This is a genomic window from Serratia sp. TSO36 (genome assembly GCF_057808395.1).
In genome coordinates, this window is record NZ_JBJZOU010000009.1 from 1 (window position 1) to 56,753 (window position 56,753).

General features: G+C 59.8%; 52 protein-coding genes (1 of these 52 running past the window's edge). 27 read left to right on the top strand and 25 right to left on the bottom strand.

What is annotated here, in order from left to right; genetic code table 11:
- The coding region (locus ACK3CV_RS05345; protein ID WP_489009812.1) for a helix-turn-helix domain-containing protein at positions 1-211 on the bottom strand (211 nt) is incomplete at its 3' end.
- 82 nt (positions 212-293) lie between these two features.
- Positions 294-1,205 (bottom strand): recombination-associated protein RdgC, encoded by a 912-nt coding sequence (rdgC, locus tag ACK3CV_RS05350; RefSeq protein ID WP_004940461.1) that lies wholly within the window; start codon positions 1,203-1,205, stop codon positions 294-296.
- 216 nt (positions 1,206-1,421) lie between these two features.
- Between rdgC and mak the strand changes: the two genes are divergently transcribed.
- The 3 genes from mak (at position 1,422) to ACK3CV_RS05365 (ending at position 3,055) form a co-directional block, all read left to right on the top strand.
- Positions 1,422-2,336 (top strand): fructokinase, encoded by a 915-nt coding sequence (mak, locus tag ACK3CV_RS05355; RefSeq protein ID WP_039567006.1) that lies wholly within the window; start codon positions 1,422-1,424, stop codon positions 2,334-2,336.
- Positions 2,337-2,438: 102 nt separating this feature from the next.
- Positions 2,439-2,672 carry a type II toxin-antitoxin system Phd/YefM family antitoxin gene (locus ACK3CV_RS05360; RefSeq protein WP_033637280.1) on the top strand — a complete coding sequence of 78 codons (234 nt, stop codon included), beginning with the start codon at positions 2,439-2,441 and terminating at the stop codon, positions 2,670-2,672.
- Positions 2,669-3,055 (top strand): type II toxin-antitoxin system VapC family toxin, encoded by a 387-nt coding sequence (locus ACK3CV_RS05365; RefSeq protein WP_033637281.1) that lies wholly within the window; start codon positions 2,669-2,671, stop codon positions 3,053-3,055. The genes ACK3CV_RS05360 and ACK3CV_RS05365 overlap by 4 nt, the downstream gene beginning before the upstream one ends.
- On the opposite strand, the gene licT is transcribed toward ACK3CV_RS05365, so the two are convergent.
- The 3 genes from licT to sbcD all read right to left on the bottom strand — a co-directional run bounded on the left by licT (position 3,052) and on the right by sbcD (position 8,612).
- A complete protein-coding gene (gene licT / locus ACK3CV_RS05370; RefSeq protein ID WP_033637282.1) occupies positions 3,052-3,900 on the bottom strand; it encodes a BglG family transcription antiterminator LicT in 849 nt (282 codons plus the stop codon). The two genes, ACK3CV_RS05365 and licT, sit on opposite strands and share 4 nt — an antisense overlap.
- Before the next feature lie 231 nt (positions 3,901-4,131).
- Positions 4,132-7,383 carry an exonuclease subunit SbcC gene (sbcC, locus tag ACK3CV_RS05375; protein ID WP_164141186.1) on the bottom strand — a complete coding sequence of 1,084 codons (3,252 nt, stop codon included), beginning with the start codon at positions 7,381-7,383 and terminating at the stop codon, positions 4,132-4,134.
- The gene (gene sbcD, locus ACK3CV_RS05380; RefSeq protein ID WP_164141184.1) at positions 7,380-8,612 is read right to left on the bottom strand and encodes an exonuclease subunit SbcD; all 1,233 of its coding nucleotides are present in this window, start codon (positions 8,610-8,612) and stop codon (positions 7,380-7,382) included. The genes sbcC and sbcD overlap by 4 nt, the downstream gene beginning before the upstream one ends.
- 215 nt (positions 8,613-8,827) lie before the next feature.
- Between sbcD and phoB the strand changes: the two genes are divergently transcribed.
- The 5 genes from phoB to proY all read left to right on the top strand — a co-directional run bounded on the left by phoB (position 8,828) and on the right by proY (position 15,116).
- The gene (gene phoB, locus ACK3CV_RS05385) at positions 8,828-9,517 is read left to right on the top strand and encodes a phosphate response regulator transcription factor PhoB (RefSeq protein ID WP_004940438.1); all 690 of its coding nucleotides are present in this window, start codon (positions 8,828-8,830) and stop codon (positions 9,515-9,517) included.
- Positions 9,518-9,541: 24 nt separating this feature from the next.
- Positions 9,542-10,858, top strand: a complete 1,317-nt coding sequence (gene phoR, locus ACK3CV_RS05390) for a phosphate regulon sensor histidine kinase PhoR (RefSeq protein WP_164141182.1) — start codon at positions 9,542-9,544, stop codon at positions 10,856-10,858.
- Between the two features lie 14 nt (positions 10,859-10,872).
- A complete protein-coding gene (locus ACK3CV_RS05395; RefSeq protein ID WP_033637287.1) occupies positions 10,873-11,835 on the top strand; it encodes a PstS family phosphate ABC transporter substrate-binding protein in 963 nt (320 codons plus the stop codon).
- Between the two features lie 484 nt (positions 11,836-12,319).
- The gene (gene brnQ, locus ACK3CV_RS05400) at positions 12,320-13,636 is read left to right on the top strand and encodes a branched-chain amino acid transport system II carrier protein (RefSeq protein WP_164141180.1); all 1,317 of its coding nucleotides are present in this window, start codon (positions 12,320-12,322) and stop codon (positions 13,634-13,636) included.
- Positions 13,637-13,709: 73 nt separating this feature from the next.
- Positions 13,710-15,116: a proline-specific permease ProY gene (proY, locus tag ACK3CV_RS05405; protein ID WP_019454218.1), complete on the top strand. Its 1,407-nt coding sequence runs from the start codon at positions 13,710-13,712 to the stop codon at positions 15,114-15,116.
- Between the two features lie 32 nt (positions 15,117-15,148).
- Here proY and ACK3CV_RS05410 read toward each other — a convergent pair whose 3' ends face one another.
- The gene (locus tag ACK3CV_RS05410) at positions 15,149-15,412 is read right to left on the bottom strand and encodes a hypothetical protein (protein ID WP_164038833.1); all 264 of its coding nucleotides are present in this window, start codon (positions 15,410-15,412) and stop codon (positions 15,149-15,151) included.
- 132 nt (positions 15,413-15,544) lie between these two features.
- Positions 15,545-16,801, bottom strand: a complete 1,257-nt coding sequence (locus tag ACK3CV_RS05415) for a mechanosensitive ion channel family protein (protein WP_033637290.1) — start codon at positions 16,799-16,801, stop codon at positions 15,545-15,547.
- Positions 16,802-17,048: 247 nt separating this feature from the next.
- On the opposite strand from ACK3CV_RS05415, the gene malZ reads away from it, so the two are divergent.
- Complete coding sequence (gene malZ / locus ACK3CV_RS05420) at positions 17,049-18,872, top strand: maltodextrin glucosidase (protein ID WP_164141178.1); 1,824 nt, start codon at positions 17,049-17,051, stop codon at positions 18,870-18,872.
- A gap of 53 nt (positions 18,873-18,925) precedes the next feature.
- On the opposite strand, the gene ggt is transcribed toward malZ, so the two are convergent.
- The 3 genes from ggt to ACK3CV_RS05435 form a co-directional block, all read right to left on the bottom strand.
- Entirely contained in the window at positions 18,926-20,689 is a 1,764-nt protein-coding gene (ggt, locus tag ACK3CV_RS05425; RefSeq protein WP_489009813.1) for a gamma-glutamyltransferase, read from the bottom strand.
- Positions 20,690-20,923: 234 nt separating this feature from the next.
- Entirely contained in the window at positions 20,924-21,526 is a 603-nt protein-coding gene (locus ACK3CV_RS05430; RefSeq protein WP_004940403.1) for a peroxiredoxin C, read from the bottom strand.
- Positions 21,527-21,755: 229 nt separating this feature from the next.
- On the bottom strand, positions 21,756-22,337 hold the full coding sequence (locus ACK3CV_RS05435) for an ACP phosphodiesterase (RefSeq protein WP_033637294.1): 582 nt from the start codon (positions 22,335-22,337) through the stop codon (positions 21,756-21,758).
- A 120-nt stretch (positions 22,338-22,457) separates the two neighbouring features.
- Here ACK3CV_RS05435 and queA point away from each other — a divergent pair, with 120 nt between their 5' ends.
- The 5 genes from queA (at position 22,458) to secF (ending at position 27,942) form a co-directional block, all read left to right on the top strand.
- The gene (queA, locus tag ACK3CV_RS05440; RefSeq protein ID WP_164038827.1) at positions 22,458-23,528 is read left to right on the top strand and encodes a tRNA preQ1(34) S-adenosylmethionine ribosyltransferase-isomerase QueA; all 1,071 of its coding nucleotides are present in this window, start codon (positions 22,458-22,460) and stop codon (positions 23,526-23,528) included.
- A 72-nt stretch (positions 23,529-23,600) separates the two neighbouring features.
- Positions 23,601-24,725 carry a tRNA guanosine(34) transglycosylase Tgt gene (gene tgt, locus ACK3CV_RS05445; protein WP_033647322.1) on the top strand — a complete coding sequence of 375 codons (1,125 nt, stop codon included), beginning with the start codon at positions 23,601-23,603 and terminating at the stop codon, positions 24,723-24,725.
- Between the two features lie 33 nt (positions 24,726-24,758).
- The gene (gene yajC / locus ACK3CV_RS05450) at positions 24,759-25,091 is read left to right on the top strand and encodes a preprotein translocase subunit YajC (protein ID WP_004940391.1); all 333 of its coding nucleotides are present in this window, start codon (positions 24,759-24,761) and stop codon (positions 25,089-25,091) included.
- Between the two features lie 24 nt (positions 25,092-25,115).
- A complete protein-coding gene (gene secD, locus ACK3CV_RS05455) occupies positions 25,116-26,963 on the top strand; it encodes a protein translocase subunit SecD (protein WP_071883770.1) in 1,848 nt (615 codons plus the stop codon).
- 10 nt (positions 26,964-26,973) lie between these two features.
- Positions 26,974-27,942 (top strand): protein translocase subunit SecF, encoded by a 969-nt coding sequence (secF, locus tag ACK3CV_RS05460; RefSeq protein WP_019454209.1) that lies wholly within the window; start codon positions 26,974-26,976, stop codon positions 27,940-27,942.
- Positions 27,943-28,006: 64 nt separating this feature from the next.
- Here secF and ACK3CV_RS05465 read toward each other — a convergent pair whose 3' ends face one another.
- Positions 28,007-28,567 carry a SadB/YajI family lipoprotein gene (locus tag ACK3CV_RS05465; protein ID WP_033637297.1) on the bottom strand — a complete coding sequence of 187 codons (561 nt, stop codon included), beginning with the start codon at positions 28,565-28,567 and terminating at the stop codon, positions 28,007-28,009.
- Positions 28,568-28,743: 176 nt separating this feature from the next.
- On the opposite strand from ACK3CV_RS05465, the gene nrdR reads away from it, so the two are divergent.
- The 6 genes from nrdR to pgpA all read left to right on the top strand — a co-directional run bounded on the left by nrdR (position 28,744) and on the right by pgpA (position 32,859).
- Positions 28,744-29,193, top strand: coding sequence for a transcriptional regulator NrdR (gene nrdR / locus ACK3CV_RS05470; RefSeq protein WP_004940387.1), 450 nt, complete (start codon positions 28,744-28,746; stop codon positions 29,191-29,193).
- 10 nt (positions 29,194-29,203) lie between these two features.
- Positions 29,204-30,313 (top strand): bifunctional diaminohydroxyphosphoribosylaminopyrimidine deaminase/5-amino-6-(5-phosphoribosylamino)uracil reductase RibD, encoded by a 1,110-nt coding sequence (gene ribD / locus ACK3CV_RS05475; protein ID WP_164038824.1) that lies wholly within the window; start codon positions 29,204-29,206, stop codon positions 30,311-30,313.
- 107 nt (positions 30,314-30,420) lie between these two features.
- Positions 30,421-30,891 (top strand): 6,7-dimethyl-8-ribityllumazine synthase, encoded by a 471-nt coding sequence (gene ribH, locus ACK3CV_RS05480; RefSeq protein ID WP_033637299.1) that lies wholly within the window; start codon positions 30,421-30,423, stop codon positions 30,889-30,891.
- A gap of 20 nt (positions 30,892-30,911) precedes the next feature.
- Entirely contained in the window at positions 30,912-31,328 is a 417-nt protein-coding gene (nusB, locus tag ACK3CV_RS05485; protein WP_033637300.1) for a transcription antitermination factor NusB, read from the top strand.
- Positions 31,329-31,379: 51 nt separating this feature from the next.
- Positions 31,380-32,372, top strand: coding sequence for a thiamine-phosphate kinase (gene thiL, locus ACK3CV_RS05490; protein ID WP_033637301.1), 993 nt, complete (start codon positions 31,380-31,382; stop codon positions 32,370-32,372).
- Positions 32,365-32,859 (top strand): phosphatidylglycerophosphatase A, encoded by a 495-nt coding sequence (gene pgpA / locus ACK3CV_RS05495; protein ID WP_033634010.1) that lies wholly within the window; start codon positions 32,365-32,367, stop codon positions 32,857-32,859. Before thiL ends, pgpA begins: the two co-directional genes overlap by 8 nt.
- Positions 32,860-32,891: 32 nt before the next feature.
- On the opposite strand, the gene ACK3CV_RS05500 is transcribed toward pgpA, so the two are convergent.
- The 4 genes from ACK3CV_RS05500 to xseB all read right to left on the bottom strand — a co-directional run bounded on the left by ACK3CV_RS05500 (position 32,892) and on the right by xseB (position 37,064).
- Positions 32,892-33,866, bottom strand: coding sequence for an aldo/keto reductase (locus ACK3CV_RS05500; RefSeq protein ID WP_164038821.1), 975 nt, complete (start codon positions 33,864-33,866; stop codon positions 32,892-32,894).
- 108 nt (positions 33,867-33,974) lie between these two features.
- Positions 33,975-35,840 carry a 1-deoxy-D-xylulose-5-phosphate synthase gene (gene dxs, locus ACK3CV_RS05505; protein ID WP_164038819.1) on the bottom strand — a complete coding sequence of 622 codons (1,866 nt, stop codon included), beginning with the start codon at positions 35,838-35,840 and terminating at the stop codon, positions 33,975-33,977.
- A 34-nt stretch (positions 35,841-35,874) separates the two neighbouring features.
- Positions 35,875-36,795 (bottom strand): (2E,6E)-farnesyl diphosphate synthase, encoded by a 921-nt coding sequence (gene ispA / locus ACK3CV_RS05510; RefSeq protein WP_033637304.1) that lies wholly within the window; start codon positions 36,793-36,795, stop codon positions 35,875-35,877.
- A gap of 5 nt (positions 36,796-36,800) precedes the next feature.
- A complete protein-coding gene (xseB, locus tag ACK3CV_RS05515) occupies positions 36,801-37,064 on the bottom strand; it encodes an exodeoxyribonuclease VII small subunit (RefSeq protein ID WP_015376838.1) in 264 nt (87 codons plus the stop codon).
- Between the two features lie 160 nt (positions 37,065-37,224).
- Here xseB and thiI point away from each other — a divergent pair, with 160 nt between their 5' ends.
- The 3 genes from thiI to ACK3CV_RS05530 all read left to right on the top strand — a co-directional run bounded on the left by thiI (position 37,225) and on the right by ACK3CV_RS05530 (position 42,358).
- Positions 37,225-38,673, top strand: a complete 1,449-nt coding sequence (gene thiI / locus ACK3CV_RS05520; protein ID WP_047569033.1) for a tRNA uracil 4-sulfurtransferase ThiI — start codon at positions 37,225-37,227, stop codon at positions 38,671-38,673.
- 446 nt (positions 38,674-39,119) lie between these two features.
- A complete protein-coding gene (locus tag ACK3CV_RS05525; RefSeq protein WP_103829801.1) occupies positions 39,120-40,697 on the top strand; it encodes a filamentous hemagglutinin N-terminal domain-containing protein in 1,578 nt (525 codons plus the stop codon).
- A gap of 44 nt (positions 40,698-40,741) precedes the next feature.
- A complete protein-coding gene (locus ACK3CV_RS05530; RefSeq protein WP_164038815.1) occupies positions 40,742-42,358 on the top strand; it encodes a ShlB/FhaC/HecB family hemolysin secretion/activation protein in 1,617 nt (538 codons plus the stop codon).
- A gap of 46 nt (positions 42,359-42,404) precedes the next feature.
- Here the strand turns inward: ACK3CV_RS05530 and yajL are convergent, their stop codons facing one another.
- Together yajL and panE are read right to left on the bottom strand one after the other, a co-directional pair.
- Positions 42,405-43,007, bottom strand: coding sequence for a protein deglycase YajL (yajL, locus tag ACK3CV_RS05535; RefSeq protein WP_033647310.1), 603 nt, complete (start codon positions 43,005-43,007; stop codon positions 42,405-42,407).
- Positions 42,970-43,881, bottom strand: a complete 912-nt coding sequence (gene panE, locus ACK3CV_RS05540) for a 2-dehydropantoate 2-reductase (RefSeq protein ID WP_164141173.1) — start codon at positions 43,879-43,881, stop codon at positions 42,970-42,972. Before panE ends, yajL begins: the two co-directional genes overlap by 38 nt.
- 182 nt (positions 43,882-44,063) lie before the next feature.
- Here panE and ACK3CV_RS05545 point away from each other — a divergent pair, with 182 nt between their 5' ends.
- Positions 44,064-44,555, top strand: coding sequence for a YajQ family cyclic di-GMP-binding protein (locus tag ACK3CV_RS05545; RefSeq protein WP_033637310.1), 492 nt, complete (start codon positions 44,064-44,066; stop codon positions 44,553-44,555).
- 34 nt (positions 44,556-44,589) lie between these two features.
- Here ACK3CV_RS05545 and ACK3CV_RS05550 read toward each other — a convergent pair whose 3' ends face one another.
- The 8 genes from ACK3CV_RS05550 to ACK3CV_RS05585 form a co-directional block, all read right to left on the bottom strand.
- Positions 44,590-45,954, bottom strand: coding sequence for an MFS transporter (locus tag ACK3CV_RS05550; protein WP_033653267.1), 1,365 nt, complete (start codon positions 45,952-45,954; stop codon positions 44,590-44,592).
- Positions 45,955-46,152: 198 nt separating this feature from the next.
- Entirely contained in the window at positions 46,153-47,043 is an 891-nt protein-coding gene (cyoE, locus tag ACK3CV_RS05555) for a heme o synthase (protein ID WP_019454196.1), read from the bottom strand.
- Between the two features lie 17 nt (positions 47,044-47,060).
- Positions 47,061-47,399, bottom strand: a complete 339-nt coding sequence (locus tag ACK3CV_RS05560; RefSeq protein ID WP_004940369.1) for a cytochrome o ubiquinol oxidase subunit IV — start codon at positions 47,397-47,399, stop codon at positions 47,061-47,063.
- The gene (locus tag ACK3CV_RS05565) at positions 47,399-48,013 is read right to left on the bottom strand and encodes a cytochrome o ubiquinol oxidase subunit III (RefSeq protein ID WP_164038810.1); all 615 of its coding nucleotides are present in this window, start codon (positions 48,011-48,013) and stop codon (positions 47,399-47,401) included. Before ACK3CV_RS05565 ends, ACK3CV_RS05560 begins: the two co-directional genes overlap by 1 nt.
- Complete coding sequence (gene cyoB, locus ACK3CV_RS05570) at positions 48,003-49,994, bottom strand: cytochrome o ubiquinol oxidase subunit I (protein WP_033637313.1); 1,992 nt, start codon at positions 49,992-49,994, stop codon at positions 48,003-48,005. The genes ACK3CV_RS05565 and cyoB overlap by 11 nt, the downstream gene beginning before the upstream one ends.
- Before the next feature lie 3 nt (positions 49,995-49,997).
- Positions 49,998-50,948 carry a cytochrome o ubiquinol oxidase subunit II gene (gene cyoA, locus ACK3CV_RS05575; RefSeq protein ID WP_025301763.1) on the bottom strand — a complete coding sequence of 317 codons (951 nt, stop codon included), beginning with the start codon at positions 50,946-50,948 and terminating at the stop codon, positions 49,998-50,000.
- A 440-nt stretch (positions 50,949-51,388) separates the two neighbouring features.
- The gene (ampG, locus tag ACK3CV_RS05580) at positions 51,389-52,867 is read right to left on the bottom strand and encodes a muropeptide MFS transporter AmpG (protein WP_086579533.1); all 1,479 of its coding nucleotides are present in this window, start codon (positions 52,865-52,867) and stop codon (positions 51,389-51,391) included.
- 51 nt (positions 52,868-52,918) lie between these two features.
- Positions 52,919-53,497 (bottom strand): lipoprotein, encoded by a 579-nt coding sequence (locus ACK3CV_RS05585; RefSeq protein ID WP_033634001.1) that lies wholly within the window; start codon positions 53,495-53,497, stop codon positions 52,919-52,921.
- A gap of 314 nt (positions 53,498-53,811) precedes the next feature.
- Here ACK3CV_RS05585 and bolA point away from each other — a divergent pair, with 314 nt between their 5' ends.
- The 3 genes from bolA to clpP all read left to right on the top strand — a co-directional run.
- On the top strand, positions 53,812-54,126 hold the full coding sequence (gene bolA / locus ACK3CV_RS05590; RefSeq protein WP_004940361.1) for a transcriptional regulator BolA: 315 nt from the start codon (positions 53,812-53,814) through the stop codon (positions 54,124-54,126).
- 367 nt (positions 54,127-54,493) lie between these two features.
- Complete coding sequence (tig, locus tag ACK3CV_RS05595; RefSeq protein ID WP_164141171.1) at positions 54,494-55,798, top strand: trigger factor; 1,305 nt, start codon at positions 54,494-54,496, stop codon at positions 55,796-55,798.
- A 438-nt stretch (positions 55,799-56,236) separates the two neighbouring features.
- A protein-coding gene (gene clpP, locus ACK3CV_RS05600) for an ATP-dependent Clp endopeptidase proteolytic subunit ClpP (RefSeq protein WP_016928858.1) crosses the window boundary here: on the top strand, positions 56,237-56,753 show its 5' portion. It continues 107 nt past the right edge of the window; the window shows 517 of its 624 coding nt (coding positions 1-517); the start codon lies at positions 56,237-56,239; its stop codon lies beyond the right edge, outside the window.

Below are 56,753 nucleotides of genomic sequence, written 5' to 3' on the forward strand. Positions count from 1 at the left end.
CAAACTCGACGGCGGCAAGCTTGAACTCTGGCGTGTAGCGTCGCCGACGTCCGGGTTGCAGACCCGACTCGCCATGGTGTCGATAGGCGGCAATCCAGCGCCGCAACTGGACATGAGCGACGGAGAACTTTCTGGCGGTTTGCCGCTGGCTGCCAAGCCCGGCAAGGTAATGCCGGACGGCACTGAGTTTGTCTTGCAGCGAAAACTTCATAGAACTGCACCTCCAAATGTCAGATGTGTCCAACATTTGGGGTGCAGTTCAATGCTGGGCCCTGGTCGTTTCTGCGGCGGGATTAACGCTGGGCTTCGCCGCCGAGCGCTTCGATGGTGTTTTTGATCAACGCCGCCAGCTCGCTGGTCATCAGGATAAAGTCGGCGTCAAAGCGCTGGGCGAAGTCATCGCGATCGATATCGTCGTTCTGTTCGCGCAGCGTGTCGGCGAATTTCAGGCGCTTGAGCGAGCCGTCGTCCGACAGCATCAGCTGAATGCGCTCCTGCCAATCTACCGCCAGCTTGGTCACCAGCTTGCCGGCTTCGATATGCACCGCGATTTCGTCGCTGATCAGATTCTGTTTCTTGCAGCGGATCACGCCGCCTTCTTCCAGAATCGCTTTCAGTTCCGCTTCATCCTGAATGGCGAAACCAGCCGGCATCTCGCCGGAACGCACCCATTCGGTCAGCGTCAGTTCGATCGGGCTTTCCATGGTCAGCGGCACCACCGGCAGCGAGCCGAGGCTTTTGCGCAGCAGCGCCAGCGTATCTTCGGCGCGTTTGGCGCTGGCGGCATCGACCATGATCAGATCGTTGACGGTGTCGATCCACATGAAGGTCTGGTTGAAGCGGCTGAAGGCGCGCGGCAGCAGGCTGTGCAGCACTTCGTCCTTCAGCGCGTCTTTCTCGGTTTTCTTCAGTTTGCGATGTTGTTCCGCCTCCAGGCGCTCAATTTTGGCCTGCAGCTCTTGCTTGATGACCGGCGACGGCAGGATTTTCTCTTCCTTGCGCGCGCAGATGACGATTTGGCCGTTGACCGCGTGCGTCAGCGCATCGCTGTGCGAGCCCATCGGGGAGACCCAGCCGGTCTTGGCCATGTCCTGGCTGCCGCACGGCGTGAAGGCGAACGCGCTGAGTTGTTTTTCCATTTCATCCGCGTTTAACGCCACTTCGCGGCTCAAACGGTAAACCATCAAATTCTTAAACCACAGCATAATGTTATCCCTGGCTGGGCGTGCGCTCGGCACGCTGATTCGTCAAAAGCAGGGCGGCATGATAACGAATTGACGCTGAAAAATCGCCCCATTCTCTCCGAATTGCGTCGCCGACCGCAGCGGAAAAGGCCGGGCGGGGGAGAGGGAAACAGGTGATTCATCCGCGTACTTACATTAGGCTGTGGCAACGCTGCGCGGCATCGAGGAGAAAAATACATGCGCATTGGCATCGATTTGGGCGGGACAAAAATTGAAGTGATTGCGTTGGCGGACGACGGCCGGGAGCTGTTTCGCCATCGCATCGCCACGCCGCGCCATGACTATGGGCAAACCCTGGCGGCGATCGCCGGGCTGGTGAAACTGGCGGAAGATCATACCGGCGAGCGGGGATCGGTCGGGATCGGCATTCCCGGCACGCTGTCGCCGTTTACCGGGCGGGTGAAAAACGCCAACTCGGTATGGCTCAACGGCCAACCGCTGGACAAGGATCTCTCGGCGCTGTTGGCGCGCGAGGTGCGTATCGCCAACGACGCCAACTGCCTGGCGGTGTCGGAAGCCACCGACGGCGCAGGCGCCGGCGCGCAAACCGTGTTTGCGGTCATTGTCGGCACCGGCTGCGGCGCCGGCGTGGCGCTGAATGGGCAGGCGCATTCCGGCGGCAACGGCATCGCCGGCGAGTGGGGCCACAATCCGCTGCCGTGGCAGGATGACGATGAGCTGCGCTACGCCCGCGAAGTGCCGTGCTACTGCGGCAAACCGGGCTGCATCGAAACCTTTATTTCCGGTACCGGTTTCGCCACCGACTATGCGCGCCTGGGCGGCAACGCGCTGCAAGGGCACGAGATCGTGGCGCTGAGCGAGCGGGGCGATGCGCTGGCGGAGCAGGCGATCGTGCGCTACGAAATGCGGCTGGCGAAAGCGTTGGCGCACGTGATCAACATTCTGGATCCGGACGTGGTGGTGCTCGGCGGCGGCATGAGCAACGTGGATCGCCTGTACCGCACGGTGCCGCAGCGGGTGAAAGATTGGGTGTTCGGCGGCGAGTGTGAAACGCCGATCCGCAAGGCGGTGCACGGCGACTCCAGCGGCGTACGCGGCGCGGCCTGGTTATGGCCGCAACAGCAGCGCTAAGCGTTGCAGCAAAGCGCGAGGCTGCTCGCGCTTTAAACCATTCCCTGTACAAAAACTGGACGGCGCTTTATGCTTTAGCTAACTTAGCTAAGGAGGACGCGTATGCCGATTCAGGCCAATATGCACGAAGCCAAATCCAATCTGAGCCAGCTGGCGGACAGAGCCGCGGAGGGAGAAACCGTGATTATTGCAAAAGCAGGGAAGCCGTACGTACAACTGGTCGCCATCCAGGGCGAAGCGCGCCGGCCCGGCGCCGCCAAGGGCAAGTTTACCGTGCCGGCGGATTTCAACGCGGGGGATGCGGCCATTGCGGCGCTGTTTGAGGGCGATGCATGAAGCGCCTGCTGCTGGATACCCACGCGTTGCTGTGGTGGCTGATTGATGACGCCTGCCTGGGCGCGAACGCCAAAAGGCAGATCGCCGATCCGGGCAATGCGGTGTACGTCAGCGCGGCCAGCATTTGGGAGATCTCGATCAAGCAGGCGCTGGGCAAGCTGGCGCTGCCGGAAGACATCTTTGCGATCATCGAGGCCGAAGATTTTCTGGCGCTGCCGATGGACGCCTTTCATTGCCAACAGGCCGGGCAGTTGCCGCCCTATCATCAGGATCCTTTCGATCGCATGCTGATCGCACAGGCGCAGGCCGAGGGGCTGACGCTGATCTCCGCCGACGCGGTGTTTCCGCAGTACGGCGTGCGGGTGGCGGACGCCCGCCGTTAAGCCGGTTTTTCCTCGCTTTCGCTGCGCACCCGTTCGATATGAATGGTCAGGAACATCATCTCTTCCGTGGTGAGCTGATGCTGATAGTGCTTTTCGATGTGGCGGTTGATTTTGCCGGCGCAGGCGAATGACTCACGGTATTTCTCTTTCACCACCTGATACAGCGAGTCGTCGTCGCTGTCGACGTAGTTTTTCCCCAGCAGGCGCTGGGCGAAGAATTTCAAATGGGTGACGAAACGGTGGTAGCTCAGGGCTTCCTCGTTGTAATCAAAGCGAAAGTGGTATTTGACCAGGTTGAGGATCTCTTGCATCACGCGGGTGATGTGCAGCGTGTTGTGCATCTCGTCGTTAAGCTGGGCGTTGACCAGGTGCAGGGCGATAAATCCGGCCTCGTCTTCCGGCAGCGCGGTATTCAGCCGCTCGGCGATCAAAGCCAGCGCCTCCAGCCCGACGGCGAACTCGGCCTGATAGAGCTTTTTAATCTCCCACAGCAACGCATTTTTGATATCCAGCCCTTGCGCGTGGCGCTGCAGGGCGAAATGGATGTGGTCGGTCAGCGTGATGTAGACGATGTTATGCAACTTGCCCGGTAGCCGTTCGCGGGCGAGGGTAATAATCCGGTCGGCGGTGGTGACGCAGGCCAGCGGGATCTCGGAGAGCAGCTCTTTATAGCGCTCGGCGATTTCACCGCCGTTATGGGTGAACACCTTTTCGATCAGGCTTTCGTCCAGCGTGTCGCCGGGCTTCTTTTTAAAGCCGATTCCTTTTCCCATTACCACCGTCTCTTCCTGACGGTCGTCCAGCGTAATCACCACGTTATTATTGAGTATTTTAGCGATTTTCATGGTCTTTCCCGGTGTTTCAGCATCCTGAAAACGAAAAAACCTGACGCCCGGGAGCGATCCCGGGCGCCAGGTTTTGCCTGTATTTTATGTTTCTGTCCTGCGGCCTGAGCGGCGGAGGGGATACAGTAACAATCCTGTTATGTCTGCATAATAACCCGTGCTCGCCGCGGCTCAACGCTTTTCACCGCGGAGTGCCGCCGCGGTCACACTTCTGCGCCGCGCACGGCGGGATCATTCCAGCCTGAAGTGCGCCTCCAGCCGGCTGACGCCGAGTCCGTTGACCTTTTTCACCTTTATCTGCACCGGAATACGCTCTTTCATCGCCTCTACGTGGCTGATCACGCCAATGGTTTTGCCGGAGGCATTCAGGCTGTCCAGCGCGTCCAGCGCGGTATCGAGGGTTTCGGCGTCCAGCGTGCCGAAGCCTTCGTCGAGGAACAGCGAGTCGATGCTGGTTTTGTGGCTGACCAGATCGGACAACGCCAGCGCCAGCGCCAGGCTGACCAGGAAGCTCTCGCCGCCGGACAGGGTGCGGGTATCGCGCAGCGCGTCGGCCTGCCAGGTGTCCACCACCTGCAGCTCCAGCGCGTCGCTGGTTTTGCGCTGCAGTAGGTAGCGCCCGTGCAGCCGGCCGAGCTGAAGGTTGGCCAGATAAACCAGATGATCGAGCGTCAGCCCCTGAGCGAAGCGGCGGAACTTGTCGCCTTCTTTCGAGCCGATCAGCTGGTTGAGGTAGCTCCAGTCGTCGTAGTCTTGCTGGCTGCGGGCGATTTGCTCGAACAACGCCTGTTGATTGAGACGGCGGGCGGCATCGCTTTCCAGCTGGTTGCGCAGTTCACCCTGGCGCAGCTGCAACGTTTTCAACTGCTGTGCCAGCTCGGCCAGCGATTGCGTGAGTGCGTCGAGATCCGCGTTGGCTTCATCCACCCCTTCCGGGCGGCTTTGCCGATGCTGCTCCAGCGTTTGCGTCGCCTGCGTCAGCAGGGCGGCGGCCTCCACCTGCCGCTGTTGCAGTTGCTCTTTGCGCTGCTGCAATTCGCGGCGCAGGGCGTCGTCCAGCAGCGCGGCGGCGAAGGCGGTTTCATCGGCGAATTCGCTGTCGGCCAGCGCCTGCTGCCACTGCTGCTGCGCCTGCTGCAGCCGTTCCTGCATTTGGGTATGCTGTTGTTGCAATCCGGCTTGCTGGCCGGCCAGGCGCTCGCGCAGTTCCTGCGCTTTTTGCCACTGCTCGGCGGCCTGCAAGCAGGCCTGCTCACAGGCGGTTTGTTTGGCGCGCAACTGTTCGCGCACCTCGGCGACCTGCTGTTCGCCGAACAGCGCCAGCCGCTGCGCGCGCCGTTCGGCGAGGGTCTTCTCGCCTTCTTGCCAGCGTTGTTGCAGGTCTTGCTGCTGTTGCAGGCTGTCGGCATGGGTTTTCTGCAGCAGCGTAAAGCGCTCTTCGAGCAGCGCCAGCCGTTGCTGCGCCTGCTGCTGCTGCGTTTGCAGAGCGGCGAGCGCGTCTTTTGCCTGCTGTACCGCCTGCGCCGCCTGTTCATGCTGCTGCAGCGCGTGTTGCCCGCGCCGCTCTTCATCGTCGCAGCCGCTCAGCCAGGCGCTGAGTTGGTCGCCCTCCGCCAGCGTAAAGTCGAATGCCAGCGGCGCGCTGAGCTGCTGCCACTGCTGCTGTTGGGCAGCCAACAGCTGCTCATCCTGCGCGATAGCCTGCTGTTGGCGTTGCAATTGCTGTTGCAGGTTGTCGTAACGGGCTCGCAGCTCGACGCCTTGTTTTTGCAATGCTTCGGTCTGGACTTTCATTTGCTCCAGACGTTGCGCAGTTTCTGACAGTTTTACCTCTTGGTATTGTTCTACCGCCGGGTGATCGCATGAGCCGCACAGCGGGCAGGGGGCGCCGGGTTGCAAACGGGCGCGCTCGGCTTCCAGGCCCACGATCCGTTGTTCCAGCGCATAGGTTTTTTCAACATCGGCCTGGTGGGCTTTCTGCTGCTTAAATTGCTGACGGACGAGTTCTAACTGTGGCTCCAACTGGGTCAGTTCATTTTGACCGATGTTTAGCTCTTGCCGCTGCTGTTCCAGCCGTTTAACAACTTGTTGCGATAAAGAGGCGAGAGTAAATAACTGCTGGCGCGTCGGGCGCAGATCCGCCAGGGCGCTCAGGCGCTGGCGCAGCGGGGCCAGCGGCGTTTGCGCCGCCAGCGCCTGCTGCTGTTGCTGCTGAACGGCCAGCGCTTCGGTCAGCGCGTTCAACCGCTGCTGATGCTGTGCGGCCTGCGCCGTCAGCTGGCTGCGCTCGGCGGTGAGCTGCTCCAGCGTGGTTTGCTGTTTGGCACACTGCTGCGCGGCGGCATCGCCGGCCTGTCGCCGCTCGGCCTGCGTCGACTGCAGTTGGGCTATCTGATGGTCGAGCGGGGCGACCTGGTCATCGATCAGCTGTTGCTGCTGCCGCATATGCTCGGCATGGGCTTGCTGCGCCAGACGGGCCTTTTCCACCGCCTGCTGCAGCGGCGCCAGCTGCGCCGAGTGTTGTTCCTGTTGCTGCGTCAGCTGGGCTGCCTGCTGTTGTATCGTCTGCAGCTCGGCGCGGCAGCGATCGCGTTCGCCGCGCAGCGGCCGCAATTTCTCGGCCGGTTCGCTGAGCGCCAGCCGCTGCAGCTGCGGGGCGGCCTCGGCCTGCTCGCGCTGGGCGGTTTCCAGCCGCCGTTGACCCTCGTTTTGCTGTTGCTGGAGGCGTTGCCATTGCTGCAGCCAGCTCAGCGCCTGTTGCTGTTGCTGGGTTTGCATGCCGAGGGCGCTTTCCTGCGCGCTTAGCGCCGTCAGCTGTTCAGTCAGGGAGTGGCGCTGTTCATCGTTCAGCAGCTCGATGCCGCTGGCGCGCTGGTGCAACCCATCCAGGTCGGTTTTGGCCTGCTTGTGCGATTCGAACACCTGTTCGGACAGCCGTCCGTAGATTTCGGTGCCGGTCAGCTCTTCCAGCAGCTCAGCGCGATCGTTGGCGTCGGCGTTGAGGAACGCGGCGAACTGCCCCTGAGACAGCATCATCGATTTGGTGAAGCGGCCGAAGTCCAGCCCGGTGATGGCGGCGGTGATCTCCAGCTTGTCGCGCACCTTGTCCGCCAGGATCTTGCCGTCCTCGCGGCGCGCCAGTTCCACCTTCGGCGCCTGCAGGTTGCCGTCCGGCGCGTTTTTGGCGCGGCGCTGGCTCCAGAAGGCGCGATAGCCGACGCCCTTGACCTCGAATTCGACCTCCGCCAGCGATTCGGCGGTGTGGCGGGTCATCAGTTCATTCTGGCTCGGCGTGACGTTGAGACGCGGCGTCTGGTGGTACAGCGCCAGGCAGATGGCGTCCAGCAGGGTGGTTTTGCCCGCGCCGGTCGGGCCGGTAATGGCAAACAGGCCGTTGCTGGCGAACGGCTCGGCGGTGAAGTCAATTTTCCACTCGCCCTGCAGCGAGTTGAGGTTTTTTAACCGCAGGCTGAGGATCTTCATGGATTGGTCTCCTCAGGATTGTGCTGCACCGCCTCGACCACCTGGCGGAACAGTTGGTGCATCCGCCGTTGGCGCGCTTCTGGCATGTCGGCCTCCTGCGCCAGGCGCCGTTCGAACACCTCGTTGACGCTCAGTTCGTTGAGCGTTTCCTTATCCTGCTGCGCGATCGCCTGGCGGCGCTGCTCTTTGCTGCGCCGCAGCAGCACCACTTCCACCGGCAGCTCATCCGCCATCAGCTGGATGCGGCGCTGGATATCGCTGAGGTAGTCCTGCGTCGCCACTTCGATATCCAGCCACACCGGCAGCTCGCCGGCATAGTCGGCAAATTGCTGCAGCTGCCGTTCGATCTCGGCCAGATCGCCTTTGATCAGCTGCATGGGCTGGAACTGCGGGATCGTTAACGCTTCTACCTGCTGCAGGGCGCCGTCGGCGAAATCGACCAGGAAGACGCTTTTGGCTTTGCCCAGTTCATCGAAGCTGAGCGGAATCGGTGAGCCGCTATAGCGAATATGATCTGATTTGGCGACGTTCTGCGCGCGGTGAATGTGGCCCAGCGCGATATAGTCGGCGGGCGGGAAGGCCTGCGCCGGGAAGGCGTCGAGGGTGCCGATATAGATGTCGCGCACCGAGTCGGAGGTGGTGACGCCGACGGTGGTCAGGTGGCCGGTGGCGACGATCGGCAGCGGCAGGCCCAGCCGATCGCGGCGTTCGCAGGCCGCCTGATACAGCGCCTGGTAATGTTCGGCGATGGCTTCCTGCAGCGCCTGCTGTTTTTGCGCGCCGGATTCGCCGGCGCGGCTGGTGAGCAGATCGCGCGGCCGCAGAAAAGGAATGGCGCACAGCACCGCGCCCGGCTGGCCGTCGCGCCGGTTCAGCACCACAATCTGCTGTTCGGGGGCGCTTTGCGCGCTCGCGATCACCGTGGTGTTCAGGCAGGAGAGCAGCTCACGCGATTCGTTCAGCGTCGCCACCGAGTCGTGGTTGCCGCCCAGCACCACCAGCTGACAGCCGGTGCGCTGCAGCTCCACCACGAAGCGGTTGTACAGCTCGCGGGCGTAGCTGGGCGGCGAGCCGGTATCGAACAGATCCCCGGCGACGATCAGCGCATCCACCTGCTGCTGCTCAATCTGCTCGATCAGCCAGTTCAGAAAAGCCTGGTGCTCGGCGGCGCGGCTTTTGGTGAAAAAGTACTGGCCAAGGTGCCAGTCAGAGGTGTGGATCAGGCGCATGACATTCCCGGATGCAAAGGTAATGGCGATGATTATAAAGGCCGCGGCGGCGGCTGTCCCGGCGCAATGATGATGACAACCGGATGATTTTTCTTTGCGGCGGGAAATAATCGCTATGCTTACTGCCTATAACAGCCGCTTTTTTTCATAAAAGTGTCACAAAACTGACGCATAATGGCGCCCGCAAAGTCGCTAACACATTGGCAGGATTGACGATGGCAAGACGCATACTGGTGGTGGAAGACGAAGCGCCGATCCGTGAGATGGTGTGCTTTGTGTTGGAACAGAATGGTTACCAACCGTTGGAAGCCGAGGATTATGACAGCGCCGTGACGCGCCTGTCTGAGCCGTTCCCTGATTTGGTGTTGCTCGACTGGATGTTGCCCGGCGGTTCCGGCATTCAGTTTATCAAACATATGAAGCGCGAAGCGCTGACCCGCGATATCCCGGTGATGATGCTGACCGCGCGCGGCGAAGAAGAAGACCGGGTGCGCGGCCTGGAAGTGGGGGCGGATGATTACATCACCAAGCCGTTCTCGCCCAAGGAGCTGGTGGCGCGCATCAAAGCGGTCATGCGCCGCATTTCACCGATGGCGGTGGAAGAAGTGATTGAAATGCAAGGGCTGAGCCTGGATCCGTCCTCCCACCGCGTGATGGCGAACGATCAGGCGCTGGATATGGGGCCGACCGAGTTCAAGCTGCTGCACTTCTTTATGACCCACCCGGAGCGGGTTTATAGCCGTGAGCAGTTGCTTAATCACGTCTGGGGCACTAACGTTTATGTGGAAGACCGTACCGTTGACGTGCATATCCGTCGGCTCCGCAAGGCGTTAGAAACCAGTGGGCATGATAAAATGGTTCAAACCGTTCGGGGCACCGGCTACCGGTTCTCAACGCGCTACTGATCGCGCTGCGCTGGAGAATATGCCGTGTTAGAACGTCTGTCGTGGAAGAGGCTGGCTCTGGAGCTGGCTCTTTTCTGTTTGCCCGCCTTACTGCTGGGGCTGATTTTCGGTTATCTGCCCTGGTTCCTGCTGGCCTCCGCGCTGGCCGCGCTGGTGTGGAATTTCTACAACCAGCTCAAACTCTCCCATTGGCTGTGGATCGACCGCAGCATGACGCCGCCGCCCGGCCGCTGGAGTTGGGAGCCGTTGTTCTATGGCCTGTATCAGATGCAGCAGCGCAATCGCCGCCGCCGGCGCGAGCTGGCGCTGTTGATCAAGCGCTTTCGCAGCGGGGCCGAATCGCTGCCTGATGCGGTGGTGATGACCACCGTCGAAGGCAACATCTTCTGGTGCAACGGGCTGGCGCAGCATCTGCTCGGCTTCCGCTGGCCGGAAGACAACGGCCAGCACATCCTCAACCTGCTGCGTTATCCGGAATTCAGCCACTATCTGCAACAGCAGGAGTTCTCGCGCCCGCTGACGCTGCAGCTGAACAACGAACACTACGTCGAATTCCGCGTGATGCCCTACTCCGAAGGGCAGTTGCTGATGGTGGCGCGCGACGTCACCCAGATGCGCCAGCTGGAGGGGGCGCGGCGCAACTTCTTCGCCAACGTCAGCCATGAGCTGCGCACGCCGCTGACGGTGCTGCAGGGCTATCTGGAGATGATGGGCGACGAAGAGCAGGACGGTTCGCTGCGCAGCAAGGCGCTCGGCACCATGCAGGAGCAGACCCGCCGGATGGACGGGCTGGTCAAGCAGCTGCTGACGCTGTCGCGCATCGAGGCGGCGCCCAATGTCGACATGAACGAGCGGGTGGATATCCCGCTGATGCTGCGGGTGTTGCAGCGCGAGGCGCAATCGCTGAGCGGCGACAATCACGAGATCACTTTCCGGGTGAACGAACAGCTCAACGTGTTCGGCAATGAAGACCAGTTGCGCAGCGCGGTGTCTAACCTGGTGTACAACGCGGTCAACCACACGCCGAAGGGCACCCATATCGAAGTGAGCTGGCAGCAGACGGCGCACGGCGCGCAGTTCCAGGTCAGCGACAACGGACCGGGCATTGCCGCCGAACACCTGCCGCGCCTGACCGAGCGTTTTTACCGCGTCGACAAGGCCCGTTCGCGCCAGACCGGCGGCAGCGGGCTGGGGCTGGCGATCGTCAAGCATGCGCTCAGCCATCACGACGCGCGGCTGGAGATCCTCAGCGAGCCGGGGATCGGCACCCGCTTTATCTTTACCTTACCCAACCGGTTGATTGTTCCCGCCGCTTTATCAGAGAATGCGGTGAAAAATTAACGCGAGACACCGGTATGACCCGAATAACCCGAGGGCTGTTGCTTTGCCTGGCGTTGCTGGCCGGACGCGGCGCGCTGGCGCAGCCCGACGGCATGCTGGCGGGCAACCTGTCCAGCGTCGGTTCCGATACTTTGGCGAATCTGATGGCGCTGTGGGCGCAGGATTTCAGCCGGCATTATCCCAACGTTAACCTGCAGATCCAGGCCGCCGGCTCGTCGACCGCGCCGACCGCGTTGGCGGCGGGCGCCGCGCAGCTGGGCCCGATGAGCCGGCCGATGAAGGCGGCCGAGGTTTCGGCGTTCGAACATCGTTACGGCTATGCGCCGCTGGCGGTGCCGGTGGCGGTGGATGCGCTGGTGGTGTTGGTGCATCAGGACAACCCGCTGCGCGGCCTCAATCTGCAGCAGCTCGATCGCATTTTCTCCGCCACCCGGCGCTGCGGTGAAAGCAAACCGCTGACGCGTTGGGGCGAGCTGGGGCTGAGTGGCGACTGGGCGACGCGCTCGCTGCAGCGCTTCGGCCGCAACTCGGCGTCCGGCACCTACGGCTATTTCAAACTGCGCGCGCTGTGCGGCGGCGATTTTATGCCGCGCGTCAATGAGCTGCCCGGTTCGGCTTCGGTGGTGCAGGCGGTGGCCGGTTCGCTCAACGGCATCGGCTACGCCAGCATCGGTTTTCGCGCCAGCGGCGTGCGGCTGCTGCCGTTGGCGGAATCGGGAGAGGACTATGTCGCGCCTACCGCCGCCAACGTGCGCAACGATCGCTACCCGCTGTCGCGCTATCTCTATATCTACATCAACAAAGCCCCCAATCAACCGCTGGAGCCGCTGACCGCCGCGTTCCTCGATCGCGTGCTGTCGACCGCAGGGCAGAGCCTGGTCAATCACGACGGCTATCTGCCGCTGCCGCCGGGCGCCCTGCAGAGGACCCGCCAGGCGCTCGGGCTGCAGCCGCTCGCGGCGGCCACGGTGCAATAAGCGACAAAAAGCGGCGTAATTTTCGCCTTTTTTAACGGCCAAACGGAGCTTATACCACGCGAAAACCGGGCATTTATTGGCGTTTTCGCGCGGTAAAGCGGTATATGTTTCACGTTTCGTGAATCCATTGTTCAAAAATGATACAAATCATGTAGTGTATATTTATTGATAGCCAATATGATCGACTGGTGGCTAAAGTTTATATGGTCGATAGCTCTGCTTTTCGCCGTGCGTCTTGCCTTGAAGCGCTATAAACGTTTACCTTAGCCCTCGTTGTCGGATTAAACCTCCATTTTTATAACTCCTAAAATTTTGCCCATCTTCATGAGCGGCCACTTTCGAATAGGGACATAAACGCCGGATCGACTGCGTTTAGGATGCTTATTTGGCGCTGCGACGATCGGGCATGCCGGCAACCGGTGGGGCGTCACGCCACCACGCTATCGGACAATTTTTTTCATTTGAACAGGCAACACGACATCGTATGAGTCATCGTTTAACGTCAAAAGATATCATGGCACTGGGCTTCATGACCTTTGCCTTATTCGTTGGGGCCGGGAACATCATCTTCCCGCCGATGGTCGGCTTGCAGTCCGGTGAACACGTCTGGATCGCGGCGCTGGGCTTCCTGATCACCGCCGTCGGTCTGCCGGTCATCACCGTCATCGCGCTGGCGCGCGTTGGCGGCGGCATCGACGCCCTCAGTTCGCCGATCGGCCGCGGCGCCGGCCTGCTGCTGGCGACCGTCTGCTATCTGGCCGTCGGCCCGCTGTTCGCCACGCCGCGCACCGCCACCGTGTCCTTTGAAGTGGGCATCGCCCCGCTGACCGGCGACGGCGCCATGCCGCTGTTCATCTACAGCCTGGTGTACTTCGCGCTGGTGATCGGCATCTCCCTGTATCCGGGCCGCCTGCTCGACACCGTCGGCCATGTGCTGGCGCCGCTGAAGATCGTGGCGTTGGGCGTACTGGGCATCGCCGCGCTGCTGTGGCCTGCCGGCGCGCCGATTCCGGCGACAGCGGCTTACCAGAGCGTGCCTTTCTCTTCCGGCTTCGTTAACGGCTACCTGACCATGGATACGCTGGGCGCGCTGGTATTCGGCATCGTTATCGTCAACGCGGCGCGCTCGCGCGGCGTGAAAGACGCCGGTCTGTTGACCCGTTACACCATTCTGGCCGGTTTGATCGCCGGCGTGGGCCTGACGCTGGTTTATCTGAGCCTGTTCAAGCTGGGCTCCGGCAGCGGCGCGTTGGTGCCTGATGCCACCAACGGCGCGGTGATCCTGCACGCTTACGTTCAGAACACCTTTGGCGGCCTCGGCAGCTTCTTCCTGGCGGCGCTGATCTTCATCGCCTGTATGGTGACCGCGGTCGGCCTGACCTGCGCCTGCGCCGAGTTCTTCGCGCAATACCTGCCGTTCTCGTACAAGACGCTGGTATTTATCCTAGGCCTGTTCTCGATGGTGGTGTCCAACCTCGGCCTGAGCCACCTGATCCAGATCTCCATTCCGGTGCTGACCGCGATTTACCCGCCGTGCATCGTGCTGGTGGTGCTGAGCTTCACTCTGCGTTGGTGGCACAGCGCGCCGCGCATCATCGCGCCGGTGATGCTTGTCAGCCTGTTGTTTGGTATCCTTGACGCGGTGAAAGCCTCCAGTTTCCAGCAGCTGCTGCCGGCCTGGACCACTCACCTGCCGCTGGCGGAGCAGGGGTTGGCATGGTTGCCGCCTTCGCTGCTGATGCTGGCGCTGGTCGCGATTTATGATCGGGTGTGCACGCGTTCCCAAGTGACCGCGCACTGATAATCCCCCGGCTTAATCCAGGGCCACGGACATGTCCGTGGCTTTTTTACGTTTAAAACTATGGGTCATCTTCATGCAACAACAGTCACCCACCACTGCCCCCGACAATAAGCTGAAACGCGGCCTCAGTACGCGTCATATCCGCTTTATGGCGCTGGGATCGGCCATCGGCACCGGGTTGTTCTACGGCTCGGCGGACGCCATCAAAATGGCCGGCCCGAGCGTGCTGCTGGCTTACCTGATCGGCGGCATCGTGGCCTTTATCATCATGCGCGCCCTGGGGGAGATGTCGGTCAACAACCCGCAGGCCAGCTCGTTTTCCCGCTACGCGCAGGACTACCTCGGCCCGATGGCGGGTTACATCACCGGCTGGACTTACTGCTTTGAAATCCTGATCGTCGCCATCGCCGACGTGACCGCCTTCGGCATCTATATGGGGGTCTGGTTCCCGGAAGTGCCGCACTGGATCTGGGTGCTGAGCGTGGTGCTGATCATCGGCGCCATCAACCTGATGAGCGTCAAGGTGTTCGGCGAGCTGGAGTTTTGGTTCTCGTTCTTCAAGGTCGCCACCATCATCATCATGATCGCGGCCGGCATCGGCATCATCATCTGGGGCATCGGCAACGGCGGGCAACCGACCGGCATTCATAACCTGTGGTCGAACGGCGGCTTCTTCAGCAACGGCTTTATCGGCATGATCCTGTCGCTGCAGCTGGTGATGTTCGCTTACGGCGGCATTGAAATCATCGGCATCACCGCCGGCGAAGCCAAAGATCCGAAAAAATCGATTCCGAAGGCCATCAACTCGGTGCCGTGGCGCATTCTGGTGTTCTACGTCGGCACGCTGTTCGTCATCATGTCTATCTACCCGTGGAACCAGGTGGGCACCAACGGCAGCCCGTTCGTGCTGACCTTCCAGCATATGGGTATCACCGTGGCGGCAGGTATCCTCAACTTCGTGGTGATCACCGCTTCGCTGTCGGCGATCAACAGCGACGTGTTCGGCGTCGGCCGCATGCTGCACGGCATGGCCGAGCAGGGCCATGCGCCGAAGATGTTCAGCAAGGTGTCGAAGCGCGGCATTCCCTGGGTGACGGTGGTGGTGATGATGCTGGCGCTGCTGCTGGCGGTATACCTCAACTACATCATGCCGGAGAGCGTGTTCCTGGTGATCGCGTCCCTGGCGACCTTCGCCACCGTGTGGGTGTGGATCATGATCCTGTTCTCCCAAATCGCCTTCCGCCGCAGCCTGAGCAAAGAACAGGTGAAGCAGCTGGCGTTCCCACTGCGCGGCGGGGTATTCACCTCGGTGGTGGCGATCGTGTTCCTGGTGTTCATCATCGGCCTGATCGGCTACTTCCCGACCACGCGCGTCTCGCTGTACGCCGGCCTGGTCTGGGTGGTATTGCTGCTGGCGGGATACTGGTTCAAGGTCAACCATCAGAAAAAACGCGCGCCGCTGGCGACGCAGCAAGACTAAATGGAAAAGCACCGGCTAAGGCCGGTGTTTTTTTAGCGTTTGTCTTCCACTTCATCCTCCCCGGCGGCGCGCGCTTCGATACGCACGTCGCCGCCGTTAAGGCGTTCCTCCTCTTCCTCGCCGGCACAGCGCGCCAGCACCTCGCGAATGTCCTGCATATTGCTGCTGAGGGCGCTCAGCGAAGGTTGCAGGTTGCGGGGCATGCGGCTTTCGTCCAGCGAAGCGCTGTGCAGGCAGCCGATAAACAGCAGGGTGGCCATCAGGGTAAACAGCCGATGACGTAACCGTTTCAGCAAGGGCTTTCCCTCTCGGTGGTGAAGGTGATGGCGCATTAACGCCGTTTTCGCCGGGGAAAAGAAGGGGATGGAGATATCTGCTGGCAATTGAAAGAACATCATTACCAGCAGACACAGTTACGTCAGCCGACGTCAGGAAGCGTTGGCGTTTTGTAGCAGCATGCCGCGCAGGTCATTGCCGGTTGGCGTTTGATGCACGCGCAGGCCGAACTCGTCGATCACCGCCAGAATATGATCGAAAATATCCGCCTGAATACTTTCATACTCCGCCCAGACCGTGGTGTTGGTGAAGGCGTAGATTTCCAGCGGCAGGCCTTCCGGCGTCGGCGCCAGCTGGCGCACCATCAGCGTCATGTTCTGGTGAATGCGCGGGTGAGCGCGCAGGTAGGCTTCCAGATAGGCGCGCAGCGTGCCGAGGTTGGTCAGGCGGCGGCCGTTGAGCGGCGAAGCCAAATCGATGGCGATCTCCTGATTGTGCCGGCTCAGCTCCTGGGTTTTATCGTTCAGGTAGCTGTGCAGCAGCGGGTTGCGCTGCAGGCGGCGCTGTTCCTCTTCCGACAGGAAGTGCACGCTGCCGGTGTCGATATTCAGGCTGCGCTTGATGCGGCGCCCGCCGGATTCCGACATCGACCGCCAGTTTTTGAACGAGTCGGAGATCAGCGCGTAGGTGGGAATGGTGGTGACGGTGTTGTCCCAGTTACGCACTTTGACCGTGGTCAGGCCGATGTCGGTGACCGCGCCGTCGGCGCCGTATTTCGGCATTTCCAGCCAGTCGCCGATCTTCAGCATATCGTTGGCGGAGAGCTGGATGCCGGCCACCAGGCCGAGGATCGGATCCTTGAACACCAACATCAGGACCGCGGTCATGGCGCCCAGGCCGCTGAGCAGCAGCAGCGGCGATTTGCCCATCAGCAGCGAGACGATCATGATGCCGATCAGGATCGCCGCCACCAGTTTCAGGCCCTGGAAAATGCCGCGCAGCGGCAGCTGATTGGAGATCGGGCTTTGGCGCAGCAGCGCCAGCAGCGTATCCAGCAGCGAGAACAGCGACAGCAGGGTGAAGGCGAGGATCCACACCTGCGCCGCGGTGACGATCACCGCCTGGGTCTGGCTGCCGCTCTGCAGCCACAGCGTCGCCTGGATGCTGATGATCACCCCTTGCAGCAGCAGCGCCACGCGCTGGAACAGTTTGTATTGGGTGATGGCCTGTTGCCAGACGCGCTGCGATTGCTGGCCACGGCGCTGAAGGGCGGCCAGCACCACCCGGTGCAGCACCAGGTGGATCGCGACCGAGATCAGGACAATCAACCCCAATACCATCAACAGCGACATCACTCCGCCGAATTCCAACCCAAATTGTTCCAGCCAGCGCGTTATCTGTTGTTGCATTACCGCTCCTTAAAAAATGCGCAAAAAATATCCTGTAAACTTAAAACGCGTTAGCCTAAGGGGTAACGTGCAGGATTTGTGCCTGTTTACCTTTTTTTACATCGGGTTAGCGTTATTTTTCGGTCTCCGCCCCCCGGCTCATCCCCGGGTTTTGCGGCCAGAGAGGAGGGGGAGTTGCACTTAACGTGGCATTGTTCGCTTCTTGAAGAACGCCGTCGATTTCGTTTGGTACAGCAGGAGAAACAGTATGCTTAACGCCTGGCATCAACCGGTCCCGCCTTTTGTGGTGAAGCAAGGGCAACGTTTGGATATCACGCTGTGGTTACAGGGGGATGAACTGCCGGAACGGGTGTTTTTGCGCGCCGAACCGGACAACGAAGAGTGGCTGCTGGCGATGAAAGCGCAGCGCCACGAGGGGATGCGGCGCTACCAGGCCAGCCTGACGCTGAATGAGGGCGAGCCGACGCGGCGTTACTGCTTCAAGCTGCTGTGGGCCGATCGCCAGCAGTGGTTCGGCCCGCAGGGCTGGTCGCCGACGCCGCCGGGGCAGCTGGCGCAGTTCGCCGTCGACGAACCTGACAACGGCCCCGAGTGGGTGGCGGATCAGCTGTTCTACCAGATTTTCCCCGATCGCTTCGCCAGCAGCGGCGGCGAGCACGGCATCCAGAGCGGCAGCTACCGCCATCACGCGGCCGGCGCCGAGGTGATTCGGCGCGACTGGCAGCACCCGCTGGAGGATCGCCACGCCGCCTCGACCTTTTACGGCGGCGATCTGGACGGCATCGGCGCCAAACTGCCGTATTTGCAGCAGCTGGGGGTGACGGCGCTGTACCTGAACCCGATTTTTACCGCACCGAGCGTGCATAAGTACGATACCGAGGACTATTACCAGGTCGATCCGCACTTCGGCGGCAACGCGGCGCTGCAGCGTTTGCGAGTGAGCACTCACAAGGTGGGCTTGAAACTGGTGCTGGACGGGGTATTCAACCACACCGGCGACTCGCATCCGTGGTTCGACCGCCATCGTCAGGGCGAAAACGGCGCCTGTCACCACCCCGATTCGCCGTATCGCGGCTGGTTCAACTTTTACCCGGACGGCCGCGCGCTCGACTGGAAGGGCAACGCCAGCCTGCCGAAGCTCAACTTTGCCGAGCCGCAGGTGGCGGAAGCGATCTATCGCGGGGAAGGCAGCGTGGTGCGCCACTGGCTGCGCCCGCCGTACAGCATCGACGGTTGGCGGCTGGACGTGGTGCACATGCTGGGGGAGAACGGCGGCGCCACCGGCAACCTGTACCACCTGGCTGGCATCTATCAGGCGGTGAAGCAGGAGAATCCGCAGGCCTACGTAGTGGGCGAGCACTTCGGCGACGCGCGCCGCTGGCTGCACGCCGGCGTGGAGGATGCGGCGATGAACTACATGGGCTTCGCGCTGCCGGTGCGGGCGTTCTTGGCGGGGCTGGACGTAGCCTATCACCCGGTGCGGCTGGACGCCGCCGGGTGCGCGCAGTGGATGGACGGCTACCGCGCCGGGTTGCCGCACGGCCGCCAGCTGATCCAGTTCAACCAACTGGACAGCCACGATACCGCGCGTTTTCTCACGCTGTTGCAGGGGAACGCGGCGCGCATGCAGATGGCGGCGGTGTGGTTGCTGAGCTGGATTGGCGTGCCTTGCCTCTATTACGGTGATGAGATTGGCCTGGACGGCGGCAACGATCCGTTCTGCCGCAAGCCGTTCCCGTGGGACGTCGGCGACTGGGATCGGCCGTTGCTGGCGCTGTTCCAGCGCATGGCGGCGCTGCGTAAACAGAGCGTGGCATTGCGCCGCGGCGGTTGTCAGGTGCTGTACGCCAGCGGGGAAACGCTGGTGTTCGTGCGCCTGTATCAGCAGAAGCAGGTGTTGGTGGCGCTGCAGCGCGACGGCAGCGGCCAGGCGCAGCTGCCGTACAACCCGCTGTTGGCGCGCGGCCCGTGGCGGCGTGTGGAAGGGCGGGGAGAGTTGAGCGAAACGGCGGGCGGGCTGCGCCTGCAGCTGGCGGAAGAGACGGCCACCGTGTGGCGCTGTGAAGGCTAAAGACACTGCGGGGGCCAAAGGGCCCCCGCGATAAAGGTGAGTAGGCGTTTACATCAGTAACCGACCGCAGAACCTGCCGGGCGACGCACGTCGTTGGCGCCGTACAGATAGCCTTCGCGCACCTTGCCGGAAACCGCCGAGTCGTTGCCGGAGTTGGCCGGGCTGACGCCCGCCGCGCCCGGCAAACCGACCAGAATCAGTTCGGCGGCGCCCCACGGCGTTTGCTCGACCATCTTATAGCCCATGCCGCTCAGCAGCTTCAGCGTATCGGCGGAAACGCCGCGCTGTTCGTAGTACACCTCATCCGGCAACCATTGGTGATGGATGCGCGGCGCGTCCACCGCTTCCTGCGGCGCCATGCCGTGGTCTATCACGTTCAACGCGGTCTGCAGGGTGATGGTGATGATGCGCGAGCCGCCCGGCGAGCCCAGCACCATAAAGATCTTGTTGTCCTTGGTCACCAGCGTCGGGCTCATCGACGATAGTGGGCGCTTACCGGGGGCAATGCTGTTGGCGGTGCCCTGCACCAGCCCGTACAGGTTTTTCTCGCCCACTTTGACCGTAAAGTCGTCCATCTCGTCGTTGAGGAAGAAGCCGGTGCCCGGTGCGATCACCACGGCGCCGAAGCGGCCGTTGACGGTATAGGTGGTGGAGACCGCGTTGCCGTCGTGATCGACGATCGAATAGTGGGTGGTTTCCGGTTTCTCATGCGGTTCCATGCCGGGCTGCACGTTTTCCGACGGCGTGGCCTTGTCCGCGACGATTTTCTTGCGGATCTGCTTGGCGTAGCTCTTGCTCACCAGCCGGTCGATCGGGTTCTTGATGAATTCCGGGTCGCCGAGGTAGGTGTTGCGGTCCATGTAGGCATGGCGCATCGCTTCGGTCATGGTGTGAATGGCCGCCGCCGAGTTGAAGCCCATGCTTTTCAGGTCGTAGCCTTCCACCACGTTGAGGATTTCGCACAGCGTCACGCCGCCGGAGCTGGGAGGCGGCGCCGACACGAACTTGTAGCCGCGATAGCTGCAGGTAATCGGCGGCGTTTCGGTGACCTTGTAATTGGCGAAGTCGGCGGCGGTCAAGATGCCGCCGCCCTGTTTGGCCGCCGCCTCCACCGCCTGCGGGATCTTGCCTTTATAGAAGGCGTCGGTTCCCCCTTTGGCGATGGCTTCCAGCGTATTGGCCAGATCGGTTTGCACCAGTTTGTCCCCCGGCTGCAGCGGGCTGCCGTCCGGGCGCAGGAAGATTTTGGCCGACTCGGGATCCTGTTTGAAGCGCGCGACGGTGGTGTCGAGGATATCGGTATCGGCGCGGGTCAGCACAAAGCCTTCGCGCGCCAGCCTGATCGCCGGCGCCAGCACCTGTTCACGGCTCAGCTTGCCGTACTTCTCACGCGCGGTTTCCATCCCCAGCACGGTGCCCGGCACGCCCGCCGCCAGATAGCCGTACAGGCTGGCGTCTTTCTTCACCTTGCCGTCGGCATCCAGATACATGTTGGCGCTGGCCGCCGCCGGCGCGGTTTCACGGAAGTTGATGAAGGTGTCGGTGCCGTCCGCCAGGTGGACGGTCATAAAGCCGCCGCCGCCGATGTTGCCGCAGCAGGGGTTAACCACCGCCTGCGCGTAACCGACCGCCACGGCGGCGTCGATGGCGTTGCCGCCCATCTTCAGGATATCCACGCCGACCTGCGAGGCCAGGTGCTGCGAGGTGACCACCATGCCGTTTTTGGCTTCCACCGCGGGGTTGGATGCCGCATACAGGCTGCCGCTGACCAGCAGCGCCGCCATGGTCAGGGGTTTGCTCCATTTCTGTAAAAACATAGTTATTCCTACCCTGTCAGTTTTTTATTGTGTTGTGTTTGCTTGCCGCTGTTCGCTTGCAAAGCGCGAGCCAGCGTTATTGATAGTAGCCGCTGATGGGCGCACGCGCGGCGAGCAGGGTGGGGAATGTGAGCGGAAACAGGGAAATAAAGCACTGAAGGTGGGCGGTCTGCCCCATAAAGGGGCATAAAAAAACCGGCCGCGTGGGCCGGTTGATTCACTATCAGGCTGAAATTACAGCTTGGCAGCGTTTTCAGACAGGTATTTTGCAACGCCGTCTGGGGAAGCGCCCATACCTGCTTTGCCTTTTTCCCACTGAGCCGGGCACACTTCACCGTGCTCTTCGTGGAATTGCAGCGCATCAACGGTACGGATCATTTCGTCGATGTTACGGCCGATTGGCAGGTCGTTAACAACCTGAGCACGCACGATGCCGTCTTTGTCGATCAGGAAGGAGCCGCGCAGCGCAACGCCGGCTTCCGGGTGTTCGATGCCGTAAGCTTTCTGAATTTCACGCTTAACGTCAGCAACCATTGCGTATTTCACTTCACCGATGCCGCCTTTGTCGACAGGGGTTTTACGCCATGCGTTGTGGACGAACTCTGAGTCGAAGGAAACGCCAACCACTTCAACGCCACGCTTCTGGAACTCTTCATAGCGGTGATCGAAAGCGATCAGCTCGGAAGGGCATACGAAGGTGAAGTCCATTGGCCAGAAGAACAGGACGGCCGGTTTGCCGTTCAGGTGCTTCTTCAGGTTGAAGTTTTCAACGATTTCGCCGCTACCCAGTACGGCAGCTGCAGTGAAGTCAGGGGCTTGACGAGTTACCAGGACCATAATTACTCCTGTAATAGGTGTTAAAGGGTGGATGTAAAAACAAGGGCCAGTATAGGGGCCGCGACTTGGTGAATAAAGGGTAAAAGACCAATCGATGAGATAGCTTTCACCTATCAAAGTCGTTGATATAATTTAGCGAGCTTTAAAAATAACCTTTTCCCACAAAAGGGCAAGCGGCAAAACGTAAATTCTTGCAAGGCGTTGCAGTTTCAAGGGATTGAGCTTGACCTCAGAGCGCTTTGTCCTTCGCCTGCCGCATCATTTGCGGGTAAAACTGCCAGAACTGTGTTTCAAGCTGATGATAATGTTGCTCGACGTCGGCGAACGAACCGGCCAGCGCCTCGAGGCGCGGGCGGCGGCTGGCCATGCCCTGCAGCACCCGGGCGATGAACGGCAATTCGGCGTAGCGCTCCAGCCAGCGCTCCGGCCACAGGTAGCCGTTCAGGTTCTGAAAGCGCGGCGGCGTGAGCGGCAGAAAAGGTTCGATCTGGCTGCGGGCTTCCTGGGTAAACTGGTGCAGGTCGCGCGAAGGCTCGAGCTGCTGCCAGTGGCGCGCCAGAAAATGGTCCCACACCACGTCGAGGGTGATCGGCGCCACGCGGCGGTAGGGGGCGCTGAAATAGTCGCGGCTGGTTTTGACCTGCGGCAGGCTGTCGGTCAGCACGTCGACGCGGCGGTGCATCATGATGCCGGCCACCACCTCAGGCTGGTAGTCGGCGGCGGGGTTGCCGCGCACGAAATCGGCCAGCAGGTTGCCCAGCAGCGAGCTGTCCGCCAGCATGGCCAGGTGAAGATGAGCGAGAAAATTCATCCCTCAACTATACCCGAAGTCAGGCAAATCCTCCTTATTTCTTGCCGCTGACCGCCCCCGGCTTTAGACTAGGCCGCCTGTTTTTTACCAACCAGCCCTAAATTGAAGAAGTGAATACCCATGCGCGTCGCTGATTTTTCGTTTGAACTTCCCGAATCCCTGATTGCCCACTATCCCCAGGCCGAACGCAGCGCATGCCGCCTGCTGCAGCTGGACGGGTCGAGCGGGGCGCTGACGCACGGCGTATTCACCGATCTGCTGGATAAGCTGGAAGCCGGCGACCTGCTGGTGTTCAACAATACCCGCGTGATCCCGGCGCGCATGTTCGGCCGCAAGGTCAGCGGCGGCAAGATTGAGGTGCTGGTGGAGCGCGTGCTGGACGACCATCGCGTGCTGGCGCACGTGCGCGCGTCGAAAGCGCCGAAGCCGGGCGCCGAGCTGCTGTTGGGGGATGACGAGAGCATCGCCGCCACCATGGTGGCGCGCCACGAGACGCTGTTCGAGCTGCGTTTCAACGACGAACGCGACGTGTTCACTATCCTCAACGCTGCCGGCCACATGCCGCTGCCGCCTTATATCGCCCGCCCGGATGAAGACGCCGACCGCGAGCTGTATCAGACGGTCTACAGCGAGAAGCCCGGCGCGGTTGCCGCGCCGACCGCCGGCCTGCACTTCGACGAGCCGCTGCTGGCGGCGCTGCGCGCCAAGGGCGTGGAAATGGCGTTTGTGACGCTGCACGTCGGTGCCGGCACCTTCCAGCCGGTGCGCGTGGAAACCATCGAAGATCACGTGATGCACGCCGAATACGCCGAAGTGCCGCAGGAGGTGGTCGATGCGGTGCTGGCCTGCAAGGCGCGCGGCAAACGCGTCGTAGCGGTGGGCACCACCTCGGTGCGCTCGCTGGAAAGCGCCGCGGCGGCCAGCAAAGAAGCGCTGATTGCGCCGTTCTTCGGCGACACCAGCATTTTTATCTATCCGGGCTATCACTATCAGGTGATCGACGCGCTGGTGACCAATTTCCACCTGCCGGAATCGACCCTGATCATGCTGGTGTCGGCCTTCGCCGGTTATAAAAATACCATGAACGCCTATCAGCAGGCGGTGGCCGAGCAGTATCGCTTTTTCAGCTACGGCGATGCGATGTTCATCAGCCGTAACCCGCAGGCGGAAAACGAGTCCGTCGGCGGTTAATTTCCCGGGCTGCGCGCACGGCGCGGCCCCGTTTCAACGACATCAGACTGTTTCTCTGATGCTGGAGGCTTTGTGAAGTACGAACTACAAACTACCGATGGCCGCGCGCGTCGCGGCCGCCTGATCTTCGACCGCGGCGTGGTGGAGACCCCGGCCTTTATGCCGGTCGGCACCTACGGCACGGTCAAGGGCATGACGCCGGAAGAAGTGAAAGAAACCGGCGCGCAGATCCTGCTGGGCAACACCTTCCACCTGTGGCTGCGCCCGGGCCAGGAGATCATGAAGCTGCACGGCGACCTGCACGATTTCATGCAGTGGCATGGGCCGATCCTTACCGATTCCGGCGGTTTCCAGGTGTTCAGCCTGGGGGCGATGCGCAAGATCAAAGAGGAAGGCGTGTACTTCCGCAACCCGATCAACGGCGACAAGGTGTTCCTGAGCCCGGAAAAATCGATGGAAATCCAGTACGACCTGGGTTCCGACATCGTGATGATTTTCGATGAATGTACGCCGTATCCGGCCGACTGGGACTACGCCAAGCGTTCGATGGAAATGTCGCTGCGCTGGGCGGAGCGCAGCCGCAAGCGATTCGACGAGCTGGAAAATAAAAATGCGCTGTTCGGCATCATTCAGGGCGGCGTTTACGAAGATTTACGTGATGTTTCAGTCAAAGGGCTGGTGGATATCGGCTTTGACGGGTACGCTGTGGGCGGCTTGGCTGTAGGCGAGCCGAAAGAGGATATGCATCGCATTCTTGAACACGTTTGCCCGCAAATTCCGGAAGATAAGCCACGCTATTTGATGGGCGTCGGCAAGCCGGAAGATTTGGTGGAAGGCGTGCGTCGTGGCATCGACATGTTCGACTGCGTCATGCCGACCCGCAACGCCCGCAACGGCCATTTGTTCGTGACTGACGGTGTGGTAAAAATCCGTAATGCCAAGCACAAGGATGATACTTCTCCGCTGGATAAGGACTGTGATTGCTACACCTGTCGCCATTACAGCCGCGCCTACTTGCACCATCTCGACCGTTGCAACGAAATATTGGGTGCTCGACTGAACACGATTCATAACCTGCGTCACTACCAACGCCTGATGGCGGGTTTACGCCAGGCTATCGAAGAGGGTAAATTAGAGCAGTTTGTTGCGGATTTCTATGGTCGGATCGGCAAGCCGATTCCGCCTTTAAACGCTTGATCTAATAATTGATAACTTAATGAGGGAATTTCAATGAGCTTTTTCATTTCTGACGCCGTCGCATCCGCAGGGGCTCCGGCTCAGGGAAGCCCGTACTCTCTGATCATTATGCTGGTGGTGTTCGGCCTGATCTTCTACTTCATGATCCTGCGCCCACAGCAGAAACGCGCTAAAGATCACAAGAAGCTGATGGACTCCATCGGTAAAGGCGACGAAGTGCTGACCACCGGCGGCCTGATCGGTCGCGTGACCAAAGTGGCCGACACCGGCATCATCGCCATCGCGCTGAACGACACCACGGAAGTGATGATCAAGCGTGACTTCGTGGCGGCCGTTCTGCCGAAAGGTACCATGAAGGCCCTGTAATCTTTTTTCCCGAAGGGAATTGCCGTGCTAAACCGTTATCCTTTGTGGAAGTATCTGATGTTGATCGTCGTGATCCTCGTCGGTCTGCTTTATGCGCTTCCCAACATCTACGGTGAGGATCCGGCCGTACAAATCACTGGCGCGCGCGGCGTCGCCGCCAGTGAAACTACGCTGGACCAGGTCCGTACCGTATTAGAAAAAGACAACATCGCGAGCAAGTCGATTGCGCTGGAAAATGGCGCCATCCTGGCTCGCTTTAAAGATCCTGACGTTCAGCTGCGCGCCCGCGAAGCGCTGGTGACCGAGCTGGGTGACAAATTCGTCGTGGCGCTGAACCTGGCGCCGGCCACGCCGACCTGGCTGGCCATGCTGGGCGCAGAGCCGATGAAACTCGGCCTGGACCTGCGCGGCGGCGTACACTTCCTGATGGAAGTGGACATGGACACTGCGTTGAGCAAGCTGCAGGAACAGACCATGGATACCCTGCGCAGCGAGCTGCGCGAGAAGGGCATTCCTTACGCGTCTATCCGCAAGCTGGACAACAACGGCGTGGAAGTTCGCTTCCGTGACAATGCGGCTCGTGACCAGGCCATCAGCTACATCGGCCCGCGTCAGCGCGATCTGGTGCTGTCCGCCAACGGCGCCAACACCATGAAAGCCAGCCTGACGGACGCCCGTCTGAGCGAAGCGCGCGAATACGCCGTCCAGCAGAACATCACTATCCTGCGTAACCGCGTCAACCAGCTCGGCGTCGCCGAACCGCTGGTGCAGCGCCAGGGCGCCGACCGCATCGTGGTCGAGCTGCCGGGCATTCAGGACACCGCGCGAGCCAAAGAAATTCTGGGCGCCACCGCGACCCTGGAATTCCGTCTGGTGAACACCAATGCGGACGCCACTGCGGCGGCCAACGGCCGCGTGCCGGGCGACTCCGAGGTGAAATACACCCGTGACGGCCAGCCGATCGTGCTGTACAAGCGCGTGATCCTGACCGGTGATCACATCACCGACTCCACTTCGAGCACCGACGAATACAACCAGCCGCAGGTTAACATCTCGCTGGACAGCGCCGGCGGCACGTCCATGTCCAACTTCACCAAGGACAACATCGGCAAGCCGATGGCGACCCTGTTCGTGGAGTATAAGGACAGCGGCAAGAAAGACGCTAACGGCCGTGCGGTGCTGGTGAAACAGGAAGAAGTGATCAACGTGGCGAACATTCAGTCGCGTCTGGGCAACAGCTTCCGCATCACCGGTATCGGCAACCCAAACGAAGCGCGTCAGCTTTCGCTGCTGCTGCGTGCGGGCGCGCTGATCGCGCCGATTCAGATCGTCGAAGAGCGCACCATCGGCCCGACCCTGGGTCAGCAGAACATCACCCAAGGTCTGGAAGCCTGTCTGTGGGGCCTGGTGGCGTCCATCGTCTTCATGGTGGTCTGGTACCGTAAGTTCGGCGTGATCGCCACCACGGCGCTGGTCGCCAACCTGGTGCTGATCGTCGGCGTGATGTCCCTGTTGCCGGGGGCGACGCTGACCATGCCGGGCATTGCCGGGATCGTGTTGACGCTGGCGGTGGCGGTCGACGCCAACGTACTGATTAACGAACGTATCAAGGAAGAGCTGAAGAACGGCAGGTCCGTTCAGCAGGCGATCCATGAGGGCTATAAAGGCGCGTTCTCCAGTATCGTTGACGCCAACATCACCACCCTGATCACCGCGGTCATCCTGTACGCAGTGGGCACCGGTTCGATCAAAGGCTTTGCGATCACCACCGCTATCGGTGTGGCGACGTCCATGTTCACCGCGATTGTCGGTACCCGTGCCATCGTCAACCTGCTTTACGGCGGCAAACGCATTAACAAGCTGTCTATCTGAGGAGTGCGTTGTGGCACAGGATTATACTGTTGAGCAACTCAACTACGGCCGTAAAGTCTACGACTTTATGCGCTGGGACTACGTGGCCTTCGGCATCTCGTTGGTGCTGTTGGTCGCGTCGATCGCCACCATGTCGGTGCGCGGGTTTAACTGGGGTCTGGATTTCACCGGCGGTACGGTGATTGAAATCAACCTGGAGAAACCGGCTAATCTCGACCTGATGCGCGATACGCTGGAGAAGGCCGGGTTCCAGGATCCGATCATCCAGAACTTCGGCAGCAGCCGCGACGTGATGGTGCGCATGCCACCGGCGACCGGCACCGCAGGCCAGGAACTGGGCAACAAGGTGATCGGCGTGATCAACGACTCGGTGGATAAAAACGCCACCGTGAAGCGCATCGAGTTCGTCGGCCCGAGCGTGGGCAGCGAGCTGGCGCAAACCGGCGGCATGGCGCTGCTGGTGGCGTTGATCTGTATCCTGATCTACGTCGGTTTCCGCTTCGAATGGCGCCTGGCGCTGGGGGCGGTTATCGCGCTGGCGCACGACGTGATCATCACGCTGGGCGTGCTGTCGCTGTTCCACATCGAGATTGACCTGACCATCGTCGCGTCCCTGATGTCGGTTATCGGCTACTCGCTGAACGACAGCATCGTGGTTTCCGACCGTATTCGTGAGAACTTCCGCAAGATCCGCCGCGGTACGCCTTACGAGATCATGAACGTGTCGTTGACCCAGACGCTGAGCCGTACGCTGATGACTTCCGGGACCACCCTGATGGTGGTGCTGATGCTGTACATCTTCGGTGGCGCGATGCTGCAAGGCTTCTCGCTGGCGATGCTGATCGGCGTGTCGATCGGTACCGTCTCCTCGATCTACGTCGCGTCCGCGCTGGCGTTGAAGCTGGGGATGAAACGCGAACACATGCTGCAGCAAAAAGTGGAAAAAGAGGGCGCAGATCAGCCTTCGATTCTGCCTTAACAACCGCAGTATTCAGCGATATGAGAAGGAGCGCCGATGGCGCTCCTTTTTTTTGCCTCGGGGATCAGTGCTGCTTCACTACCGCCGGTTGGGCGGTCGAAACCAGACTGTGCAGACGGATATAGCCCAATTGTTCCGGCGTCAGGCCGCTGAAGCGCAGTTCGAAGTCCTGGCCGGGCTTCGGCAGCAGCGAGTCGGCGCTGGCGATCGGTTGCGACAGCGCCTCGGCGGTCAACGGCCGGCCGGTGGTGTCGTCCAACTGGCCCCATTCCACCACGGCTTTGAACGGCGGCAGCGTGGCCTGTGAGAGGATGCGTACATGCAGCTGCGCCTGCGTGCCGTTGGCTTCGTTCTTGATGTGGCTCAGTGAAACGCTCAGTTCGCCGATACCGCTCTGCAAACGGGCGGCGCTTCGGGCCGCCGGCAGCAGATAGACGCCATTGTCGGAGTGCTGATTGAGCTGATTCTGCCGCTCCAGCGCGGTGGTTTGATCGGTCAGCACGCTCACTTTCTGGTTCAGCGCGGCGACCTGATGGCGCAGCTGGGGCACGGCGGCGTTATGCGCGCAGCCCGCCAGCAACACGGCGGCGGCGAGCAGGGCGATTTTGGGGTAACAGGTTGTCATGACGGCGATTTCCTATGCTGAATCTCCTGCTATCAAGCTTAGTCCGCCCGGAGGGGAAAGTCATATCGGCGCCGCTTCCAGGCCGCGTGTCGCAACAAATGGCCGCCGCCCTTTGTTGTGGCTGCACTTCGGGGTAAACTGCATTTATCTATAAAAAACGTTTATCAGGACGTGTTATGCATTGCCCTTTCTGCGCCGCCGTTGATACCAAAGTCATTGATTCCCGCCTGGTGGGGGACGGCTCGCAAGTGCGCCGTCGCCGCCAGTGTCTGGTGTGCAATGAACGCTTCACCACCTTCGAGGTGGCTGAGCTGGTGATGCCGCGAGTGATTAAAAGCGATGAGGTGCGCGAGCCGTTCAACGAAGACAAACTGCGCCGCGGCATGCTGAAAGCGCTGGAAAAGCGCCCGGTCAGCTCGGACGACGTGGAAAACGCCCTTAATCATATCAAATCCCAACTGCGCGCCACCGGCGAACGCGAAGTGCCGACCAAACTGGTGGGCAATCTGGTGATGGACGCGTTGAAAAAGCTGGATAAGGTCGCCTATATTCGCTTCGCGTCGGTGTACCGCAGCTTCGAAGACGTGCGCGAGTTCGGCGAAGAGATCGCCCGCCTGCAAGACTAAAGGATCTTTCATGCATCACGACGAACTTTATATGGCGCGCGCCTTCGAACTGGCGCGGCTGGGGCGTTTTACCACCGCACCCAATCCGAACGTCGGCTGCGTTATCGTGCGCGACGGCGAAATTGTCGGTGAAGGCTATCATCTGCGCGCCGGCGAGCCGCACGCGGAAGTGCACGCGCTGCGCATGGCGGGCGACAAGGCGCGCGGCGCCACCGCCTATGTCACGCTCGAGCCGTGCAGCCATTACGGCCGCACGCCGCCCTGCGCCGATGCGCTGGTGGCCGCCGGCGTAACCCGGGTGGTCGCGGCGATGCAAGATCCCAATCCGCAGGTGGCGGGGCGCGGGCTGTACAAGCTGCAGCAGGCCGGCGTCGAGGTGCGGCACGGCCTGATGCTGGCCGAGGCCGAAGCGGTCAACCTGGGCTTCCTCAAGCGCATGCGCACCGGTTTCCCTTACGTGCAGCTGAAGCTGGGCGCGTCGCTGGACGGCCGCACGGCGATGGCCTCCGGCGAGAGCCAGTGGATCACCTCTCCCGAAGCGCGTCAGGACGTGCAGCGCCTGCGCGCGCAGAGCGCCGCCATTCTCAGCACCAGCGCCACCGTGCTGGCGGACGATCCGTCGCTGACGGTGCGTTGGGATGAATTGGACGCCGAGACGCAGCGCCTCTATCCGCGCGACAATCTGCGCCAGCCGCTGCGCATCCTGCTCGACAGCCAAAATCGCATTACTCCGCAGCACCGTGTGGTGCAGCAGCCGGGCGCCACTTGGCTGGCGCGCCTGCAGGCGGATGAACAGGCCTGGCCGCAAGACGTCGAGCAGTTTATCTGCCCGGCGCACGGCGGCGGCGTCGATCTGGTGGTGATGATGATGCTGTTGGCCAAGCGCCAGGTGAATTCAATCTGGGTGGAGGCGGGCGCATCGCTGGCCGGTGCGCTGCTGCAGGCCGGCCTGGTGGATGAGCTCATTTTGTACATCGCGCCGAAACTGTTGGGCGATAATGGCCGTGGCCTGTGCCACCTGCCGGGCCTGGAGCGGTTGGCCGATGCGCCGGAATTCGTCTTTAGCGACGTGCGCCAGGTCGGCCCCGATCTGCGTTTGCGCCTGCGGGCGAAACACTGAATCTCGCGCCCGCGCGCCGGCTTTACAAAAGCGCCGCGCAGGCGATGAAAGAATATGATAGAATCCGCCCCCCTGCGGGGTATTGAACCCATTTTTAAGGAAAGCCCATGAAAGTTATCGAAGGTGTTGTTGCTACTCCAAAGGCCCGTGTGGCGATCGCAATTGCACGTTTTAACAATTTCATCAACGACAGCCTGCTGGAAGGCGCGATCGATGCGTTGAAACGCATTGGTCAGGTTGCTGACGACAACATCACCGTTGTCTGGGTCCCGGGCGCTTACGAGCTGCCGCTGACGGCGAGCGTATTGGCCAAAACCGGCAAATACGACGCGGTTATCGCGCTGGGCACCGTTATCCGTGGGGGCACCGCGCACTTCGAATATGTGGCGGGCGAAGCCAGCTCCGGCATCGGCAACGTTGCGATGAATGCCGAAATCCCGGTTGCTTTTGGCGTGCTGACCACCGAAAGCATCGAGCAGGCGATCGAACGCGCCGGCACCAAAGCGGGCAACAAGGGCGCTGAAGCCGCGCTGACCGCACTTGAAATGATTAATGTTATCAAAGCTATTAAAGCCTGAATTTAGTTAAGGGGAATTCCGTGAAACCTGCTGCTCGTCGCCGCGCTCGTGAGTGCGCTGTTCAAGCGCTTTACTCTTGGCAGTTGTCTAAAAACGACCTTGCCGATGTTGAACACCAGTTCCTGACGGAGCAGGATGTCAAAGATGTTGACGTCACCTATTTTCGCGAGTTGCTGTCCGGCGCGGCAGTGAATGCAGGTATGCTGGACGAACTGATGGCGCCTTACCTGTCGCGTCAGCTCGAAGAGTTGGGCCAGGTGGAGCGCGCGGTGCTGCGCGTCGCGCTGTTTGAACTGAAAATGCGCGAGGATGTCCCTTACAAGGTGGCGATCAACGAAGCGATCGAACTGGCGAAAACCTTCGGCGCGGAAGACAGCCACAAGTTTGTGAACGGGGTGCTGGATAAAGTGGCGCCAACCCTTCGCAAGAAAAAGTAAAACATTAAGGCCGGCATTCCCGGCCTTAATTTCTTCTAGTGGAATATCGATATGGCATGCGGCGAATTTGACCTCATTGCCCGCTATTTTGACCGGTTCAAGCGTGTGCGCCGGGATGTACAGTTGGGCATTGGAGATGACTGCGCACTGCTGGCAGTGCCGGAAAAACAGCTGGTGGCCGTCAGTACCGATACGCTGGTGGCGGGCGTGCACTTTCTGCCGGACATCGATCCGGCAGATCTCGGCTATAAGGCGTTGGCGGTCAATCTGAGCGATCTGGCGGCGATGGGCGCCGATCCGGCCTGGCTTTCGCTGGCGCTGACCCTGCCTGAAGTGAACGAATCCTGGCTGAAGGCCTTCAGCGACAGCCTGTTCGATCAGCTCAACTATTACGGCATGCAGCTGATCGGCGGCGATACCACGCGCGGGCCGCTGAGCATGACGCTGACCATCCAGGGGCTGATCCCGGCCGGCCGGGCGCTGACCCGCAGCGGCGCGCGCATCGGCGACTGGATCTATGTGACCGGCACGCTGGGCGACAGCGCCGCCGGGTTGGCTATCCTGCAGGATCGTTTGGCGGTGACGGAAACGACGGCGCGCGATTATTTGGTCGCTCGCCATCTGCGGCCGCAGCCGCGGGTGTTGCAGGGGCAGGCGCTGCGCGATCTGGCCAGCTCGGCGATCGACATCTCCGACGGCCTGATTTCCGATCTGAAGCATATCCTTAAGGCCAGCGACTGTGGCGCACGCATCGTGCTGGACGAGCTGCCGATGTCGCAGGCGCTGAGCAGCCACGCCGATGCCGAGCAGGCGCTGCGCTGGGCGCTGGCGGGCGGCGAAGATTACGAGCTGTGCTTCACCGTGCCGGAGATCAACCGCGGCGCGCTGGAAGTGGCGTTGAGCCACCTCGGGGCCGACTACACCTGCATCGGCCAAATTGGCCCGCTGTCTGAAGGCATCCGCTATTATCGCGACGATGAGGCGGTAGAGCTGGACTGGGCTGGGTTCGATCATTTCAACGCGGAGCCGGGCACCCATGGATGAAGCCAAGCGCCGGCTGCGGATGAGCAATCCGTGGCACCTGCTGGCCACCGGGTTTGGCAGCGGTTTGTCGCCGGTGATGCCGGGCACCATGGGATCGCTGGCGGCGATCCCGTTTTGGCTGCTGCTGATCCAGCTGCCGTGGCAGCTCTACTCGCTGACGGTGATGTTCAGCATCTGCATCGGCGTCTATATTTGCCACCGCACGGCAAAAGACATGAAGGTGCACGATCACGGCAGCATCGTCTGGGACGAGTTCGTCGGCATGTGGATCACGCTGATGGCGCTGCCGGTTAACGACTGGCGCTGGGTCGCCGCCGGTTTCGTTATCTTCCGCATTCTCGACATGTGGAAGCCGTGGCCGATCCGCTGGTTCGACCGCAACGTGCATGGCGGCATGGGCATCATGGTCGACGATATCATCGCCGGCGTGCTGTCCGCCGGCATCATCTACCTGATTGGGCACCACTGGCCGATCGGGCTGTTCTGACAGACGGGCGCGCCGTTTTGCGCCCGCTTCTCTTATTCAAATCCCGTCACCCGATGCGGCACGTAAGCCGTCTCCAGTTCTGCGACCTCTTGCGGCGACAAACTCAAATCGACCGCGGCGATGGCGTCATCCAACTGCTCGCTGCGTGAAGCGCCGACGATCGGCGCGCTGACCGCCGGCTTATTCAGCAGCCAGGCCAGCGCGATCTGCGCGCGTGAAACGCCACGTTCGTCGGCGAGGCTGGCGACGCGCTCGGCGATGATGGCGTCGATGCCTTCAGTTTCCTCGTACAGGCTCTTGCCGAACTGGTCGGAAACCAGCCGCGCGGTGGTTTCGCCCCAGGGGCGGGTCAGGCGGCCGCGCGCCAGCGGGCTCCACGGCAGCACGGCGATGCCTTCGGCGGTACACAACGGATGCATTTCGCGCTCTTCTTCGCGCTGAATCAGGTTGTATTGATCCTGCATGCTGACAAAGCGCGTCCAGCCGTGCAGATCGGCGGTATACAGCGCCTTGGCGAACTGCCAGGCGTACATCGAGGAGGCGCCGATGTAACGCGCCTTGCCGGCTTTCACCACGTCGTGCAGCGCTTCCAGCGTCTCTTCCAGCGGCGTTTCGTTATCCCAGCGGTGGATTTGCAGCAAATCGACATAGTCGGTGCCCAGGCGCCGCAGGCTGTCGTCGATGGATTGCATGATGTTGGCGCGCGACAAACCGCGCTCCAGGTTGCTCAGCGGGAAATACACCTTGGTGGCGACCACCACGTCTTCGCGGCGCGCATAGTCGCGCAGCGCCCGGCCGAGGATCTCCTCGCTGCTGCCGTCGGAATAGCTGTTGGCGGTATCGAAAAAGTTGATGCCGGCTTCCAGCGCCTGTTTCAGCAGCGGGCGGCTGCTCTCTTCCGGCAGCGTCCAGGCGTGATTGCCGCGGTTCGGTTCGCCGTAGGTCATGCAACCCAGGCAGATGCGCGAGACGTTCAGATCGGTGTTGCCCAGTTTAAGGTACTTCATGCTTGCCTCCCATTCGAAAGCTCAGACAGTAACTGTAGCGTGGATCCCGGAGGGCGGAAACGAAAACGCCCCCGAGAGCGGAGGCGTTCTTTCAGGTGCGAGTGGCGATTACTGCGCCAGCCAGGTTTCGATTTGGCGCTGAATGCCGGCGGCGTCCAGCCCCAGATCGGCGCGCAGTTCTTCCTGGCTGCCCTGCGAGACAAAGCTGTCCGGCAGGCCGAGGTTCAGCACCGGCACCGGACGGCGTTTGGCCATCAGCAGTTCGTTGACGCCGCTGCCGGCGCCGCCCATGATGGCGTTCTCTTCCAGCGTGACCAGCGTTTCATGGCTGGCGGCCAGTTCGAGCACCAGCTGCTCGTCCAGCGGTTTGACGAAGCGCATGTCGACCAGCGTGGCGTTGAGCGCCTCCGCCGCTTGCGCGGCCTCCGGCAGCAGGGTGCCGAAGTTGAGAATGGCGATCTTTTCCCCCTGGCGGCGCACCACGCCTTTGCCGATCGGCAGCAGGTTGAGCGGCTCCAGCGCCGCGCCGGTGCCGGTGCCGCGCGGATAGCGCACGGCGCTCGGGCCGTCGTTGTAGTGATAGCTGGTGTACAGCATCTGGCGGCATTCGTTCTCGTCGCTCGGCGTCATGATCACCATGGTCGGGATGCAGCGCATGAACGACAGATCGAACGCCCCCTGGTGAGTCTGGCCGTCGGCGCCGACGATGCCGCCGCGATCGATGGCGAACATCACCGGCAGGTTTTGGATCGCCACATCGTGGATCAGCTGATCGTAGGCGCGTTGCAGGAAGGTGGAATAGATCGCCACCACCGGCTTGTAGCCGCCGATCGCCAGCCCGGCGGCGAAGGTGACCGCATGCTGCTCGGCAATCGCCACGTCGAAATATTGCTGCGGGTAGTCACGAGAGAACTGCACCATGCCGGAGCCTTCGCGCATCGCCGGCGTGATCGCCATCAGCGAGCTGTCTTTGGCGGCGGTTTCACACAGCCAGTCGCCGAAGATTTTCGAATAGGTCGGCAGACCGCCGGCGCTTTTCGGCAGCGTGCCGCTGGCGGGATCGAACTTCGGCACCGCGTGGAAGCTGATCGGATCCTTCTCCGCCGGCGCGTAACCGCGGCCTTTCTTGGTCATGATGTGCAACAGCTGCGGGCCTTTCAGATCGCGCATGTTTTTCAACGTGGCGACCAGCCCCTGCACGTCGTGCCCGTCTACCGGGCCGATATAGTTGAAGCCCAGCTCTTCGAACAGCGTGCCCGGCACCACCATGCCTTTCAGGTGCTCTTCGGTGCGTTTCACCAGCTCCTTGATCGGCGGCACGCCGGCCAGCACTTTCTTGCCGCCTTCGCGCAGGGTGGAGTAAAGCTTGCCGGACAGCAGCTGCGCCAGGTGGTTGTTCAGCGCGCCGACGTTTTCCGATATCGACATCTCGTTGTCGTTCAGCACCACCAGCATGTCCGGGTTGATGTCGCCGGCGTGGTTCATCGCTTCGAACGCCATGCCGGCGGTGATGGCGCCGTCGCCGATCACGCACACCGTGCGGCGGCCTTTGCCTTCACGTTCCGCCGCCACCGCCATGCCGAGGCCGGCGCTGATCGAGGTCGACGAGTGGCCGACCGACAGCACGTCGTATTCGCTTTCGGCGCGCCACGGGAAGGGGTGCAGGCCGTTCTTTTGCCGAATGGTGGCGATACGGTCGCGGCGGCCGGTCAGAATTTTGTGCGGGTAGGCCTGGTGGCCGACGTCCCACACCAGGTGATCGAACGGCGTGTTGTAGACGAAATGCAACGCCACCGTCAGTTCGACGGTACCCAGCCCGGAGGCAAAGTGGCCGCTGGAGCGACTGACGCTGTTCAGCAGGTATTGCCGCAGCTCATCGCACAGCTTCGGCAAGCTCTCTTTGGGCAGTGAGCGGAGTTCCTCGGGGTTTTCCGCTAGCGCCAGGGTTGGGTATTTGGCTATATCAAGACTCATTCGATACTCATATCAGAGGAGTTAACGTCACACGTTAATTGTCGCGTTCAATAATGAAGCTGGCTAACGCTCGCAATGGCGCTGTGTTATAAGATTGCGCTGCCAAAGTGTCTAATGCAGCTAATGCTTCCTGATAGAGATCCCACGCTTTTGCTTTCGCGCTGTCAAGCCCGAGCAACGCCGGGTAGGTACTCTTTCCGTGTTGTTGGTCCGCTCCCTGGCGCTTGCCGATTTTTTCAGTCTCGCCGACAACGTCCAAAATGTCATCCTGCACCTGGAACGCCAGGCCAACCGCGGCGGCGTAACGATCCAGCTGCGGCAGCGCCGCTCGCCCGGCTTCGCCGGCGCTCAGTGCGCCCAGACGCACCGCCGCGCGGATCAGCGCGCCGGTTTTGTGGCGGTGGATCTGCTCCAGCGCCTGCAGGTCGACGCGCTTGCCTTCGGCTTCCAGATCCAGCGATTGACCGCCGCACATGCCGGCTACGCCGCTGGCGGTCGCCAGTTCGGAGACCATCGCCAGCCGATCGCGCAACGCTACGTCAGGCATTTCGGCATCGGCCAGGATTGAAAACGCCAGCGTTTGCAGCGCATCGCCGGCCAGGATCGCGTTGGCTTCGCCGAATTTAATGTGGCAGGTCGGCTGGCCGCGTCGCAGATCGTCGTCGTCCATCGCCGGCAGATCGTCGTGGATCAGCGAGTAGGCGTGAATGCATTCCACCGCCGCCGCCGGCGCGTCCAGGTTGGCCAACGACACGCCGAACATCTGGCCTGTAGTGTAGACCAGGAACGGGCGCAGGCGCTTGCCGCCCAGCAAGGCGCCATGACGCATCGCCGCCACCATGTTGCCGTCGTTGAACGGCAGCGGGGCGATGAAGTCCAGCAGCGCGCGATCGGCGCGCTGGCGGAAAATCTGCAGTTGATCGGCAAAAGCGGCCGCTGGGGCGATCTCAGACATGTCGGTTACTCGGCATCCGGTGTGAAAGGCGCCAGCGCCGCGTCGTCGGCGCTGTCGTTAAGAAGTATCTGCACACGCTGTTCCGCCTGTTGCAGTTTCTGCTGGCCCTGACGCGCCAGCTGCACGCCGCGTTCGAATTCGTTCAGCGCGTCTTCCAGCGGCAGTTCGCCTGATTCCAGACGCGTCACGATGCTTTCCAGCTCGCCGAGGGCGCTTTCAAAGCTGGCTGTTTGCTCTGTACTGGCTGATTGTGCTGGTTTTTTCGGCATAATTTTCTTTTTACGTCATCATGTGAACCGTGGCGCCAGAGCCTATCCTAGCGGATCTTGATTAGCAAATCATGGCGCTCATGTATGGTTTTGTGCGCAGAGCGCGGCGATATGGTGATATACTCCGCGCCGTAATTCTTATCTGACAACAAAGACCGCCATGAAGTTTATCATTAAATTGTTCCCGGAAATCACCATCAAGAGCCAATCTGTGCGCTTGCGCTTTATCAAGATTCTCTCGACCAATATTCGCAACGTCCTGAAGCAGTATGATGAAACGCTGGCGGTCGTCCGTCACTGGGATCATATCGAAGTTCGCGCCAAAGATGAAAACCAGCGGCCGGTCATCGCCGACGCCCTGACGCGCATTCCCGGCATCCACCATATTCTGGAAGTGGAAGATCGCGCTTATACCGATATCCACCACATCTTCGAGCAGACGCTGGAAGCCTACCGCGCCCAGCTGGAAGGCAAAACCTTCTGCGTGCGCGTCAAGCGCCGCGGCAAGCAGGCGTTCAACTCGCAGGACGTGGAGCGCTATGTCGGCGGCGGTCTGAACCAGCATATCGAGAGCGCGCGCGTTAACCTGACCCGCCCGCAGGTCACGGTAAACCTGGAGATCGAAGACGACAAGCTGATGCTGGTCAAACGCCGCCTCGAAGGCATCGGCGGTTACCCGGTCGGCACCCAGGAAGACGTAATGTCGCTGATTTCCGGCGGTTTCGACTCGGGCGTGTCCAGCTACATGCTGATGCGTCGCGGCTGTCGCGTGCACTTCTGCTTCTTCAACCTGGGCGGCGCCGCGCACGAGATCGGCGTGAAGCAGGTGGCGCACTACCTGTGGAATCGCTTCGCCAGCTCGCACAAGGTGCGCTTCGTCGCCATCGATTTCGAGCCGGTGGTGGGTGAGATCCTGGAGAAGATTGACGACGGCCAGATGGGCGTGGTGCTCAAGCGCATGATGGTGCGCGCCGCTTCGCAAGTGGCCGAACGCTACGGCGTGCAGGCGCTGGTGACCGGCGAAGCGTTGGGGCAGGTCTCCAGCCAGACGCTGACCAACCTGCGCTTGATCGACAACGCGTCCGATACCCTGATCCTGCGTCCGCTGATCTCGCACGATAAAGAACACATCATCAAGCTGGCGCGCGAAATCGGCACCGAAGACTTCGCCAAAACCATGCCGGAATACTGCGGCGTGATTTCGAAGAGCCCGACGGTGAAAGCCATCAAGGCCAAGATCGAAGAGGAAGAGAGCCACTTCGATTTCAGCATTCTCGACCGGGTGGTGAGCGAAGCGAAGAACGTCGATATCCGCTCCATCGCCGAGCAGGCGCAGGAGCAGGTGACCGAGGTGGAAACCGTCGCGGCCTTCGGCGCCGACGAGGTGATCCTGGATATCCGCTCCAACGACGAGCAGGAAGAGAAGCCGCTGCAGCTGGAACAGGTTGAAGTGAAAGCGCTGCCGTTCTACAAGCTGAGCACCCAGTTCGGCGATCTGGACCAGAGCAAAACCTACCTGCTGTACTGCGAGCGCGGCGTGATGAGCCGCCTGCAGGCGCTGTACCTGCTGGAGCAAGGCTTCAGCAACGTGAAGGTTTATCGTCCGTAATTTATCCGCCGGCGCCGCCAGACGCCGGCCGTTTTCTTTCAAAGCGCATTTTCCCGCCAAATAACCCTGCTTATTACGCCGTTTTTTAAATAATACACTTAACTTGGTTTTTTTTATCAAAATCATTTCAGTCAATATATTAAATATCTATTGATTTTTTTATTTGATGGTATGGATATTATTGTTATCGAACGCTGGCAGCCCTGTCGGCGTTTATCTGCTGACTCCCTATTGAAATTGTGTATTGGCATTTGATTGCACATATTTTTCTCTTACTGTGCAAATTATATTTTTGCTGAGCATAAGCCATTCGTATTTTATGGTTATCAGGGTAATGCACATTGCAAAGGAGTATATCCCTATGGCCATTAATGTTTTTCGCCATTAGTCTGAACGTCAGTTAATGGTTGGCAGGGATGGATAACGTTATTTAAGGAGAGCGATTAATGAAAATGAATAAGACGACATTGCTGTTGTCGGCAGCGGCGTTGCTGTTGCCCAGCGCGCCGCTGTTGGCGCAAATAGCACCTCAGGCGGGGGGCGCATCGGTTGACCATATCAATCAGGTGCCGGTGGTGAATATCAATCGTGCGGGCGCGGACGGTGTCTCGCATAATGTTTACACGCAGTTCGACGTTGGCGCTCAGGGCGCTATTTTAAATAACAGCCTTGCGGGCGCGAATACGTCATTGGCCGGAACCGTTGCGGGGAACGCTCAGTTAGAGGGCCGTGCAGCTAAGGTAATTCTGAATGAAGTGAATTCGGTAAATAAAAGTATTTTGAAGGGGATGGTAGAAGTCGCCGGGCAACGTGCCGATGTTGTCATTGCCAATAAATCCGGCATTACCTGCAACGGTTGCGGTTTTATTAATGCCCGCAACGGCGTATTAACTACCGCCGATTTGCAGTTCAAGGACGGCGCTTTTAACGGCTACCACGTTAATCAAGGCAATATTCGAGTCGAGGGGGAGGGCTTGACGAAGGGCGATGTCGATTATACGGCTGTTATTGCGCGCACGGCGGAAATCAGCGCGGCGGTTCATGCGGACGCCCTGTTAGTCTCGGCGGGGAAAAAAACGGTTTCGGCAGATCTATCCCGCTTCAATAGCGTTGAAGCGTCTAAAGATAAGCCTGAAGTATTGATCGACGTCGCCGAGTTGGGGGGAATGTATGCCAACAAGATTAGGCTGGTCGCCAATGAAAACGGCGTAGGCGTCAATAGTGGCAATGCCAATGGGGCGGGCTCCAACGCCGGCGCCGCGTTGAACAATGTCAGCATCGTCAGTATCCAAACCGATGCGGGAAGTGATGAACGCGTGCAAATTGGCAACGGCGCTCAAAACGTATCTCGCGCTTCCGTCGGTATCGCCAACCGCGGTCAGATTCAGGCGAAAAACGGTGGCGCTGACATCAGTACCGACTCGCTGGTCAATCAAGGAAATATCGCTTCACAGGGGCAATTGAACATCAGCGCTACCCGGCTGCAAAATGAAAAGAACGTGAGTGCGCGTTCGGCCTCCCTGACGGCAACGCAGCTGGACAATATCGGCCGCATCGAGGGCGGGGCAATACGGCTGAATGCGACCCAACTGAACAATCGCGGCAGCGTCAAAACGCAAAACGGCGCGCTGACACTGCGGGCGACCCGCGTCGACAATACCGGCGGCATTCAATCCGCGCAGGCTTTACAACTCAACGCCACCAGCTTGTTCAACGCCGGCAATGGCGTGATCGAAGCCCAAAACGGCGCGGCGATCCAGGGAACGTCCATCACCAACCGCGGAAGCATCGTTTCTCGCGCTTCTTCCATCAGCTTGTCGGACACCAGTTTCAGCAACTACGGCAGGATTGAAGCCTATGGCGATATCAGCCATCGCGGCGTCTCTTTCAACAACTCAGGCACGATGCGCTCCACGTCCGGCGCGGTCACCAACAACGGCCGCGACATCAACAAGCCCGCGAATAGCTGGGGTTGGGGATACGGCGGTTTCGGCTGGCCTTACGGTTGGTCTTATTGGATGTGACAAACGTTTCCCCCACCCAAGGGTGGGGGAATGGATGAGAGAGCATGAAAAGGGAATGTCTTATTCTTTGTCTGGGCGTGCTGTTCAGCTGTTGCAGCCGCGCTGAAGCCACGCCGGCGCCGGTCAAACAACGCGTTAGCCAGGAAAGCCTCATCGGCGATACGCAACGCAAACTGTTACCGTCCACCCCTCCTGTTTTGTCGCCGCAGCCGGAGCAAAACGCGCAAGCGGACATATTTATCAGCGAATCTCCGTGTTGGATGATCGATAAAGTCGAAACGGCGACGGCGCCGCTACGCCTCACGGCTTTCAAACAGTTGGCGCATACTGCCCGTGGCCGCTGTATGGGGGAGAAAGGGTTGGCGAGGTTGCGCAAAAAGCTGCAAAACGCGCTGATAGCGCAAGGCTATATCACTTCGCGGGTGCAGCTCGACGTTCAAGAGGTACCGGCAGGGATACTGAAGGTTCGTGTGCATTATGGCCGCATCGGTCAGCTGAAAATGCAGGCGGGCAGCAGCGCCTATTTCCGCCCCGATGCGCTTTTTCCCATTGCGGCCGGCGATGTGCTGAATTTGCGTAGCATCGAGCAAGGGCTGGAGAACATGGGGGGGATACCGGGCGTCATCAGCGATATCCGCATTGCTCCGGGCGAACGAGCTGGCGAAAGCGATATCAAGATCCTGCGCCAACAGGATAAATATTGGCGTTTTACCGCCTGGGCGGATGACGCTGGCGTTCGTTCTACGGGGCGTTATCAGACCGGCGGCGCGCTGTATCTCGATAATCTGACCGCCTTGGGCGACGTTTTTTACCTGTCGATGGCGCGCAGCATTCTGGCGCCGCCGGGCAAAGGCAATGAAAGCCGCGCCCTGTACTATAGCTTGCCTTGGGGATACTGGCGCTTCAGCGCGTTGGGCGGAGACAGCCGCTATCACCAGACTTTCGCCGGCAACTTCACCGATTATCGCTATAACGGCCGTTCGCAGTATTGGGGGCTGCAGGCTGACTATACGTTGGCGCGCGGGATGAATGAGAAAACGTCGTTGAATGCGCAACTGCTGCAACGTCATTACCGCTATTACCTCAATGACACGGAGATTGCCTTGCAGAGCGCACGGCTAACCAGCCTGAAGCTGGGCGTCAGCCATCTTTATTATGGCGCCCGTGCGCAAATCGCGCTGACCGCCGACGCCCTTGCCGGGGTCGGGAAGGGGAGCTCACATGCCGAACAGCAGCTGCGAGCGGGCGGCAGTATGCTGAAACCCTTCAATGCATTTGGTCATCGTCTGCGTTATCTCGGGGAGTTATCGGGGCAATGGGCGAGCGCCGCACAGCCGATCCAGGATAAGTCGTTTATCGGCGACCGTTCTACGGTGCGCGGGTTTAGCGGCGACAGCAAATTGATCGGCAGCAGCGGAGGGTATCTGCGCAATACGCTGACGTTGGAACGTGACATGCTGCAACCCTATATTGGATTCGACTACGGGCAGTTGGCCAAACAACAGGGGGAAGGCGGCCAGTTGGCGGGGAGCGTCATTGGCCTGCAGGTGAATCAGGGGCGTTTTGCTGCGGACATTTTCGCCGGCACGCCGGTGATCAAACCCGGCGCGCTGCCGAGTGAGCGTCTGGTTTTGGGCTTCTCCAGCCAGCTCAGTTTTTGACGCGATACGGGGCGCGGATCTGCGCCCCGTGTTTACGATCGCTGATTCAGTTTTCTTCACTGTCGCGATAATCGTACATCCCGGGGATCAGCACCAGCTGTGCGGCGATCTCCGCCGCCTTGGCCTTGCCGAGCAGCAGGTCTATCAGCTTCAGCGCGAACTCCATCGCGGTGCCCGGCCCCTGGCTGGTGAGCAGGTTGACGCGCGCGTCGTACACCACGCGGCGCTCCATCCATTTATCCGCCGGTATCTGGTCTTTCAGGCCCGGGAAGCCGGTCATGTTGCCGATCGGGAACAGATCGTGATGCTGCAGCACCAGCGCCGGGGCCGCGCAGATGGCGGCGACAATGTTGCCCTGCAGATGCATCTGCCGCACCTTTTCCACCAGCAGCGGGCTGTCGCGGAAGCATTCTGCGCCTTTCAGGCCGCCGGGCAGCACGATGGCGTCGAACGGCTCATCGACGATCGCCACCAGCGGCGCGTCGGCCAGCAGCTTGACGCCGCGCGAACAGACGATAGTCAGCTCGCCGTCGCCGGCAACGCTGGCGGTAGTGACTTTTACGCCCGCCCGCACCAGCAGATCGAGGGTGGTGACGGCTTCGATTTCTTCGCTACCAGGTGCCAGGCAGACCAGCGCCGATACGCTCATATTCATTTTCCTTTCGTTTAATCAGTTCAAACAGCCGCGCATTCTCCGGCAGCGTGAGGCCGTGGCTGCGCGCGCGGCGCAGCAGGTAACCGGTGATGTAGTCGATCTCGGTGTGCCGCTGGCTGCGGATATCCTGCAGCATCGACGAAACGTTGTCGGCGGTGCTGTGGATCACGTCCATCACGTATTGCATCAGGCCTTCACAGGAGGTGTGGTAGCCCTCTATTGCCATCACGCAGGCGACTTCACGGCACAGCGTTTCGATCTGTTCCGGGTAGCGCTGCAGATCGCCGTTGCGGCAGCCGTACAGCGCCGTCAGCGGGTTGATCACGCAGTTGACCGCCAGCTTGCGCCAGTTGGCCGAGGCGATGTTGTTATGCCAGGCGACGTCGGGCAGCGCCTGATGCAGCACTTCCGCCAGGTGGCTGAGGTGTTGGGCGGCCGGCGAGGTGGGGCCAATGTGGGTGATGCCGGTGGCGACGTGAATAATGGTGCTGCCTTCGTGGCGCGCGGCGTGGGTGGTGGTGCCCTGCAGGATCGGCTGGCCGTTCGGCGGCAGCTCCTCCTGGGTGCCCATGCCGTTGTGCAGCAGCAAAATGGCGCACTGGGGGTTCAGCTTCGGCAGCAGCGCGCTGACCGCGCTGGACACCTGCCAGGCTTTCAGCGTCACCAGCAGCAGCTCGCTCTGCGCGAGGTGCTGCGGATCGTTGGTGGGCAAATTGCGATTGAACGAGACGCCTTCCGGCTCTATCACGTTCACCGCGCAAAAAGGCTGAGGCACTCTTAGCCATCCCTGCACATCGTGGCCCTGCTGATACAGCCGGGAGAGCCACAGTTGTCCGAGCGCGCCGCAACCAAGAATGGTTATTTTCATTCAGTCTCCTTGGAAACACGGGAATACCGCTCAATTACCGTGAATTAACTATAGGCTTTATGGCAGCCCGAAGCGCTATCCCTGCGTGCGTTCAGCAGATTTTGTCTGAGGCGGCAAAGCGGTTATCATGCTCGGCATCAAAATCGCCTAAGCTATTAGGCACTCATTCAGGAGGAAGAAGTATGCCATCTTTCGACATCGTTTCCGAAATTGATATGCAGGAAGTGCGTAACGCCGTTGAGAACGCCACCCGCGATCTCGGCACCCGCTGGGATTTTCGCAACGTGCCGGCCAGCTTTGAGCTAAACGAGAAAGACCAAAGCATCAAGGTTGCCAGCGAGTCTGATTTCCAGGTACAGCAGCTGCTCGACATTCTGCGCGAAAAGCTGAGCAAGCGCAGCATCGACGGCGCCGCGCTGGAGATCCCGGAAGAGTTTACCCACAGCGGTAAAACCTACAGCGTGGAAGCCAAGCTGAAGCAGGGGATTGAAACCTCTGTGGCGAAGAAAATCGTCAAGCTGATCAAAGACAGCAAGCTGAAGGTGCAGGCGCAGATCCAGGGCGAAGAAGTGCGGGTGACCGGCAAGTCACGCGACGATTTGCAGAGCGTGATGGCGCTGGTGCGCGGCGGCGATCTGGGGCAGCCGTTCCAGTTCAAGAACTTCCGCGATTAATCTCTACGGGGCCGGCATTGCCGGCCCTGATGCTTTATAGCGAATTGACCAGCGCTTCCAGCTGACCGCGATTGGTCTGCTTGGTATCCACCTTGACGTAGGCGCTGCGCTCTTCCGGCACCACGATCGCTTCGGCCACGCCGGGCTGCGCCTTCAGGCGGCTTTCCAGCGCCGAATCCTTTACCGCCAGTTCCGACAGCGTAATGCGCAGGCTGCTGACATACGGCGGCTCTTTCATGGTGCTGCTGACCAGGAACCAGACCGCGGCCAACACGGCGCCGGCGATAAACACCAGCCCTGCGCCCTGCAACCCGTATAGCCAGCCGCCGAGGCTGCCGCCGATCGCCACGCCGATAAACTGGCTGGTGGAGTAGACCCCCATCGCTGTGCCCTTGTAGCCGGCCGGCGATTCTTTGCTGATCAGCGAAGGCAGAATGGCTTCCATCACGTTGAAGGCTATGAAGAACAGCTGAACGCCGGCGATGATGCCCCACAGGCGCGCGCCGGAGAGCCACAGCAACACTTCGGCGCAGAACAGCACCGCCACGCAGCCCATAAACACCTGTTTCATGCGGCGATATTTTTCGGCATAGATGATGAAAGGCACCACGGCGGCGAACGACACCAGCATGGTGACCAGGTAGACGATCCAGTGCTCGCTGGCCGCCAGCCCGGCTTTTTCCATCGCCAGCGGCAGCGCCACGAAGCTCGACATCAGCAGGATATGCAGGCACATGATGCCGAAGTTGAGCTTCAGCAGGCGCGAGTTGCTCAGCACCTTGCGGAAGCTGCCGCGCACGATGCTGGACTCGCGGTTCAGCAGGTGAGTGTCGGCGGAAGGCACCACCGCCAGGGTGATGACAATGCCGGCCAGCGCCAGTACGGCGATCATCCAGAACAGCGCATGCAGGCCTAAGGCGTGGGTGATGATAGGGCCCAATACCATGGCGATGGCGAAGGTGATACCGAAGCTGACGCCGATAAACGCCATCGCCTTGGTACGGTTCTGCTCGCGGGTCAGATCGGAGAGCAGCGCCATTACTGCGGCGGCGATGGCGCCGGAGCCTTGTAGCGCGCGGCCGAGGATCACGCCCCAGATCGAGTCGGTAGCGGCGGCGATCACGCTGCCGAGGGCAAAGATCAGCAGGCCGCCGACGATCAGCGGCTTGCGACCGATGCGATCGGACACCAGGCCGAACGGGATTTGAAACACCGCCTGCGCCAGGCCGTAGATGCCGATGGCGATGCCGATCAGCGCTTCGCTGGCGCCGTTGAGCGCCATGCCGTAGGTGGTCAGCACCGGCAGTACCATAAACATGCCGAGCATGCGCAGGGAGAATACGGTGCCTAATCCCCAGGTGGCGCGGCGCTCCTGCGGGGTCATTGAATTATCGTTCACATCAAACCTCGGTAAAAACCATGCCATCAGACGTTGAGACAGCGCCTGATGGCATGATTTCTGTAAAGCTGCGTCATTTTAGTGTGCAGGGCAGGGGGGGTAAATCGAATGTTGTTTAACAGATATTACAGTTCGGCCGCTTTTCGGCGTGACAAATAAAATGGGCCGCAAAAGCGGCCCATTCACAGATGATTTGGCTTACCAAACGTAGGTCACCAGCGCTTCAGGCGCCGCCGTGGCGCTGAAGTCGATCGACATCATCACGCTCAGCGAGGTGATGGCGACGATGGAGAACACGAACAGTTTACGCGCCCAGACGCTGTCGTTTTCGGTTTTGTAACCGCGCAGCGCCATGCCCAGCCACCAGACGCTCACCGCCGCAGCGACGATCAGGTATTTGTAGCCGGCGTAGCCCACCAGGGTCAGCATCAGCGTGGCGATCATAAATGCCAGGATGTAGACCGTGATGTGGTTCTTGGCGACGGAAATGCCTTTCACCACCGGCAGCACCGGAATGTTGGCCGCCTGGTAATCTTTAAAGCGGAAGATAGCGATCGCATAAGAATGCGGCATCTGCCACAGGCTAAAGATAGCCAGCAGGATCAATGCCCCGGCGTCGAACTCGTTGGTTACCGCGCAGTAGCCGATAACCGGCGGCGCGGCGCCCGACAGGCTGCCGATCAGCGTGCCGTAGACCGAGTGGCGTTTCATGTACAGGCTGTAAACGCCGACATAAACCACGAAGCCCATCACCGCCAGCCACATGGCCAGCGGGTTGGCCGCGATATACAGCAACGCGAAGCCCACAATACCCAGAACGGTCGCATAAACCAGGGTGACACTCGGCGCGATCAGGCCTTTTACCAGCACCCGATTCTTCGTTCTCTCCATTTTCTTGTCGATGTCGCGGTCGATGTAGTTGTTAAACACACAGCCCGACGCGACCACCAACGAGACACCCACCAGGGTGGCGAGAAACAGGGGATAGTCGATGCTCCCTTTGGAAGCGAGCAGGAATCCCCCAACGACAGAAATTAAATTGCCGAAAATAATTCCTGGTTTAGTGACTTGCAGGTATTGCTTAATCATCACGTGCAGCTCAGCTCTTAATCGACCATCATATTGATGTTGAGGTTGTACATAATCCAGAGTGAACCTACAACAACGATACCGATGATCATAGCGGTGAACAGCAATGCCACCAGGTTCCAGCGCTCTTCCGATGAGGTGTTCATGTGCAGGAAGTAAACCAGGTGAACAATCACCTGGATAACCGCCATGCCGACAACAACCGCCAGGATGGTGGAATGAGAGGCAGTGCCGTTCATTACCATCGCAAATGGAATTACCGTCAGGATGATCGACAGAATAAAGCCGATCAGGTATGACTTCACGCTGCCGTGGCTTGCGCCGCCGTGAGAGGTTTCATGGGATGAATGGCTCATTACATAACCCCCAGCAGGTAGACAACGGTAAATACGCAGATCCAGACCACGTCCAGGAAGTGCCAGAACAGGCTCAGGCACATCAGGCGGGTTTTGTTGGTCTCGGTCAGGCCGAACTTGCTCACCTGAATCATCAGCACGATGATCCAAATCAGGCCGGAAGTTACGTGCAGACCGTGGGTGCCGACCAGCGCGAAGAAGCTGGACAGGAACGCGCTGCGATCCGGACCGAAGCCTTCGGCGATCAGATGATGGAATTCATAGATTTCCATCGCCACGAAGCCCAGACCAAACAGGAAGGTCAGGAACAGCCAGGTGTTTACACCGCCAACTTTACCCTTGTTCATGGCGATCATCGCCATGCCGTAGGTGATGGAGCTGAACAACAGCAGGAAAGTTTCGACCAGGACAAACTTCAGGTCGAAGATGTCTTTACCTGAGGGACCGCCAGCGGTCCCGTTCACCAGGACTGCATAAGTCGCGAACAAGCTCGCAAACAAAATACAGTCGCTCATCAGGTAGATCCAGAATCCGAAGACTTTGGTCTCTCCCGCGTCGTGGTGCCCATGCTCTGCATGGGCTGCGTTATGATTGGTCAGAGTTTCAGTTGACATGGTTCACGCCTGCTTTACGGATTTGTTCGTAGTGTTGGTTCTCAATGCGCTCGATTTCATCAACCTGCACATAGTAGTCAACATCGTGATCGAAGCTCTTGCCGATCCAGACAACGATCATACCGATGAAGCCGGCCAGAGCCATCCACCAGATTTCCCAAATCATTGCGAAACCGAATACCAGGCTGAAGAAGGCGATGATAACGCCGGCGCCGGTGTTCTTAGGCATATGAATCGGTTCGTATTTAGCCGGTTTCTTATACGCTTCGCCTTTTTCTTTCATGTCCCAGAATTCATCACGGTCATGAATCTGCGGCACTACGGCAAAGTTATAGAACGGCGGTGGAGACGAGGTTGACCACTCCAGAGTACGAGCACCCCATGGGTCACCGGTCAGATCGCGGTTCTGTTCGCGGTCACGGATACTGACGAAGATCTGGATCAGCTGGCACAGGATGCCGCAGGCGATCAGCGCCGCACCGCCGGCTGCAACCAGCAGCAGAGGGTGGAACTCAGGGTTGATGTTCTGGCTGATACGACGGGTCATGCCCATAAAGCCCAATGCGTACAGCGGCATGAAGGCGGTGAAGAAGCCGATGATCCAGAACCAGAACGCGCGGATGCCCCATTTTTCGTTCAGCGTGAAGCCGAAGGATTTCGGGAACCAGTAGGTCAGGCCCGCGAAGCAACCGAACACCACGCCGCCGATGATGACGTTGTGGAAGTGAGCGATCAGGAACAGGCTGTTGTGCAGCACGAAGTTCGCGCCCGGCACCGCCAGCAGAACGCCGGTCATACCACCTACGGAGAAGGTGATGATGAAGCCAACGGTCCACAGCATCGCGGAGTTGAGCTTGATACGGCCCTGATACATGGTGAACAGCCAGTTGAAGATTTTCACCCCGGTCGGGATGGAAATGATCATGGTGGCGATACCGAAGAAGGCGTTAACGTTCGCGCCGGACCCCATGGTAAAGAAGTGGTGCAGCCAGACGATGAACGACAGAACGGTGATCGCGATGGTTGCCCATACCAGTGAGGTATAGCCGAACAGGCGTTTTCTGGAGAAGGTCGCGGTGACTTCGGAGAACACGCCGAACACCGGCAGAACCAGGATATACACCTCTGGGTGACCCCAGGCCCAAATCAGGTTGATGTACATCATCATGTTGCCGCCCATATCATTGGTGAAGAAATGGGTGCCCAGATAGCGATCCAGGGTCAGCAGCGCGATGGTGACGGTCAGAATTGGGAAAGAAACGATGATCAGGACGTTGGTACACAGCGCCGCCCAGGTGAACACCGGCATCTTCATCATAGGCATGCCTGGGGCACGCATCTTCAGAATGGTGGCGAAGAAGTTCACGCCGGTCAGCAGGGTACCCAGACCGGAAATCTGCAGACTCCAGATCCAGTAATCGACCCCGACGCCAGGACTGTACTCTTTACCCGACAGCGGCGGATACGCCAGCCAACCGGTCTGAGCGAACTCACCGACCCCCAGGGAGATGTTGATCAGCACAACGCCCACCACGAAGAACCAGAAGCTCAGGGAGTTCAGGAACGGGAAGGCGACGTCGCGCGCACCGATTTGCAGCGGCACCACGACGTTCATCAGGCCGACCACGAAAGGCATCGCCATGAAGAAGATCATGATAACGCCGTGCGCGGTGAAGATTTGGTCGTAGTGGTGCGGCGGCAGGAACCCGGCTTCGCCGGCGGACGCCAACGCCTGCTGGCTACGCATCATGATGGCGTCGGCGAAGCCGCGCAGCAGCATGACCATCGCCACGATGATGTACATGATACCAATTTTTTTATGGTCGACCGAAGTCAGCCATTCGCTCCACAACCACTTCCATTTGCCGAAATATGTCAGCAGCGCCAGCACTGCCAGGCCCCCGACAATAATTGCGGCTACGGTGACCATGATGATCGGTTCGTGGTACGGAACCGCATCAAGTGTTAATTTTCCCAACATCAGTTATTCCTCGGCTCCGGCGTGAGCAGCATGTTCACCCATGTCCATACCTTGGCTCATGTCCATGCCTTCGTGCGCGCCAGCGCCCTTGTGCATATCCATGTCGCCCATGAATTTGGCAATTGTTTCTTTGAACAAATTCGGTTTGACAGCGGCAAAGTACTCAACCGGGTTGTTTTCACTCGGCTCTGCCAGTTTGTTAAAGTCGTCGGTGGTGTTCAGGTTTTTAGACGATGCCTTCACCTTGGCCACCCACTGATCGAAGTCGCCTTCGGTCGGGGTAACGATCGCGGTGAATTTCATACCGGAGAAGCCTGCGCCGCTGTAGCTGCTGGAGATGCCTTTGTAGGCACCGGCTTCGTTGCCGATCAGGTGCAGTTTGGTCTGCATGCCGGCCATCGCATAAATCTGTCCACCCAACTGCGGGATAAAGAACGAGTTCATTACCGAGTTAGAGGTGATCTTGAATTCGACTGGAACATCTTTCGGGAAAGCCAGCTCATTAACGGTCGCAATGCCTTGTTCCGGGTAGATGAACAGCCATTTCCAGTCGAGCGACACCACTTCGATCGTCATCGGCTTCTTGTCGGTGACAATCGGCTTGAACGGGTCGAGTTCGTGGGTAGTCTTCCAGGTAATGGTGCCAAGGATGGCGATGATAATGATAGGAATGGTCCAGACGACCGCTTCGATCTTGTTGGAGTGGGCCCAGTTCGGACTGTACTTGGCGTCTTTGTTGGAAGCGCGATACTTCCAGGCAAAGGCGAACGCCATGAAGATAACTGGCACCACCACGATCAACATCAACGCGATTGCAGTGATAATCAGTGTCCGTTGCTCAACACCAATTGCTCCTTTGGGATTCATCAAAACCATATCGCAACCACTGAGCAATACAGTGGCTGCGATTAATGACAGCATCCCAATACTTTTATTGTATTTCTTAAGTCTCATCTAACGACCTCAATAACAAAGGCTCAATTGTCGTTTCATGTGTGCGGGCATTTTACGGGAAGGTTGCAGTACTGTAAACATGCTTAAGGGAGTGTCAGCGGCTTGTTGACACTTTCTGTTAAGGGGGTCACAGATGTAACCCTGCGTGACAATTTACTAATGACAACAACGCGTTGGCACGCTGAATCGTGACGAGCAGCCCGTATGTTAAGGAAAACTAAAGGTATGATGAATTTGGCGAAGAAATGCGCGGCAGGGAAATACGAAGAAAAGGTTTATTTAATGTAAAATAATTGTGTCTTAAAGGTGAATTTAATTTTATTTCCGAGCGCGGCAGTCGGATAAAAAAATAATTTTCGCGCCGATTATCTTTTTTTACCGAAATAAATATACCCCCGGATCGCTTTTTTTTCGGCCGGCGAAATCGCCGGCCGGTCAGATTATGCCAAACGGGTGCGGCGAAGGGCGAGGTAATCCAGCGTGCTGCCCATCGCGACGCCGAGCAGGCTCAGCGCGGCGCCGACTTGCAGCAGCCGATCGGCCAGCAGCGGTGCCTGCGTCCAGTCCTGCGCATTGGCGATCAGCAACAGCAACCACAGGCCCAACAGCGAACAGCCTAGCGTCAGCAGGCGCAGTGCCCAACGGTAAGATTCTGAAAACTCGGTGCGCGGCATGAAGTCGCCATGCTGCTGGGTGTGCTCCAGCGTCTGACGGCAGATGCCGAGCAGCAGCAAGCCGGGCAGGGCGGCGGCGATAGAGAACAGGTAGAACAACGGCCAGCCGTGGGCTTCGACGAACCAGCCGGCGATCGGGCCGACATAGACGCGCCCCACGGCGGACAGCGCCGACAGCAGCGCGAACTGGGTGGCGGAGAACGAACGGTTGCACAGCGTCATCAGCAGCGCCACGAAGGCCGCGGTGCCCATGCCGCCACACAGGTTTTCGAGGAAGATGGCGCTGCCCATGGTGAGCAGGCTCTTGTCGGTCACAGCCAGGATCCAATACCCGAGGTTGGAGACCGCCTGCAGGACGCCGAACAGCATCAGCGCGCGGAACAGGCTGAGACGCTGCATCAGCACACCGCCGAACAGGGCGCCGACGATGGTGGCGAACAGGCCGAGGGTTTTGTTGACCAGCCCGACTTCACCGGCGTCGAACCCCACACCGCGGATCAGGAAGGTGGTGCTCAGGCTGCCGGCGAAGGCGTCGCCCATTTTGTACATCACGATCAGCAGCAGGATCAGCCAGGCGTTGTTGCGGCCGAAGAAATCACGCAGCGGCGCGACGACCGCCTGTTCCATGGTGCGCGGCGCCGGGATGCTTTCGTCCGGCTCCGGCGCCAGCAGCGTGGCGGCCACGCCGATCAGCATCAATCCGGCCATCAGCCAGTAGGTGGCTTGCCAGCCGAAATAGCGATCCGCCAGCCACAGCGCCAGGCCGCCGGAAACCAGCATCGCCAGCCGGTAACCCAGCACCGAGATCGCCGCGCCCGCCCCGCGCTCTTCGGCTTTCAGCAGATCGGTCTTGTAGGCGTCGAACACGATATCTTGCGAGGCGGAGCAGAACGCCACCAGCACCGCCAACGCCGCCAGCCACCACAGGTGCTGCGCGGGCTGCATAAAGCCCATCGCCACGATCGCCGCCACCAGCAGCAGCTGGCTGACCAGCAGCCAACCGCGCCGCCGCCCGAGGAACGGCGGGGTATAGCGGTCCATGAACGGCGACCAGAGGAATTTGAAGACGTAGGCCTGGCCCACCAGCGAGAAGATGCCGATGGTTTTCAGATCGATATTTTCGACGGTCATCCAGGCTTGCAGCGTGCCGGAGGTCAATGCCAGCGGCAGACCCGACGCGAAGCCCAGCAGCAGCAGAATGGCGGAGTTACGCTGGGTGAAAATGTTCAGATAGTGTTTCGACATGAGTTCCCTGTCTGCGCCGCCCGATCCGCCGGGCGGCACAAGGCGCGGCGATTAGCGCGCGTTTTGCTTGATGAAATCGTTGACGCTGGTGTCCTGGGCCATATCGGCGATCACGTCGCCCAGCACGGAGTTGACGGCGTCGGTGATCTTCTCGTTGGTGGCCGTGAAGGCGCCCTGCACGTTATAGGTCGAGCGGTAATTCTTCACCTGCTTGTTGCCGTTCTTCGCCTGGGCGATGATCGAGATGTCGGCTTTGGTGGTGATGTTGTAGCGCAGGTTGCCTTCGGAGACGTCCGCGTACAGATTATTGACGACGATTTGCAGCGCCACCGGGCCGTCGGCGCCGATCATGTAGCCGCGTGCGCCCATCTGTTTCTCCAGCACTTCCTGCAGCAGGAAACGCAGATCGCGCGATGGCGTCAGCGTGACCAACTGGCCGTCGCGGTTCACCTTGGCCAGCGCCTGATCGGTGCGCTGATCCGCGCCGTTGATGCTGACGGTGATGCCCTGCAGGGTAGGATCCTGCTGCGGCAGAACGATTTTCGGCGTGACGTTCAGGGTGTTGCTGCTGGTCGCACAGCCGGCCAGCAGCAGGGCGGCCAGCAAAGGAAGACAAAGTTTCTTTAACATGTTTTCTGTCTCATTCTCGATGGATTTAGCAATAATCAGAGCGGGATAGCCGACAACAAATTGCCGACATCATAGCATCGCCGCCGTGCGGTGGAAGCGCGGAAGGCGCCTGAGTGACAAATTTTTACCTGCCGTTGATAAAAACACGCTTTTTTGGCCCGCTCAATCGGATAATCCCCCAAGCGGCGGGGATGACGCTCATCATTTGACCGCAGAAAAGAGAAATTTGTCCCGGCGATGGTCTAAACGGGGGGAAACCGGCTAATATTGAACTAGATGGGCACGGTCCTCTGCCGGTGTTGTAAGGAGATCCTATGATTCGCGAGCAAATAGAAGCAAAGTTAAGGGCGGCGTTTGAGCCCGCGTATCTGGAAGTCGTTGATGAAAGCTATCGTCATAACGTTCCGGCGGGTTCAGAAAGCCATTTCAAAGTGGTATTGGTCAGCGATCGCTTCGTCGGCGAACGTTTTTTGACGCGCCACCGCTCCATTTACGGCGTGCTGTCGGAGGAGCTGGCGGACGGCGTACACGCGCTGGCGCTGCACACCTACACGCTCAAAGAGTGGGAAGGGTTGCAGGATACCGTGCCGGCCTCGCCGCCGTGTCGCGGCGCCGGGACGCTGGCCTGAGGGGGAAATTTTCAGGTATCAGTGGAACTTTGCCCTTGAATTAGGGTATTACTACTGACGAATTTTGAAACGGCCTGCGGGCCGTTTCTGTTTTTGACGACGACACGGCCGATGCGCAATGTGGCCAACGTTCGGGCTGTTTTGGCGGCCTTTTGGCGATCGAATCGGCAAAAGTGTGAGTTTTAGCGTGCCTGCGCCGCCTAGCTTTCCTCGACTCGCCATGCATGCGCCGCTATAATGTCGCGTCTTATTTTTCCGGAATGGTTTCGGGACGCTTCTGTCATCAGGGAACTCGGTTCTTATTTGTAGCCGTCCTGGTTCTTGGAACGGAGTTGACCGAGCACTGTGATTTTTTTGAGGTAACAAGATGCAAGTTTCAGTAGAAACCACTCAAGGCCTTGGGCGCCGTCTCTCTATTACTGTACCGGCTGATACTATCAAGCAGGCGGTGAAGAAAGAGCTGATCAACGCAGCGAAAAGCGTGCGTATCGACGGCTTCCGCAAAGGCAAAGTGCCGATGAACATCGTGGAACAGCGTTACGGCGCCTCTGTTCGTCAGGACGTGCTGGGCGAAGCGATGCAGCGCAGCTTCGTTGACGCGATCATCAAAGAAAAGATTAATCCGGCCGGCGCACCAAACTACGTGCCGGGCGAGTACAAAGAAGGTGAAGACTTCACTTTCGCCGTTGAATTCGAAGTGTATCCAGAAGTTGAGCTGAAAGGCCTGGAAAACATCGAAGTTGAAAAACCTGTGGTTGAAGTGAACGACGAAGACGTCGACGCGATGCTGGATACCCTGCGCAAGCAGCAGGCGACCTGGAAAGAAACCGATCGCGCAGCGGAAGCTGAAGATCGCGTGACCGTTGACTTCACCGGTTCTATCGACGGTGAAGAGTTCGAAGGCGGCAAAGCGTCCGACTTCGTACTGGCAATGGGCCAGGGTCGCATGATCCCAGGCTTCGAAGAAGGCCTGGTCGGTCACAAAGCGAGCGAAGAGTTCTCCATCGACGTGAACTTCCCGGAAGATTACCACGCGGAAAACCTGAAGGGCAAAGCGGCCAAATTCGCTATCGTGCTGAAGAAAGTTGAAGAGCGCGAACTGCCGGAGCTGACCGAAGAGTTCATCAAGCGTTTCGGCGTGGCGGACGGTTCCGTTGCCGGCCTGCGCACCGAAGTTCGCAAGAACATGGAGCGCGAGCTGAAAGGCGCCGTGCGTAACCGCATCAAGTCTCAGGCGATCGACGGCCTGGTGAGCGCGAACGAAATCGACGTGCCAGCTGCCCTGATCGATGGCGAAATCGACGTACTGCGTCGTCAGGCTGCACAGCGTTTCGGCGGCAACGAGAAGCAAGCGCTGGAACTGCCACGCGAGCTGTTCGAAGAGCAAGCGAAACGCCGCGTAGTGGTTGGCCTGCTGCTGGGCGAAGTGATCAGCACCAACGACCTGAAAGCTGACGAAGACCGCGTGAAGACGCTGATCGAAGAAATGGCTTCTGCCTACGAAGATCCGAGCGAAGTCATCGAGTTCTACAGCAAAAACAAAGAGCTGATGAACAATATGCGCAACGTGGCTCTGGAAGAGCAAGCGGTTGAAGCCCTGCTGGCAAAAGCGAAAGTGACTGAAAAAGCCACTACCTTCAGCGAGCTGATGAACCAGACTCAACAGGCGTAATGCCGGCGTGCCGGGCGCCATGAACGGCGCCCCCGGTTTCGCCTGGCGAACCGACGCACGATGAAAAAGCCCGCAACCTCAGGTTGCGGGCTTTTCTTTTTGCCACGTTGCTGATTAATCTCAGGTTAAGCGGGGCAATATGCACTATATTTACCCTGTTGCCTGGGGAACTGGCTGGCATGATAACGGTCAGATTAACGGCATCGTTTTCGGCGCGCGGAGAAAATCGGCCTCTGGGCTTGAAATCGCGCCGGGATCCCCCAATCTGTAAAGAATAATTCTGGGGCTGTTTGCCAAAGTGCGCGGGATGAAATAACCGTCGGGTACGTGCGGCGCGGGTCGAATGCTTGAGCATAGTCATCATGGCCGTTCTCAAGTAGAATCGGCGTATTAGGGTGACACCCTGGCCGCCAAGGCAATTTCTATTAGGAGACGGTAATGTCATACAGTGGCGAACGAGATCAATTTGCACCGAACATGGCGCTGGTGCCGATGGTGGTAGAGCAGACTTCACGCGGGGAGCGTTCTTACGACATCTATTCCCGCCTGCTGAAAGAGCGCATCATTTTCCTGACCGGCCAGGTGGAAGATCACATGGCCAACCTGATCGTGGCGCAAATGCTGTTCCTCGAAGCGGAAAGCCCGGAAAAAGACATTTTCCTCTACATCAACTCGCCGGGCGGGGTGATCACTGCGGGCATGTCGATTTACGACACCATGAAGTTCATCAAGCCGGACGTCAGCACCATCTGTATGGGGCAGGCGTGCTCGATGGGCTCCTTCCTGCTGACCGCGGGCGCCAAAGGCAAACGTTTCTGCCTGCCGAACTCGCGCGTGATGATTCACCAGCCGCTGGGCGGCTACCAGGGCCAGGCGACGGACATCGAAATCCACGCGCGCGAAATCCTCAAGGTGAAAGCGCGCATGAACGAACTGATGGCGGAACATACCGGCC

Excerpts from the sequence above, each read along its gene's own strand:
- rdgC (WP_004940461.1), bottom strand. The coding sequence starts at position 1,205 with ATGCTGTGGTTTAAGAATTTGATGGTTTACCGTTTGAGCCGCGAAGTG.
- mak (WP_039567006.1), top strand. The coding sequence starts at position 1,422 with ATGCGCATTGGCATCGATTTGGGCGGGACAAAAATTGAAGTGATTGCG.
- ACK3CV_RS05360 (WP_033637280.1), top strand. The coding sequence starts at position 2,439 with ATGCCGATTCAGGCCAATATGCACGAAGCCAAATCCAATCTGAGCCAG.
- ACK3CV_RS05365 (WP_033637281.1), top strand. The coding sequence starts at position 2,669 with ATGAAGCGCCTGCTGCTGGATACCCACGCGTTGCTGTGGTGGCTGATT.
- licT (WP_033637282.1), bottom strand. The coding sequence starts at position 3,900 with ATGAAAATCGCTAAAATACTCAATAATAACGTGGTGATTACGCTGGAC.
- sbcC (WP_164141186.1), bottom strand. The coding sequence starts at position 7,383 with ATGAAGATCCTCAGCCTGCGGTTAAAAAACCTCAACTCGCTGCAGGGC.
- sbcD (WP_164141184.1), bottom strand. The coding sequence starts at position 8,612 with ATGCGCCTGATCCACACCTCTGACTGGCACCTTGGCCAGTACTTTTTC.
- phoB (WP_004940438.1), top strand. The coding sequence starts at position 8,828 with ATGGCAAGACGCATACTGGTGGTGGAAGACGAAGCGCCGATCCGTGAG.
- ACK3CV_RS05395 (WP_033637287.1), top strand. The coding sequence starts at position 10,873 with ATGACCCGAATAACCCGAGGGCTGTTGCTTTGCCTGGCGTTGCTGGCC.
- brnQ (WP_164141180.1), top strand. The coding sequence starts at position 12,320 with ATGAGTCATCGTTTAACGTCAAAAGATATCATGGCACTGGGCTTCATG.
- proY (WP_019454218.1), top strand. The coding sequence starts at position 13,710 with ATGCAACAACAGTCACCCACCACTGCCCCCGACAATAAGCTGAAACGC.
- ACK3CV_RS05415 (WP_033637290.1), bottom strand. The coding sequence starts at position 16,801 with ATGCAACAACAGATAACGCGCTGGCTGGAACAATTTGGGTTGGAATTC.
- malZ (WP_164141178.1), top strand. The coding sequence starts at position 17,049 with ATGCTTAACGCCTGGCATCAACCGGTCCCGCCTTTTGTGGTGAAGCAA.
- ggt (WP_489009813.1), bottom strand. The coding sequence starts at position 20,689 with ATGTTTTTACAGAAATGGAGCAAACCCCTGACCATGGCGGCGCTGCTG.
- ACK3CV_RS05430 (WP_004940403.1), bottom strand. The coding sequence starts at position 21,526 with ATGGTCCTGGTAACTCGTCAAGCCCCTGACTTCACTGCAGCTGCCGTA.
- ACK3CV_RS05435 (WP_033637294.1), bottom strand. The coding sequence starts at position 22,337 with ATGAATTTTCTCGCTCATCTTCACCTGGCCATGCTGGCGGACAGCTCG.
- queA (WP_164038827.1), top strand. The coding sequence starts at position 22,458 with ATGCGCGTCGCTGATTTTTCGTTTGAACTTCCCGAATCCCTGATTGCC.
- yajC (WP_004940391.1), top strand. The coding sequence starts at position 24,759 with ATGAGCTTTTTCATTTCTGACGCCGTCGCATCCGCAGGGGCTCCGGCT.
- ACK3CV_RS05465 (WP_033637297.1), bottom strand. The coding sequence starts at position 28,567 with ATGACAACCTGTTACCCCAAAATCGCCCTGCTCGCCGCCGCCGTGTTG.
- nrdR (WP_004940387.1), top strand. The coding sequence starts at position 28,744 with ATGCATTGCCCTTTCTGCGCCGCCGTTGATACCAAAGTCATTGATTCC.
- ribD (WP_164038824.1), top strand. The coding sequence starts at position 29,204 with ATGCATCACGACGAACTTTATATGGCGCGCGCCTTCGAACTGGCGCGG.
- ribH (WP_033637299.1), top strand. The coding sequence starts at position 30,421 with ATGAAAGTTATCGAAGGTGTTGTTGCTACTCCAAAGGCCCGTGTGGCG.
- thiL (WP_033637301.1), top strand. The coding sequence starts at position 31,380 with ATGGCATGCGGCGAATTTGACCTCATTGCCCGCTATTTTGACCGGTTC.
- pgpA (WP_033634010.1), top strand. The coding sequence starts at position 32,365 with ATGGATGAAGCCAAGCGCCGGCTGCGGATGAGCAATCCGTGGCACCTG.
- ACK3CV_RS05500 (WP_164038821.1), bottom strand. The coding sequence starts at position 33,866 with ATGAAGTACCTTAAACTGGGCAACACCGATCTGAACGTCTCGCGCATC.
- dxs (WP_164038819.1), bottom strand. The coding sequence starts at position 35,840 with ATGAGTCTTGATATAGCCAAATACCCAACCCTGGCGCTAGCGGAAAAC.
- ispA (WP_033637304.1), bottom strand. The coding sequence starts at position 36,795 with ATGTCTGAGATCGCCCCAGCGGCCGCTTTTGCCGATCAACTGCAGATT.
- xseB (WP_015376838.1), bottom strand. The coding sequence starts at position 37,064 with ATGCCGAAAAAACCAGCACAATCAGCCAGTACAGAGCAAACAGCCAGC.
- thiI (WP_047569033.1), top strand. The coding sequence starts at position 37,225 with ATGAAGTTTATCATTAAATTGTTCCCGGAAATCACCATCAAGAGCCAA.
- ACK3CV_RS05525 (WP_103829801.1), top strand. The coding sequence starts at position 39,120 with ATGAAAATGAATAAGACGACATTGCTGTTGTCGGCAGCGGCGTTGCTG.
- ACK3CV_RS05530 (WP_164038815.1), top strand. The coding sequence starts at position 40,742 with ATGAAAAGGGAATGTCTTATTCTTTGTCTGGGCGTGCTGTTCAGCTGT.
- yajL (WP_033647310.1), bottom strand. The coding sequence starts at position 43,007 with ATGAGCGTATCGGCGCTGGTCTGCCTGGCACCTGGTAGCGAAGAAATC.
- panE (WP_164141173.1), bottom strand. The coding sequence starts at position 43,881 with ATGAAAATAACCATTCTTGGTTGCGGCGCGCTCGGACAACTGTGGCTC.
- ACK3CV_RS05545 (WP_033637310.1), top strand. The coding sequence starts at position 44,064 with ATGCCATCTTTCGACATCGTTTCCGAAATTGATATGCAGGAAGTGCGT.
- cyoE (WP_019454196.1), bottom strand. The coding sequence starts at position 47,043 with ATGATTAAGCAATACCTGCAAGTCACTAAACCAGGAATTATTTTCGGC.
- ACK3CV_RS05560 (WP_004940369.1), bottom strand. The coding sequence starts at position 47,399 with ATGAGCCATTCATCCCATGAAACCTCTCACGGCGGCGCAAGCCACGGC.
- ACK3CV_RS05565 (WP_164038810.1), bottom strand. The coding sequence starts at position 48,013 with ATGTCAACTGAAACTCTGACCAATCATAACGCAGCCCATGCAGAGCAT.
- cyoB (WP_033637313.1), bottom strand. The coding sequence starts at position 49,994 with ATGTTGGGAAAATTAACACTTGATGCGGTTCCGTACCACGAACCGATC.
- cyoA (WP_025301763.1), bottom strand. The coding sequence starts at position 50,948 with ATGAGACTTAAGAAATACAATAAAAGTATTGGGATGCTGTCATTAATC.
- ampG (WP_086579533.1), bottom strand. The coding sequence starts at position 52,867 with ATGTCGAAACACTATCTGAACATTTTCACCCAGCGTAACTCCGCCATT.
- ACK3CV_RS05585 (WP_033634001.1), bottom strand. The coding sequence starts at position 53,497 with ATGTTAAAGAAACTTTGTCTTCCTTTGCTGGCCGCCCTGCTGCTGGCC.
- bolA (WP_004940361.1), top strand. The coding sequence starts at position 53,812 with ATGATTCGCGAGCAAATAGAAGCAAAGTTAAGGGCGGCGTTTGAGCCC.
- tig (WP_164141171.1), top strand. The coding sequence starts at position 54,494 with ATGCAAGTTTCAGTAGAAACCACTCAAGGCCTTGGGCGCCGTCTCTCT.